Below are 56,451 nucleotides of genomic sequence, written 5' to 3'. Positions count from 1 at the left end.
GCAAGCCCGGATCGGCCATTCGGCGGCGTGTCTGGTGGGGCGGTACGCCGGACCCCGCCTCCGGTGCCCGTTGCCGATGTCCACGTGTCCCCCGGGAACTGCCGCGACCGTGAAGCGGATGCGCCTGCCCCTCGGTGGCGCACCGCCCGCGCCGGGGGTGGCAGCCATCGCAGGTCTCCGCCGCGGTCACTCGCGCAGCCTGCGTCCGATCTCCAGGTCGTCCGGTGACAAGGGGCGGCCGCCCTCGACCTCCCAGAGGGCGTTCTGCAGGACGCGGCCCAGGGTCCAGGCGCGTGCGCGCTCCCGGTCCAGGCCCAGGACCTCGGTCATGGCGTCGAAGCGCCAGCGCGTCTCGTCCGGCACGAAGCGGTTGCGCAGAGCCGGGAAGAGCTCGAAGCCCGGGTCGCCCGCCAGCGGTTTCGGGTCGATCGCGAGCCAGGGTTCCCGGTCGGCGGCCAGGACGTTGTCGTAGTGCAGGTCCCAGTGCAGAAGACGGTCGCCGGGCTCGGCGGCCACCTCGCGCACGGCTGCCACGCAGTCCGCCATCAGGCGGCGGTCGGCCGGGTCGGGGATCCGCGGCAGGACTCGCGGTGCCGTCTCGAGCATGGCCCGCGCCCTGTCACCTAGTCGACGCAAACCCTCCGGTGCCGGTGCGGACGTCAGCCGGGCCAGCAGCCGGGCGATGACGAGAACGGCGGCGCGGGAGTCGGGAACGCGGGTCAGCGCGCGGGCCGCGTCGAGGCGCTCCAGCAGGAGGCTGCCCGTGGCGGTGTCGTGCTCCAGCAACCGTACGGCCCCCTCGCCGTCCCAGACGCGCAGGGCGACCGCTTCGCCCGCGCTCTCCTCGTCCAGGAACTGGAGCTTGAGCACGGCCGGCGTACCGTCGGTCCGTACCACCGGCAGGACCAGGGCGCACATGCCGTACATCGAGGGTCCGTTGATCCGCAGTCGCCACCGTCCGAGGAACTCCGCCGTCCGCCGCGGCAGGTCCGCGACGAACGCCCGCCCCGCGTCTCCGTTGAATCTCTCCTGTGAGGCGGCCAGCTCGCCAGGCACGTCGATCACGTCCCCGACCATACTTGCGTATGTGAGCGGGGCCATACGGGCAAGGCATCGGCTCGGGGCGGCGGCGGCATACCTCCGCAGCGCCCCGGGCGCCTATATGTGGCTGCTCGTCCTGTTCGTCACCACCGTCGCCCTGCACCACATACCGCCGCAGTTCGAGGACGACTTCCTGCGGCAGCGGTCCACCAACATCAACGAGCTGTCGGCCAACCCCGTGCGGGTGTTCCTCACCAGCGCCATGTGGATAGACGGCGGCCGCTGGCTGCCGTATGCCGTGCTCTACACGGTCTTCCACGCACCGGCGGAGCGCTGGCTGGGCACCGTGCGCTGGCTGGCCGTGTGCATCGCCGCGCATGTGCTGGCCACGCTGGCCGGCGAGGGCGCTCTGCTGCAGGCGATACGGGACGGGACCGCCCCGAGGTCGGCGGCCGACACCCTGGACATCGGCGTGAGTTACGCGCTGGCCGGGGTTGTGGCCGTGCTCGTGTACCGGATCGCGGCGCCCTGGCGGTACGCGTATCTGGCGGTCGTCCTGTGCGTGTACCTGGTCCCCCTCGCGGCCTCGCCCACCTTCACAGATTTCGGGCATGTCGTGGCGCTGCTGGTCGGATTCGCGTGCTATCCGCTGACCCTGGGCCGGGGAAAACCATGGAATCCGAAGGAGACACCGGCCGCCCTCGGAAGCTAACGTCCGGCCCATGAGCAGCGCAGTCAGCGGAGCCGTCAACGGCGGTGTCTCGTTCTGGTACGCCGACGACGGCCTCCCCGCCCAGCGTGAACCCCTGTCCGGGAACGGGTCCGCCGATGTCGTGATCGTCGGCGGCGGCTACACCGGACTGTGGACCGCGTACTACCTGAAGAAGGCGGCGCCCTTCCTGCGCATCACCGTGCTGGAGCAGAAGTTCTGCGGCTACGGCGCCTCCGGCCGCAACGGCGGCTGGCTCTACAACGGTGTGGCGGGCCGCGACCGGTACGCGAAGCTGCACGGCCACGAGGCCGCCGTCCGTCTGCAGAAGGCGATGAACGGCGCCGTCGCCGAGGTGGTACAGGTCACCCAGGAGGAGGGCATCGACGCGGACGTGCATGTCGGCGGCGTCCTGGAGGTGGCGTACACGCCCGCGCAGCTGGCCCGGCTGAAGGCGTTCCACGAGCACGAGCTGTCGTTCGGCGAGAAGGACCGCGAACTGTACGGCGCCCGGGAGACCGCCGGGCGGATCCGGGTCGCGGACGCGGTCGGCTCCACCTGGACCCCGCACGGGGCGCGGCTGCACCCGGTCAGGCTGGTCAAGGGGCTCGCGGCGGCCGTCGAGGCGCTCGGGGTGACGATCCACGAGCGGACGCCGGTGACGGAGATCCGTCCGAAGCACGCGGTTACGCCCTACGGCACGGTCCGGGCACCCTACGTCCTGCGCTGCACCGAGGGTTTCACGGCATCGCTGAAGGGCCAGAGGCGCACCTGGCTGCCCATGAACTCCTCCATGATCGCGACCGAGCCGCTGACCGACGAACAGTGGGCCCGGATCGGCTGGGAGGGGCGCGAGACGCTGGGCGACATGGCGCACGCCTACATGTACGCGCAGCGCACCGCAGACGGACGGATCGCGCTCGGCGGCCGCGGTGTCCCCTACCGCTTCGGCTCCCGCACGGACAACGACGGCCGTACGCAGCCCGCCACCATCGAGGCGCTGTACGACATCCTGGTGCGTTTCTTCCCGTCGCTGACCGGGGTGAAGGTGGCCCATGCGTGGTCGGGCGTGCTGGGGGTGCCCCGTGACTGGTGCGCCACGGTCACCCTGGACCGGTCTACGGGCCTCGGCTGGGCAGGCGGATACGTCGGTTCGGGCGTGGCCACCACGAACCTCGCCGCCCGCACGCTCCGCGACCTGGTCCAGCAGGACTCGGGTCAGGCCGGCGCGACCGACCTGACCGCACTGCCGTGGGTGAACCACCGGGTGCGCAAGTGGGAGCCGGAGCCGCTGCGCTGGCTCGGTGTGCACGGCATGTACGCCACGTACCGCACGGCGGACCGCCGCGAACTGACCACGCACACCGCCGAGTCCTCGCGTCTCGCACAAGTGGCCGACCGGATCGCGGGACGCCACTGACGCCCGCAACGGCCGGCGTGATCGACCTGCGGCGACCGCTCTGACCAGCGGCGCGGAAGAGGGCACGAACTGTCGGGCCCCGCGCCGTCTGTGTGACACTGCGATGGTGATCCGTACCGCGATACCCGCCGACGTGCCCGTCATCCACACCTTGATCCGGGAGCTGGCCGAGTACGAGAAGGAACCCGACGAGGCCCGGGCGACACAGGAGCAGCTCCGCGAGGCGCTGTTCGGCGAGCGCCCGGCGGCGTTCGCGCATGTCGCCCAGGAGGACGGCGGCGAGGTCGTCGGCTTCGCGCTGTGGTTCCTGAACTTCTCCACCTGGCGCGGTGTGCATGGCATCTACCTGGAGGACCTCTACGTCCGTCCCGAGGCCCGCGGCGCCGGTCACGGCAAGGCGCTGCTGACGGAACTGGCCCGGATCTGCGTCGATCGGGGCTATGAGCGCCTGGAGTGGTCGGTACTGAACTGGAACCGGCCGGCGATCGACTTCTACGAGGCCCTGGGCGCCCGCCCGCAGGACGAGTGGACGGTCTACCGGCTGACCGACGGAGCCCTGACGAAGCTGGGGCGGCGGGCGTAGCCGCAGCAGGGGCAGGGCGCGCCCCCCGGCTCGGGCGTCTTTCACCCCAGGTGTCACTCTGCCGCGGTGGTCCGCACCTCAGGGCGCTTCGCACCTCATTCGTCCGCGGCCACCCGCACACCCATTTCGGCCGCCAGCACGGCGGCCAGGTCCAGGAGCTGGGTGTGGCTGATCACCGCGCCGGACAGGCGGTCGACCCCGCGGGCGATGTCCAGCTGCGCAGCACGGCGCAGATCCACGTCTACCAGCGTCGCCGCCGTGAGGTCGGCTCCCTTCAGGACGCAGTCCACGAACTCGACCCGCTCCAGCCGTGCACCCCCGAAGTCGGGCTCGACCAGGACGCAGCCCTGGAAGACGACGTCCTTGAGCCGCGCCTTGCGCAGGTTCAGGTAGTCGATCTTGCCGCCGCGCACCAGCACCCGCTCCAGCACCGCGCCGTGCAGCTGCACACCGCCCAGCCGGGCGTCCACCAGCTCCACGTCCCGCAGGCTCGCCTCGGCCAGGTCGGTACCCACGCCCCGTATGCCCGTCAGGACGGAGTCCAGCACGCGTGCGTGGTGCAGCCGTGTCTCGTCCAGGGCACAGCCCGTCAGCGCACAGTCCATGAAGCGGGCGCCCCCGCCGTCCTGCCCGGCGAAGTCCGCGTCCCGGAACTCCAGCCCGTCGTAGTCACCGTCCGGCTCCAACTCGCCGGCCGTGGTGGCCGTCAGCTCCGGCAGCCGCACCTCGGGCCGCCGCGCCGCCTTCACCACCCGATTGCTCCGCTTCATGCCCCCAATGGTGCATCCCGCCAGTGACAATCCCGCTGACCTGCACCTTCTCCAGGGATGTCACATTCAGGGAGCCTTCCGGAGTCGTAGGGGGGACGCGACTCGCGACGTGGCTTCGTGCGGCGTGCTCTCGAGCCGCGGCCTGCACCAGGAGGGAGAACCCCACCCATGCACCGCATCACCGTCGTCGGCGGTGGATTCGCCGGGCTCACCGCCGCGATCACCGCCGCCGAGGCCGGAGCCAAGGTCACCGTGCACGAGGCCCACCACACCCTCGGCGGACGCGCGCGGACCGCCGAGGGACCCTACTTGACCAACGAGGGCCCCCACGCCCTCTACAGCGGCGGCCCGCACTGGACCTGGCTCGGGCAGCGCGACCTGATCGGCCCGCTCGCGCCCCTCCCGCCACTGGAGGCGGCCCGTCTGCGCCTGCACCACAAGGGGGCCCTGCGCCGCACCCCGCCCTTCGGGATGCTCAAGCTGCTGCGCCGGACCTCCGCACAGGCGCCCGTGGACGTCGACTTCCTGACCTGGGCGAGTGACGAGGCGGGCGAGCAGGCCGCCCGTGCCGCCGCCCACTACTCCGCGATCGCCGTCTTCCATCACGACCCCGGTTCGCTGTCCGCCGCCTTCGTACAGGAACGTCTGCGCCGGGCCACCAGGCTCCCGTCCGAGGCGCACCACCCGAAGGGCGGCTGGGCGAGCGTCATCGACCGGATGGCCGCCCGCGCCTGGAACCTCGGCGTACGCATGGAGACCCTGTCCCGCGTCGACACGCTGCCCACCGACACGCCCGTGATCGTCGCCACCTCCCTCGATGCCGCCCGCCGGCTCCTCCGGGACGACTCCCTGGTCTGGGACGGGGGCCGGACGGTCCTGATCGACCTGGCCGTGCGCACCCGCCGGGGCGACGCCTGGGCCGTCGCCGACCTCGACGCCCCCGGCTGGATCGAGCGCTTCACCGCAAGGGACCGTTCGCTGGCGCCCGCAGGGGAGCAGCTGATCCAGGGTCAGTTCCCGATCGCGCCCGACGAGACCCGGGCCGACGGTGCCGCACGCGCCGAACGTCTGCTCGACCTCGCCTTCGACGGCTGGCGCGAGCGGGTCGTGTGGCGCAGGGAGGCGGTGGCCCGGGGGCGTACGGGCGCCGTGGACCTGCCGGGCACCAGCTGGCGGGACCGGCCCGCCGTCGACCGCGGCGACGGCGTCTACCTCGTGGGCGACCAGGTCGCGGCACCCGGTGTGCTCTCGGAGGTCTCCTTCAACAGCGCCCTCGCCGCCGTGTCCCTGGCCGTCGGCCGACGTGTCCTTGACCTCAAGCGTGCTTGAGGCCGAAGGGTGGGTGTTGCGACAGCGACGACGAGGAGCCCGCCCATGCACGCCATCCGTCTGCACGCCTTCGGCCCGCCCGAGAACCTCACCTATGAGCGGGTCGAGGAGCCCGAAGCCGGTCCGGGTCAGGTCCGTATCCGGGTGGCCGCGGCCGGTGTGCATCTGCTCGACACGGCGCTCAGACAGGGCGCGACGGGTCCCGCGCCGGGCCCGACGCCGCTGCCCACTGTCCCGGGCCGCGAGGTCGCAGGCGCCGTCGAGTCCCTCGGTGCGGGGGTCGACGGCCGCTGGCTGGGCAAACGGGTCGTCGCCCACCTCGGTTTCGTGCCGGGCGGCTACGCCGAACTCGCCGTCACGAACGTCGACCGCCTGCACGAGACACCCGGGAACCTCGACCACGCGCAGGCGGTCGCCATGATCGGCACGGGCCGTACGGCGATGGGGATCGTGCAGTTCGCCGACCTCGGACCCGGCTCCGTGGTCCTGGTCCCGGCGGCCGCGGGCGGCATCGGCACCCTCCTCGTGCAGTACGCCCGGCACGCGGGCGCCACCGTGATCGGGCTCGCCGGTGGGGCGGAGAAGGTGGCGCGGGTGCGCGAGAACGGCGCCCACCTCGCGGTCGACTACACGGACCCGACGTGGCCCGCGCGCCTCGACGGTCACCGGGGCGCGGTCACGGTCGTCTTCGACGGCGTGGGCGGCGCGGTGGCACGCACGGCGGTGGACCTGCTCGCGCCGGGCGGAAGGCACATCGTCTTCGGGTGGTCCGCCGAGGGCATCGAGGGCGGCTCGCCGCATCTCGTCGAGGGCGTCTCCGAGCAGGTGCTCGGTCCCGTGATGCTGCAGAAGGCGAGCGGCCCGGACCCGCTGCGCACCCTGGAGCTGCGTGCCCTCGCCGAGGCCGCGGCCGGGCGCCTCGTACCGGAGGTCCAGCGGTTCCCGCTCGCGGAGGCGGCCGCGGCCCATCGGGCCCTGGAGGCGCGGGCCACGGTCGGGAAGGTGGTGCTGGAGCCATGAACGCGAGGCGCGCTCCGGCGGGCCGAGCCATCGATCGCCGGTCTGCGGAGCAGCGGCCTTCCCGGGCGGTGGCCTTGACTCGCCCGCCTCTGTAAGTCCACACTTACGGTTCGTGGGTACTTACCAAGCTGGCGATGAACTGGGCGCTCTGGGGGATCCCACCAGGCGCGCGATCGTCGAGTGCCTGGCTGACAGGCCGCGCGCGGTCGGCGAACTCGCCGATGAGCTCCCGGTCAGCAGGCCGGCGGTGTCCCAGCATCTGAAGGTGCTGAAGAACGCCGGACTCGTGAGCGAGCGAGCGGACGGCACGCGTCGGATCTACCGGCTCAACCCGGCCGGTGTGGCCGCGCTGCGCGATCAACTGGAGACGTTCTGGAACCGGGCGTTGGCCGGCTACCAGGGCGTCGCCGAAGAACCGGAAGAGGAAAGTTCATGACCCAGGAAGTCACCACTGTGGTCCGCAGGCAGATCGTCGTCGACGCGCCGCTCGAGCGGGCGTTCACCGTGTTCACGGAGCGGTTCGGCGACTTCAAGCCGCCGGAGCACAACCTGCTCGCGGCGGAGATCGCCGAGACCGTGTTCGAGCCGAAGGTCGGCGGTCATATCTACGACCGCGGTGTGGACGGCAGCGAGTGCCGCTGGGCGCGCGTCCTCGCCTACGAACCGCCGGGCCGGGTCGTGTTCAGCTGGGACATCGACCCCCAGTGGCAGGTCGAGACGGAGCCGGAGAACACGAGCGAGGTCGAGGTCCGGTTCGTCGCCGAGACCCCGGTGCGCACCAGGGTGGAGCTGGAGCACCGCAACATCGACCGGCACGGCCCCGGCTGGCAGGCCGTCGCCGGCGGTGTCGCCGACGACGCCGGCTGGCCGCTGTACCTGGCTCGCTACGCCGCCCTGCTCAAGTCCGGCAGCTGAAGGCCGTCCGTCACGACGAGCACGGGAGGTGAGGCGGCCGGTCGGCATCGACCCGCCCGGACCGTGGGAGGCGGGAGGCGGTGGCCGCGCCGATGGAGCGCGGCCACCGCACCTTCCGTGCCGTGTCTAGGGAACCCTGGGGAAACGGGCCTGAAGCGTCCAGATCGCCGGGTTCTCGCCGAGGTCCTCGTGCAGGTCCGTGAGATCGGCGATCAGGTCGTGCAGAAAGTCACGGGACTCGCGGCGCAGATCGGCATGGGAGAAGGACAGCGGCGACTCGGACGGCGGCAGCCATTCCGCCTCGATGTCCACCCAGCCGAAGCGTCGCTCGAAGAGCATGCGGTCGGTGGACTCGGTGAAGTCCAGCTCCGCGTGGAGCGGCCGGGAGGCGCGACTGCCGAGGGGGTCACGGTCGAGCCGCTCGACGATGTCGCACAGCGCCCACGCGAAGTCGAGCACCGGCACCCATCCCCAGGCTGTGGACAGCTCACGGTCCGTCTCGGTGTCGGCGAGATAGACGTCGCCGCAGAACAGGTCGTGTCGCAGCGCGTGAACGTCCGCGCGGCGGTAGTCGGTCTGCGGAGGGTCGGGAAAGCGGTTGGAGAGGGCGTAGCCGATGTCGAGCACGGGGGCGATGGTGTCACGCCGCGGCCGGCCCCTCCTCCGCGGCCCGGCCCCATAGGATCGTGGTTGTGTCGCGATCCGTGCGCATTGTCCCGGCCGTGCTCCTGGCGCTCGTCCTCGGCGCGTGCGGTGGCGGTGTCCACGGCACCCCCGGCGGATCCGGCCTGCGTGACCCGTACTTCCCGAGGATGGGCAACGGTGGGTACGACGTCACCCATTACGACCTGACCCTCGCCTACGACCCGGCCGGCGGCCACCTCACCGGCACGGCGGTCATCACGGCACGCGCGACCAAGGACCTCTCCGCGTTCGACCTGGACCTGAAGGGCCTGGAGGTGGCTGCCGTCAGGGTCGACGGGCGTACCGCCCGCTGGAACCGTGGCGGTCAGGAGCTGACCGTGCGTCCCCCAGGTGAGCTCGACGAGGGCGAGACGTTCACCACGACGGTGCGCTACGCGGGCACGCCCGGGACGATCACCAATCCGGACGGCTCGAAGGAGGGCTGGCTGCGGACCGCCGACGGAGCGCTGGCGCTCGGCGAACCGACGGGCTCGATGACCTGGTTCCCCGGCGACCACCATCCGTCCGACAAGGCGACGTACGACATCGAGATCACGGTCCCTCAGGGACTCCAGGCGGTGTCCAACGGCGAGTTGAGGAACCGGACGACGAAGGACGGCCGCACCACCTACGCCTGGCGTGCCGTGCAGCCGATGGCGAGCTACCTCGCCATGGTCGCGATCGGCCGCTACGACATCACCCGCTCCACGTTGAGGAACGGCCTGCCCGTGTATGCCGCCGTGGAGCCGGCCGAGGCACAGGCGAGCCGGACGGTTCTGGCGAAGCTCCCGCAGATCATGGAGTGGGCGGAGGGCACATTCGGTCCCTACCCCTTTTCCTCCACCGGCGCGGTCGTCGGCCGGCAGCACGACGCCGGCTACGCACTCGAGACGCAGACCCGCCCCGTCTTCCCCGGAGCCCCCGACGTCGAGACGCTCGTCCACGAACTCGCCCACCAGTGGTACGGCGACTCCGTCACGCCGAAGACCTGGCGGGACATGTGGCTCAACGAGGGCTTCGCCACGTACGCGGAGTGGTTGTGGCGGGAGGACCACGGCCAAGACACGGCCCAGCAGGTCTTCGACGCGCTCTACCGGGGCGACTACTACGACGACCCGGCAGACGGCGAGGCGATCTGGGCGTTCCCGCCCGCGAAGCCGTCCAGCGCCGCGGAGGTCTCCGACAGCCCCGTCTACGAACGCGGCGCCATGGTCCTGCACAAGATCCGGCAGACCGTCGGCGACGCCGCCTTCTACGACATCATCCGGGGCTGGGCGGCCACCCACCGTCACGGGAACGCGGACACCGCCGACTTCACGGAGTACGTCGAGAAGAAGGCGCCGGACAACGACTTCCGCCCGATCTGGCGGGACTGGCTCTACGGGGCGGGGAAGCCGGAGCACGCGTAGCCGCGCGGCCCCGGGTTCCGCCGGCGCAGCGCCTTGCGCAGCACGGCACAGGGACGGCCCCGTCCGCGATCCGGGCGGTGGTCGATCGTCTCGTAGCCGAGGGCCGTCCAGAAGGCCAGGGCCCTGGGATTGTTCTCCAGTACCGCCAGACGCACGGCGGCGCGGCCCGCGGAACGGAACCGGGCCTCGACGAGGGACACGAGCCGACGGCCATGCCCCTGCCGCTGCAGCCCCGCGTCCACCATCAGCAGGCCGATCCAGGGGTCCGGGTCGGCCGGGTCGGGATGGTGCGCGAGGGTGATCGCGATTCCCGCCAGTCGCCCGGCGCTGCGCGCGAGCAGGACCTCGACGTCCGGGTTCGCCAACTCGTCGGCCAGCTCGGTAGCCACCTGTTCCGGGCGGATGTCGTCCGGGTCGGGGAAGTCGCCGCTGAGCGCGTGGAAGTCGCGATTGGAGGCGTAGAGCGCGGTGAGTTCGGCGAGCAGCGGGCCCGGGATGTCGTGGTCGGGAGTGAGGGGGAGGGACTCGAGGATCACGGGGGTCAACGTATCGCGGCGGGACCCGTGCGGTTCGCGGTGTGCGGGCCCCTGGTCAAGGGCACACGGGAGCCCCCGGCCGCGGCACCGCGGCCGGGGGCTTCACGCCGTAGCGTCCCAGGCAGGGTCAGACGTTGACGCCGAAGTCCTGGGCGATGCCGACCAGACCCGAGGCGTAGCCCTGGCCGACCGCGCGGAACTTCCACTCCGCGCCGTTGCGGTACAGCTCGCCGAAGACCATGGCCGTCTCGGTGGCCGCGTCCTCCGACAGGTCGTAGCGGGCGATCTCCTGACCGCCGGCCTGGTTGACGATGCGGATGTACGCGTTGCGCACCTGGCCGAAGTTCTGCGAGCGGGACTCCGCGTCGTAGATGGAGACCGGGAAGACGATCTTGTCGATGTCGGCCGGGAGGGCCGCCAGGTTCACGTTGATCGCCTCGTCGTCGCCCGCGCCCTCACCCGTGCGGTTGTCGCCGGTGTGGACGATCGAGCTGTCCGGGGTCTGCTTGTTGTTGAAGAAGACGAAGTGCTGGTCGGAGTAGACCTTGCCCTGGGCGTTGACCGCGATCGCGGAGGCGTCGAGGTCGAAGTCCGTGCCGGTGGTGGTGCGGACGTCCCAGCCGAGGCCCACGGTGACGGCGGTCAGGCCCGGAGCCTCCTTGGTGAGCGAGACGTTGCCGCCCTTTGACAGGCTTACAGCCATTGTTGGGAGTCCCTTCCCTCGTTCGCATACGCGTTGCAGTACCTGTGGGCTTCGTACGGCACGAAGCTACAGCTACCCGTCTCAACGCCAAGGGGGGTCCCGATGGTTCCGGATCTCTTTACTTTCTTTACCCGGAATCTTCGGAGGGAGCGGCGACGGTGATATTCGCGTGACGTGGACCGGACAGTCGCGCGACCATGGAGGCATGTCCGGGCCTTACGTCATCCGCGGCTCCGTCTCGCTTCCCGAGGCCGAGCTGCTGTGGCGTTTTTCGAGGTCATCGGGGCCGGGTGGACAGCACGTCAACACCAGCGACACTCAGGTGGAGTTGCGTTTCGACCTCGCGCGGACCGAGGCGCTGCCCCCCGTGTGGAAGGAGCGGGCCCTCGAGCGGCTGGCGGGGCGGCTCGTCGACGGAGTGGTCACCGTGCGCGCGTCCGAGCACCGTTCGCAGTGGCGCAACCGGGAGGTCGCCGCGGTGCGCCTCGCCTCCCTGCTCGCCGAGGCGACGGCGCCGCCGCCGAAGCCCCGGAAACCGACCCGTATCCCGCGTGGCATCAACGAACGCCGACTGCGGGAGAAGAAGCAGCGTTCGGAGACCAAGCGAGGGCGGTCCGGGCGGGACTGGCGTTAGTTCCGGGCGCGAAGGCTCGCGGGCAACTCGGGGGTGTCAAGAACGACCGGAGTGTCGTCACGGCGCCCTCGATGTTCGACTGCGCTGCGACCGGGAAGATCGTCATTTCCACGGCGAGGCCCTCGGCGCAGGGACAGGCGGGGTGAAAGCCCTTCCTGAACCAGGGCAAGGCCACGGCCACCTGGCGGAACCACCAGGTGAGGCTTCCCGTCGTCCGTCTTCGCGGCACCTCGAGTCGCGCCGAGGAATTGTGGTCGGCACTTTCGGCGATCGGCCCTCCCCCCGACATGACACCGCCGAAGGACATGACAGCGGCGTATTCCTTCCGCAGGCGCGGGGTGACGTGTTTTCCGATTCGGTTCTTCATGCGTCGTTCCCGAATGCCGAGGGAAAGCTCGGTCGATCCGGGAAAAGCCGCAAGGCGGGTTCTGAAGCGATGCCGGAGTTCGGCACCAGGGGACCGACGCGATATCCGCGTGACGCACACAGCCGACGATGCGCACGATGTGGCAACGCCGTGCCGGGAGGTCCGGGGACCGTCACGGAGCAGAGCCGCGGGCCGGCGACCGCCTCAGCGCAGGTGCCGGTAGCGCCCCCGGAAGTACAGCAGCGGTCCGCCCTCCGCACTCGGCACCTGTGCGCTCAGCACCCGTCCGATGACCAGCGTGTGGTCGCCCGCCCTCACGTGCTGTTCCGTACGGCACTCCAGGTTCGCCAGGGCGCCGCCGACCAGTAGTGCGCCGGAGGCCTCCCCGCGCACGTACGGGATGTCCTCGAACAGGAGCCGGTCGCTGATGCGGCCCTTCATCGCGAAGCGGCCCGCGATGTGCCGTTGGCTCTCCGCGAGCACGGAGACGGCCCACAGAGGCTGCTCGGCGAGCAGGTCGTCCATGCGGGAGCCCTCGCGCAGGCTGACCATGACCAGCGGCGGGTCCAGGGACACCGACATGAAGGCCGTCGCCGTCATGCCCACGTCCTCGCCCCGAGTGATGTCGCGGCGCGCCGGGGCTCCCTCCGGGCCTCCTGCCCCGGGGAAGGTCCCGTCGGGGCGGTGGTGGGTGACGGGCGTGCCCTCGGGGTCCAGCGGGGGCTCGTGCGAGGTCACCAGGACCACGCCCGCGGCCAGCCGGGACAGGGCTGCGCGGAACTCGTCGTTGCTCACCCCTTCAGGATGCCCGGACGCGGGCGGGACAGCGGGCGGGGCAGGGGGAGTCTTCAACACGCCGGGAACGCTAGTCGGCACCCCTGGATGCGTACATCGGCCCCGGGCACGAAGCGCGACCTAGGACCATCGGCGGACGCCGGGGGCGGGGCCGGGGCGCCCGGGTGGCATCGGGCACACCTCCGGACGGGCGGCGCAGGGGACCGGTCCCTACGCTCAACGTGCCCTCATTGTCTTAGAGTTGACGCGTATGATCACAGCCTCTGCACAGGTCTGGAATTGCGCCCGTTAAAGGCACAGGAAAAACGCGGAACCCCCACTCAATTGTTCATGTTTCGCTGTGACTTGAGTCACAGGGGCCGTATTTTGTTGACCCTGTGTACCTAGTGGGCAGCGCACTGTGATTCAGTGGCGGGGACGCTGCACGACGCTACGCGCGGAGTACCCGCGAGTAGCGCACCGAGGAAAACCGGGAGAGCCGTAGTACGCCGACGCGTCCCTGGAGTTGCTGCGAGACCTCGAGGGGAGGGGCGAATGGAGACCGAGTCGGAGCCGTATGTCCGTCTTGCGACCCTGCGGCAGCTGCATCAGGTCATGGCGGACATGAACACCGCGCGCAGCCTGGCGGACACGCTGCAGACCGTCGCCGACGGCATCGTCAGCGGCCTCGGCTACGAGCTGGCGGCCGTCAACCTCGTCCGCCCGGACGGCGACCTGGTCGTCGCCGCATTCGCCGGGAACTCCGCCGCGGAGGCGCTGATCACCGGACGTGTCGGCTCCCGCGCCTCGTGGGAACGTCGGCTGAACATGGGCGAGGCCTGGGACGACCTGCGGTTCATACCCCACACCGAGGGCTGGGTGCTCGACGACGACGATGTGCCGCAGTGGCACACCGGCGGTCCCGAGCCCCGCTTCGAGGATGAGTGGCACCCTGCCGACCGCCTCTTCGCCCCCATGTACACACCGAGCGTCAAGGGCAGCTGCGGCGAACTCATCGGGGTCATCTCGGTCGACCGGCCGCGCAACGGGCGGCGGCCGGGCGCCTGGGGCCGCGAGGCGCTCCAGATGTACGCCTTCCAGGCGGCCATCGCCATCAGCAACGCCCGCCTGAGGGCCAACATGCAGCGGGCCCTCGTCCGCCTCGAGCGGGAGCAGCAGGCCCTGCGCGCCAGCGAGGAGTCCTTCCGCCAGGCCTTCGAGTACGCCCCGTCCGGCATGGCCATCGCCGAGATGGGCGGCGACCAGCACGGGCGGATCCTGCGCACCAACGACGCGCTGTGCCGCCTGCTGGGCCGGCCCGCCTCCGCCATGCGCCGTTACTCGTTCTCCGACCTCGTCCACCCCGAGGACATCGGCACACTCCTGCGGACCTCCGCCGAGGGCGGACGGGCGGAGCTGAGGCTAGGGCGCCGGGACGGCACATATGTCTGGGTGTCCCTGCGCAACTCCGTCGTCGCCGATGCCGCGGACGGGCCCCGCTTCCTCCTCACCCATGTCGAGGACATCGAGGAGCGCAAGCGCCGCGAGCTGCAGCTCGCCCACCGGGCCTCGCACGACTCGCTCACCGGCCTGCCCAACTCCGCCGAGCTGCGCTCGCGCCTGTCCGCCCGGCTCTGCCAGCGCCCGCAGTCCCTGCCGGCGGGCGCGGCCGACTCCCTGGACGCGGCGTACGGCGAATACCCGGTCGACCATCCGGCGGCCCTGGACGGGACCGGGCATGGCTTCGACCTCCACGCCAGGGGGCCGTACGACGCCTTCGACCACCATGTGCACACCGTCGCCCCCGAGGCCGGCACCGACGACGGCACCAAGGGGCTCGCGGTGCTCTTCTGCGACCTCGACGGCTTCAAGTCGATCAACGACCGTTTCGGCCACAACGCCGGCGATGCGGTCCTCATCGAGGTGGCGCGGCGGCTCAGCCGTGGAGTGCGCGACGGGGACACGGTCGCCCGGCTCGGTGGCGACGAGTTCGTCGTCCTCGCCAACGGGCTGGGCAAGGCCGACGCCCAGGACCTCGCAGTGCGTCTGCGCAACGAGATCATCCAGCCGGTCCGGGTCGACGGCCGCGCCATGCGGGTCGGTGCCAGTTTCGGCATCGGCTGGGCGCACTGCGGCATGACCGCGGACGAAGTGTTGAAATCGGCTGACGAACGGATGTACGTAGAGAAACGTTCTCGTCCCAAACAACACAGGCGTGCCGGGTAGACCCAGGTCAGTGCATAGGTGATGGGGAGAACAGCAGTTTGGGGTCCGGGGAACGGGTAGGCTCGCCACTCAGCCACGTATGCATCTGGACCCGCACCTGTTGAGGAGACCTAGGGATGACGCCCGGCAACAACGGCGCGAGCACGCCCGAGGACGAGGACCCGTTCGGCTACCTCTACGCCGACGGCCAGGCCAACGGCGCACAGCCGCCCACCGGCGGTTACGGCTACCCGGGTACCGTCAACAGAGTGCGCCCGGTCGGAGAGCGCCAGTACGGCCAGCCACAGGCCCCGACGGCCGCCCACGGCCAGGTGCCCCAGCAGCAGGGGTACGGCCAGCCGAACGCGTATTACGCCGCGCCCGAGACCGTGCCCGGCGGTGCCGCCCCCACCACCCGCCAGGCGTCGGTGGGCACGGGCGGCGGCCGTGGCCGGGGCCCCAACACCAAGGGTCTCCTGATCGGCGCGATCGCGGTGGTCGCCGCGGTCGTGATCGGTATCAGCGTCGCCATGATCGGCGGCGACTCGGGTGACGGCAAGGACGGCGCCCAGGCGGGCTCCAGCCCCACGGCCGCGCAGAGCGCATCCCCGAGCGAGTCGGCGACCCAGCAGGGCACCGACGACACCCCGCTGCCGACCATCGACGCCAAGGCGCTGCGCCTGGAGGGCGGCACCAGCACCGCGTCCGACGTGAAGGGCGCCAAAGCCGACGGCGGTGTCTACGTCCAGGGCTTCAACGCCGTCGGCGCCGCCGTGACCTGGAGCGTGGACGTCCCGTCGACCGGCAAGTACACGCTGCACGCCGGCTACGGTGTGCCCGGCGTCGACGCCACGGCCACCCTCACGGTCAACGGCACGGCCCAGACCACCCCCATGTCGCTGAAGAACTGGGCGCAGGCGCCTCAGGGGGACTGGGAGAAGGGCTGGACGAAGACGTACAACTACATCCAGCTCAACAAAGGCACCAACACCATCCGGATCTCCTGCGAGCAGGGGAACCAGTGCAACGCCAATTTCGACCAGCTCTGGCTGACCAAGGGCTGGTCGAAGTAGCCGCGCCGGGCCCGGTGGACTCTGCGCCGGGCACGACTCAAGCCGCGGCGTTGTGCGGGGTGACGATCACCCGTTCCAACAGCTCCTCATAGACCCGGCGGTCGAACTCACCCGCAGCCGGGGCCAATACGGATGCCGCGGACACGGCCACGGCCCGCGCCAGGCGGGCCGGCCACGGAAGCAGGTCCACCAGGCCCGACAGCAGGCCCGCGACCGCCGAGTCGCCGGCGCCCGTCGGATTGCCCTGGATCCGGCGCGGCGGAGCGGCGCGCCAGCGGCCCTCCGCGTTCACCGCGAGCAGACCCTCCGCGCCCAGCGAGGCGACCACGGCGTGCGCCCCGCGCCGCCGGGCGTCCCGGGTGGCCTGCAACGGTTCGTAGGAGCCGGTGAGTTCGGCCAGCTCGTCGGCGTTCGGCTTGACCACGTCCGGGCGGGCGGCGACGCCGCGGCGCAGCGGCTCGCCGCTCGTGTCGAGCAGCACCGGCACGCCCGCCGACCGTGCGGTGCGCACCAGTTGGGCATACGCGCCGACCGGCACCCCCGGCGGCAGGCTGCCGCACAGGGCCACCGCCGCGGCCGAGGAGACCAGGTCCCCGTACACCTCCAGGAAGGCGGACCACTCGGCGGGGGCTATCTCCGGGCCCGGCTCGTTCAGCTGGGTGGTGTCGCCGGTCGTCTCGTCGACGACCGCGATCGTGCGCCGGGTGGCCCCCGCGACCGGGACGAGCGCGTCCACCACCTCGGAGATGCCGGCGAGTTGGTCCTGTACCGAGCGGCCCGTCCTGCCGCCGGCGAAGCCCGTGGCGGTCACCCGGTGGCCGAGCGCGGCGAGCACCCGGGCCACGTTGAGCCCTTTGCCGCCGGGACGTTCGGTCACCTCGGTCACCCGGTGCGAGGCGTGCGGCCGCAGCGCCCGTACCCGATAGGTGATGTCGAGAGCGGTGTTCAGTGTGACCGTGAGGATCACCTGGGGGACCTCCCTCGAAGTCGTGACGGCGCGATCCGTGGACCCGGGGTTCCAGAATGCGCTTGCCGTCGGCGTGTGCGGAGGGTCGATCATGCCAAAAGAGTCGGCGGTCGGCCCAGTCCCCCGAACCGACCGCCGTCTGCCAACAAGCGGATGAATCACCCCAGTTGGGGATGGACCACCCACTCGCCGTGCCGCATCACGCCCTTGAGCACGAAGTCGGCGTCCAGCAGCACCAGGTCGGCGTCCTTGCCGGGCTCCAGCGAACCCACCCGGTCGTCGATGCCCAGCAGCTTCGCCGGGTTGGCCGAGATGGCCGCCACCACGTCCTCCACGGGCAGCCGGTCGACGGTGACCGCCCGCTGGAACGCACGGTCCAGGGTGAGCGTCGAGCCCGCGATCGAACCGCCCTCAACCAGGCGTGCCACACCCTCACTGACCTCGACCTCCAGCGGGCCGAGCAGGTAGCGCCCGTCGCCGATGCCGGCCGCGTCCATCGCGTCCGTGATGAAGGCGACCCGTCCCGCGCCCGCGTGATGGAACGCCAGCTGGAGTGAGGCCGGATGCAGATGCGTGCCGTCGTCGATCAGTTCGACCGTGATCCGCTCGTCCTCCAGAAGCGCGGTGACGGGGCCGGGGGCGCGGTGGCCGAGCGGCGGCATCGCGTTGAAGAGGTGGGTGGCGACCGTGGCGCCCGCGTCGATGGCCGCCACCGTCTGCTCGTAGGTGGCGTCCGTGTGCCCGATCGCCGCGATCACGCCGTGTTCGGCGAGCAGCCGTACGGAGTCGATGCCGCCGGGCAGCTCGGTGGCGAGCGTGACCATTTTCGTGTGGCCGCGGGCGGCGTCGATCAGTTTGCGGACCTCCGCCGGATCGGGGTCGCGCAGCAGTTCCTCGGAGTGCGCCCCCTTGCGGCAGGGCGAGATGAACGGGCCCTCGAAGTGGATGCCGGCGATGTCCCCCTGCTCGCTCAGTTCGGACAGCAGCCCGGCCTGGTTGACGAGGAAGTCCATGTCGTTGGTGACGGTCGAGGCGACGAGGGTGGTGGTGCCGTGCAGCCGGTGGGTGTGCACGGCCGTCAGGACCTCGTCCACCGTGCCCGAGAAGGACGCGCCTCCCCCGCCGTGGTTGTGGATGTCGACGAAGCCGGGGACCAGCCAGTGACCCCGTACGTCGACGATCTCGGCGTTCGCGGCACCCTCCTCGGCGATCCGCGTGCCCTCCACCGCGACGCGGCCGTTGTCCACGATCCCGGTGGGCAGCACCACCCGGGCACCGGCGAGAACCTTGCTAGTGGCCATCAGGTGGTTACCTCCGAAGGGTCAGTGGTGTCGAGGAGATCCCAGGCGAGGAGTCCCGCGCCCAGGCATCCGGCGGTGTCCCCCAGTGCCGCGGGGACGATCGACGGCAGCTTCTGGAAGGTGAGCCGCCGCCGGACGGCGTCCCGCAGCGGCGTGAACAAGGTTTCCCCCGCCTCGGCGAGTCCGCCACCGATGATCAGGGTGCGCGGGTCCAGCAGGGTGAGCGCGGTGACCAGGCCGTCGGCGAGCGCGTCCACGGCCTCCTGCCACACTCGAACGGCGTTCGGCTCTCCGGATGCGACGGCCTTCGCGCAGTCCGCCGCGTCCGCCTCCGGCTGCCCGGACGTCTCGGCCCAGGCCTCGCTCACCGCCGCCGCGGACGCGTACCGCTCCAGACAGCCGCGCTGGCCGCACGGACACGCCGCCCCACCGGGCCGTACGACGATATGGCCGATCTCGCCCGCGAAGCCGTGGGCGCCGGCCTCGACGCGGCCGCCGATGCCGATGGCGCCCGCTATGCCGGTGCCGAGAGGCACGAACAGGAAGCGGTCCACTCCCTTGCCCGCGCCGACGCGGCCCTCGGCCAGCCCGCCGGTGCGCACATCGTGGCCGAGTGCGACGGGTGCACCGTCGAGCCGGCGGCTGAGCAGGTCGCGCAGCGGTACGTCACGCCAGCCGAGGTTCGCCGAGTAGGCGGCGATGCCGTGGTCGGCGTCGACGATTCCGGGGACGGCGACGCCCGCGGCGGCGGCGGGCTCGCCGAAGTGCCGCTCACCGTGTGCGATCAGATCGGTGGCGAAGCCGAGGATCGACTCCACCACGGCCTCCGGCCCGCGCTCGCGCCCGGTCGCCCGGCGTGCCTGGTGCAGCAGCTCACCCCCGGCCCCTACCAGGGCGGCCTTCATCCCGGTGCCGCCCACGTCGAGGGCGATGACATGTCTCACGGAGACAGTGTGGCTCCTGGACCTGCAAGAGGTCTAGTCCACTTACGTGGTGTAGACCTTGTGTCGATATTCCACATGGCGAGACAGCAGGGTTGGTCAAGGGCAGCGGGGCCCGTGGAGCCGGCGAAGCTGAACCGCACCGACGCCTTCTCCGCCTTCACCCGCGGTGAGGTCGGCATGCTGGGCAAGGCGGTCGGTCCGTACGGCAGCCCGGCGGCGATCCTGGGCCGGCTGCAGCGGGCGGCGGTGACGGCGGACGACTCCACCGGCTGACGGGGGCCGTGTCGGCCCTTCCGGTTACGGTTCCCCCATGGACGATCTCACCCCTCGGGACAAGGCCATCCTCGCGCTGGAAGGGCGCAGTTTTCCCGGGCCGGGGGCCAAGGAGCGCGCCATCCGTGAGCAGCTCGGTCTGGCCCCGGTCCGGTACTACCAGCTGCTCAACGCCCTCCTCGACGACCCGAGAGCCCTCGCGCACGCCCCGGTCACCGTCAACCGGCTCCGCCGCATCCGGGAGTCCCGCCGTGCGGAGCGCTGAGCGGAGGGCGCTCAGCGGGAGGGCGCGCGAGCGTACACCGCCTCGCCAGGAGTGAGGCCACGCCCGCGCGGATAGGGTCGTCCCATGGGCAGCCACACGGACTCCTTGCCGACGCCCGCCACACCGGCCGGGCGGGACGGTCTCGACGCGATCCTCACGCGGCCCGGGCGGGCCGTTCTCGCCTTCGACTTCGACGGGACGCTCGCCCCGATCGTCCCCGACCCCGACCAGGCCCGCGCCCACCCGGAAGCGGTTCGCGCCCTCGCGGCCGTCGCCCCGAAGGTGGCCGCCGTCGCGGTCGTCACCGGCCGCCCCGCCGACGTCGCCGTCCGCCACGGCGGCTTCGCGGACGTACCCGGACTCGAACACCTCGTGGTCCTCGGCCACTACGGCGCCGAACGCTGGGACGCCCGCACCGGCACCGTCGACGCGCCCGCCGCGCATCCCGGCGTCGCCGCCGTCCGTGCCGAACTCCCCGTCCTCCTCGAGAGGATCGGCTCCCGGGAGGGGACGTGGATCGAGGAGAAGGGGCGTGCCGTCGCCGTGCACACCCGCCGTGCCGAGGATCCGCAGGCCGCTTTCGAGGTCCTCCGCCAACCCCTCACCGACCTTGCCACCCGCCATGGCCTGATCGTCGAACCCGGCCGTATGGTCCTGGAACTGCGCCCGCCGGGCATGGACAAGGGAGTGGCCCTGCTGGAGTACGTGCGCGAGATCGGCGCCCGTGCCGTCATGTACGCCGGCGACGACCTCGGCGACCTGTCCGCCTTCGCCGCGGTCGACAAGCTCCGCTCCGACGGCGTCCCCGGCCTGCTGGTCTGCAGCGGCAGCGACGAGGTCACGGAACTGGCAAAACGCGCGGACCTGGTGGTCGACGGCCCGTCAGGCGTCGTACGGCTCGTGCGGTCATTGGCACAGAGGCTCGCGTGAACGCATCCGGCCGGGGCGCGGGGCGGCGCCGAGACACGGCGCCGCCGCCCCCGGCCGGGGAACGGCCCCGTCACCCCCCCAGTGCGGCCAACTGATCCAGAAACCACCGGGCCGGCGGAAGCGCCGTGGCCTGCGCGGCGAGCCGCTTCGTGCGCTCGGCGCGCTCCCCCGGCCCCATGGACAGCGCCTCGTGCAGCGCCGCCGCCATGCCCCCGATGTCGTACGGGTTCACGGCCACCGCGTCCTCGGACAGCTCCTCGAACGCCCCGGCCTCGCGGGACAGCACCAGCGCGCAGCCCTCGTCGGAGACCACCGGAACCTCCTTGGCGACCAGGTTCATGCCGTCCCGGATGGGGTTCACGAGGGCAACGTCCGCCAGCCGGTAGGCGGCCAGCGAGCGTGCGAAGTCGTCCTTCACATGCAGCTCGACGGGGGTCCAGCCCGGCGTCCCGTAGCGTGAGTTGATCTCCGCCGCCACCCGCTGGACCTCCTCCGTGTAGCGGCGGTAGACGGCCAGGTCCTGGCGGGAGGGGTACGCGAAGGCGATGTGGACGACCCGTTCGCGCCACTGCGGACGCGTTTCCAGCAGCTCCTCGTACGCCAGCAGCCCGCGCACGATGTTCTTGGACAGCTCGGTGCGGTCCACCCGCACGATCGTCCTGCGGCGGCTGCCGTCGGGGGCCGAGCCGATCTGCTTCCGCAGCACCGCCATCCGCTCGTCCACGTCGGGCTGGTGCGCCCGCTGCCGCAGGAAGTCGGCGTCCGCGCCCAGGCCGTGGACGCCGATACGGGTGCCGGAGGGAATGCCCGGACCGAGGACCGCATGACAGCAGTCCGTGAAGGCGTCCGCCCAGCGTTGCGTGAGGAACGCCGCCCGGTCCGCGCCGAGGATCCCACCGAGCACCTGCGCCGCGATGTCGTCGGGCAGCACACGGAAGTACTCCGGCGGCGCCCACGGCGTGTGCGAGAAGTGGCCGATCCGCAGGTCGGGCCGCAGACCGCGGAGCATCCGGGGGGCCAGGGTGAGGTGGTAGTCCTGGATCAGCACCGCCGCACCCTCACCCGCCTCCAGGGCCAGCGCCTCGGCGAACGCGCGGTTGTATGTCTCGTACGCCGCCCACTGGCGCCGGAACTCCGCGCCGAAGGCCGGCTCCAGCGGCGTCTGGTACAGCATGTGGTGGACGAACCACAGCACCGAGTTGGCGATGCCGTTGTAGGCGTCCGTGTGCACCTGCGGGTCGATGTCGAGCATCCGCACACGCTGGCCGCCGGTGTCGGCCGGATCGAGCGCGCCGCCCGTCCGCCGGACGGCCTCGCGGTCGCCGTCGCCCAAAGCGGAGCAGACCCAGACCGCGTCCGCGTCCGGGCCGATCGCCGAGAGCCCGGAGACCAGCCCGCCACCGCCGCGCTTGGCGGCGAGCCGGCCGGTCTCGTCCAGCGCGTACGAGACCGGGCCGCGGTTGGAGGCGACGAGTACGGATGCCGTATGCGTGGAAGCCATGCCACGAAACCTAGCCCGAGCTCAAAACGCTCAAACGTTCCCTTCGGCCGTATGCGGAGCCGTATACAACGGGTCGTGTCGCGGCCCCGGACCGTCCTCGGCGGGCCCGAAGGCTCAGGCCGCCTTGCGCTCCATGTACTCCTCGATCTCCCTCATGGCCGGCCGCTCCTCCGCGTCCACCGGGTACGTGCGCGGCTCGAAACCGCCGTCGCCCCGTTCGAACTGGGTGAGGGTCGGGCGGATCAGATGGCCGCGGGCCAGGCGCAGCTGTGCGGTGCGGTAGATCGCGGCGGCCATGCGGCCCAGCGCCTGGCCGTCCTGGTGGCGGTGCTTGCGCACGCCCACGTCGACCTGGGCGAGGGCGTCGAGCCCCACCAGGTGCAGGGCGTCCACCAGGATGCCGAGTTCCACCCCGTACCCCACCGGGAACGGAAGCCGTTCCAGCAGCGAGCGGCGAGCCGCGTACTCGCCGCCGAGCGGCTGCACGAAGCCGGCCAGTTGCGGCCAGTGCATGTTGAGCAGCGGGCGGGCCATCAGTTCGGTGACGCGTCCGCCCTGCCCCGCCGCGCCGCCCAGCGGCCGGTCGTACATCGCCTTCACGAGGTCGACGCCCGGGTCGGTGAGCAGCGGGCCCACGATCCCGGAGACGAAGTCGGACGAGAACTCCTTCAGGTCCGCGTCGATGAAGCAGACGATGTCCCCGCGGGTGACGAGCAGGGAGCGCCACAGCACCTCGCCCTTGCCGGGCACGGCCGGGATGCGCGGCAGGATCGCGTCGCGGTGCACCACCTTCGCGCCGGCCGCCGCGGCGACTTCTGAGGTGCGGTCGGTGGAGCCCGAGTCGACGACGACGATCTCGTCGACGAGGGGAACCTGCCGCATGAGGTCGTGGCGGATGGCCATGACGATGTCGCCGACCGTCTCCTCCTCGTTGAGCGCCGGCAGCACGACACTGACCGACGAGCCCGAGGTGCGTTTCGCGGCCAGGATCTTGTGGAGCGGGCGATCGGCGACGGACCAGGAGCGGGTGCTCAGCCAGCGCTCGACTTCTTCCAGCACAGTCTGCTGCTCCTCACGTTCGTACGGCGGTGGTCGGCAGTAGAGATCTTCGAGTGGTTCCAACGGGTGCGCGTGGGTGTTCATCTCGCGCTTCGGACGACTCTCTCAACTGTCCTGGCCTTCGGTTACAGTCTTGAACAACGCCGGTGACCATCGCATGTCGGGGGTCGCGGTGGCTCATATCGGTGAAACAACCGCATACAGCTCATCCAGAGGGGCAGAGGGAAACGGCCCGGTGAAGCCCCGGCAACCCTCCAGTCGGTTCTCGTAAATCAGTGTCGATCGCTGTGCGAGGCTCCCGGCTAGGGAAGGTGCCAAATCCGTCTCATGGCGAAATGCGTCGTGAGGAAGATGAGGAGAAAGGGCCTCGCCTGACATGGCTGTGCAGACAGTTGCAAGCAGCACCGACTCCGTGAACCTCGGCCCCGCAGCGGCCCTGTCCTGCCGGGAGTGCGGCCACCGGGTGCCGCTCGGCCCGGTCTTCGCCTGCGAGGAGTGCTTCGGCCCGCTGGAGATCGCGTACGACTTCTCGGGCTACGACACCGAGGAACTGCGCAAGCGGATCGAGGCCGGTCCCGCGAACATCTGGCGCTATGCGCCGCTGCTGCCGGTCCCGGCGGACGTCGCCGACAAGCCGAACCTGAACCCCGGCTGGACCAAGCTCGTCCAGGCCGACAACCTGGCGCGCGAACTGGGCGTCACCGGCGGGTTGTATGTGAAGGACGACTCCGGCAACCCCACGCACTCCTTCAAGGACCGCGTGGTCGCCCAGGCGCTGGAGGCGGCACGCGTCTTCGGCTTCACCACCCTCTCCTGCTCCTCGACCGGCAATCTCGCGGGCGCGGTCGGCGCCGCGGCGGCCCGTGCCGGCTTCCGTACCTGCGTCTTCATCCCGCACGACCTGGAGCAGGGCAAGATCGTCATGGCCGCGATCTACGGCGGTGACCTGGTCGGTATCGAGGGCAACTACGACGACGTGAACCGCTTCTGCTCCGAGCTGATCGGCGACCCGGCCGGCGAGGGCTGGGGCTTCGTCAACGTCAACCTCCGTCCGTACTACGCGGAGGGCTCCAAGACACTGGCGTACGAGATCGCCGAACAGCTGGGCTGGCGGCTGCCCGACCAGATCGTGGTCCCGATCGCCTCCGGCTCGCAGCTGACGAAGATCGACAAGGGTCTTCAGGAGCTGATCAAGCTCGGGCTCGTCGAGGACAAGCCGTACAAGATCTTCGGTGCGCAGGCCGAGGGCTGCTCGCCGGTGTCGGTCGCGTTCAAGGCGGGCAACGACGTCGTACGGCCGCAGAAGCCGAACACCATCGCCAAGTCGCTGGCGATCGGCAATCCGGCTGACGGTCCGTACGTCCTGGACATCGCCCGCCGCACGGGCGGCGCGGTGGAGGACGTGACGGACGAGGAGATCGTCGACGCCATCAAGCTGCTCGCACGCACCGAGGGCATTTTCGCCGAGACGGCGGGTGGTGTGACCGTCGGTGTCACGCGCAAGCTCATCGAGAACGGCGTCCTCGACCCGGCGAAGACGACGGTCGTCCTCAACACCGGCGACGGCCTCAAGACGTTGGACGCCGTGGCCGGAACCGGGCTCACTGCCACGATCCGTCCGAACCTCGACTCCTTCCGAGAGGCCGGGCTCGCGTGAGCGCCCGTCCCGCCAGCCGTACCTGACCGGAGGTCACACCCCATGAGCGTCACCGTCCGCATCCCCACCATCCTGCGCACCTACACCGCCGGCCGGGCCGAGGTGACCGCCGAGGGTGGGACCCTCGCGGAGGTCATCGCCGACCTGGAGAAGAACCACGTCGGTATCGCCGCCCGGGTCCTGGACGACCAGGGCAAGCTGCGCCGCTTCGTCAACGTGTACGTCAACGACGACGACGTCCGCTTCGAGCAGGGTCTTGAGACGGCGACGCCGGACGGCGCCGGCGTCTCCATCATCCCGGCTGTGGCGGGTGGCTGACGGTCGTTCAGCCGCGTGATCATTACCCTCGGTAATGCCTGTCACCGAGAGTTCATCGAATTGCCCTCTCCGTGAGAGAAGCGGAGGGGGCAATTCTGCATGGTTGAGCGCGGTACAGTTGGGGAACGCGGTCCCGGTCTCTCCGTCGGGAGCCCCGAGTCTCTGCTGCGCGCCCGATAAGAAGTAGCCAAAGTGAGCAGGGCTTTTGCGTCATTCATTCCTTTTGCCGGGCCCGACTTGCCCTGAATTCAGATGAATTCTCTGTATATTCCCGACCGGTCGTGCCCGGAATTCTCGTCCGATTGACCTGTTGCAGACGGCAGTTGGACAGATACATTCAGCCGCGGTCGACGCGTTCCGGCGCACGCCCCCAACCGTTGGGGGGTGAGGTCTGACCCGGATCCGCGAAGTGTGGATCTGTGCAAGGGCCAGTAATAGGGGAGTTAGGCATGGCTCAGGGCACCGTCAAGTGGTTCAACGCGGAGAAGGGGTACGGCTTCATCGCGGTCGACGGTGGTGCGGATGTTTTCGTCCACTACAGCGCGATCCAGATGGACGGCTACCGCACTCTGGAAGAGGGCCAGCGGGTCGAGTTCGAGATCTCGCAGGGTCAGAAGGGGCCCCAGGCGGACATGGTCCGACTGGCCGGCTGAAGCACGCGCCGACGACTGAACTGTTCGACGTGTCGAGGGGCTCGTATCCCGTGTGGGGTGCGAGCCCCTCGGTCTGTCCGGTGGCACGCGGGGCGCAGGGCCCTCTTCACAGGGGCGCCTTGCACTCGGACCGGGCGAGTGCTAATCATTGGCGTTAGCACTCTGAAGGTGAGAGTGACAAAGAAGGACCGGGTCGGTGAGGCCACGGACCGGGTGGGGCAGGGAACCTCCGGCCGGGGCCGTCCGTCGCGGGCGCGGGCGCGGTCCGAAGTAATCACCCCCAGTCCTGGGAGGACCACTTCACATGGCCAAGATCATCGCGTTCGACGAGGAGGCGCGGCGAGGCCTCGAGCGCGGCATGAACCAGCTCGCGGACGCCGTCAAGGTGACCCTCGGCCCGAAGGGCCGCAATGTCGTCCTCGAGAAGAAGTGGGGCGCCCCCACGATCACCAACGACGGTGTCTCCATCGCCAAGGAGATCGAGCTCGAGGACCCGTACGAGAAGATCGGCGCCGAGCTGGTCAAGGAAGTCGCCAAGAAGACGGACGACGTCGCCGGTGACGGTACGACCACCGCGACCGTGCTCGCCCAGGCGCTGGTCCGCGAGGGCCTGCGCAACGTCGCGGCCGGTGCCAACCCGATGGCCCTGAAGCGCGGTATCGAGAAGGCCGTCGAGGCCGTCTCCGCCGCTCTGCTGGAGCAGGCGAAGGACGTCGAGACCAAGGAGCAGATCGCCTCCACGGCCTCCATCTCCGCCGCCGACACCCAGATCGGCGAGCTGATCGCCGAGGCCATGGACAAGGTCGGCAAGGAAGGCGTCATCACCGTCGAGGAGTCGCAGACCTTCGGTCTCGAGCTCGAGCTCACCGAGGGCATGCGCTTCGACAAGGGCTACATCTCGGCGTACTTCGCCACCGACATGGAGCGTATGGAGGCCGCCCTCGACGACCCGTACATCCTGATCGCCAACCAGAAGATCTCCTCGGTCAAGGACCTGCTCCCGCTGCTGGAGAAGGTCATGCAGTCGGGCAAGCCGCTGCTGATCATCGCCGAGGACGTCGAGGGCGAGGCCCTGTCGACCCTGGTCGTCAACAAGATCCGCGGCACCTTCAAGTCCGTCGCCGTCAAGGCCCCGGGCTTCGGCGACCGCCGCAAGGCCATGCTCGGCGACATCGCCATCCTCACGGGCGGCGAGGTCATCTCCGAGGAGGTCGGCCTCAAGCTGGAGAACGCGACCCTGGACCTCCTGGGCCGCGCCCGCAAGGTGGTCATCACCAAGGACGAGACCACGATCGTCGACGGCGCCGGCTCCCCGGAGCAGGTGCAGGGCCGTGTGAACCAGATCCGCGCCGAGATCGAGAACAGCGACTCCGACTACGACCGCGAGAAGCTGCAGGAGCGCCTGGCGAAGCTGGCCGGCGGCGTGGCCGTCATCAAGGCCGGTGCCGCCACCGAGGTCGAGCTCAAGGAGCGCAAGCACCGCATCGAGGACGCCGTCCGCAATGCGAAGGCGGCCGTCGAGGAGGGCATCGTCGCCGGTGGTGGCGTGGCCCTGCTCCAGGCCTCCCAGGTCTTCGAGAAGCTGGAGCTGAACGGCGACGAGGCCACGGGTGCCGCCGCCGTCAAGCTGGCGCTCGAGGCCCCGCTGAAGCAGATCGCCGTCAACGCCGGCCTCGAGGGCGGCGTCGTGGTGGAGAAGGTGCGCAACCTGACCCCGGGTCACGGCCTGAACGCCGCGACCGGCGAGTACGTCGACCTGGTCAAGGAAGGCATCATCGACCCGGCGAAGGTGACCCGTTCCGCGCTGCAGAACGCCGCCTCCATCGCCGCGCTGTTCCTGACCACCGAGGCCGTCATCGCCGACAAGCCGGAGAAGGCCGCCGCGCCCGCCGGCGGCGGCATGCCGGGCGGTGACATGGACTTCTGAGCCTGACCTCAGGCTCGGACCCGGTCCGATCTCAACCGAGGGCGGCATCCCCTGGAGACAGGGGGTGCCGCCCTCGGCCGTGTCCGGGGCCAGGGGAGCGCCGGGGTGCGAAAACGTGACATAGGGTCTGACCGACCGCTTGGTATGCTGATCGATGTATGTGTACATACCATGCGGTTTCCTGTTCGACCCCAGCCGAGGAGCTCCCCACGTGACCGTCACCCCCTCCGCATCCCGCGCGGCCCGGATCCTGTCCCGTCCCGTCACGCTGAACGGCCTGACCGTCCCGAACCGGATCGTCATGGCGCCCATGACGCGCCAGTTCTCGCCGGGAGGCGTCCCCGGCGAGGACGTGGTCTCGTACTACGCGCGCCGCGCGGCCGCCGGGGTCGGGCTGATCGTCACCGAGGGCACCTACGTGGGCCACGAGTCGGCCGGTCAGAGCAACCGCGTCCCGCGGTTCCACGGTGCGGAGCAGCTGGCGGGCTGGGCCGAGGTGGCCAAGGCGGTGCACGCGGCGGGTGGCGCGATCGTGCCGCAGCTGTGGCACATCGGCATGGTCCGCAAGCAGGGCCAGCCGCCTGTCGCCGACGCCCCCGTCGTCGGTCCCTCCGGCCTGCGCATCGACGGGACCGAGGACGGCAAGGTCATGACCCAGGCCGACCTGGACGCCGTCATCGGCGCCTTCGCCGATGCCGCGGCCGAAGCCGAGCGCATCGGCTTCGACGGCGTGGAGCTGCACGGCGCCCATGGCTACCTCCTCGACCAGTTCCTGTGGCAGGGCACCAACCGCCGCACCGACGCCTACGGCGGCGACCCGGTGGCCCGCACCAGGTTCGCGGCGGAGATCATCGCCGCCGTCCGCGAGCGGGTCTCCCCCCGGTTCCCGGTCCTCTTCCGCTACTCCCAGTGGAAGCAGGAGGCGTACGATGCCAGGCTCGCCGAGACCCCCGAGGAGCTGGAGGCCATCCTGACCCCGCTGGCCGCGGCGGGCGTGGACGTCTTCCACGCCTCCACCCGCCGCTACTGGCTCCCCGAGTTCGAGGGATCCGACCTGAACCTGGCCGGCTGGACCAAGAAGCTCACCGGCAAGCCCGCCATCACGGTCGGCTCGGTCGGCCTCGACGGCGACTTCATCGGCTCCCTCCGCCGGGGCGAGGGCTCCCCGCTCAAGGGCATCGACAACCTGCTGGACCGCCTGGAGGCCGACGAGTTCGACATGGTCGCCGTGGGCCGCGCGCTGCTCCAGGACCCGGAATGGGCGGCGAAGGTCCTCGGCAACCGGTTCGACGAGCTGGCGCCGTACGACGCCGCAGCGCTCAAGACGCTGAGCTGAGGCGGCACCCGACGACGCCAGGGCGGCCCTTGTGAACAGGGCCGCCCTGGCGTCGTCTGCTCGGCACCTCCGGACTGGGCAGTCGCCCGGAATTTAATTTGCTTAAGTCAATCAAGGGGGATAGGTTGCCTGAGTCAAGCACATCTGCACTCCGACGGAGGCTCCTGCCATGCCCGACGCACCCGCCCGGCCCGCCGGGGCCGGAACATCCGCGGTGCCGAGATCGAACGCTCTGGTCGCGGTGCTCGCCTTCGGCGGCATCGTGGTCTCGCTGATGCAGACCCTGGTGATCCCGATCGTCCCGGAGCTGCCGAAGCTCCTGCACGGCTCGTCGGCGGACACCGCCTGGGCCGTCACGGCCACCCTCCTCGCCGCCGCCGTCGCCACCCCGGTGATGGGTCGGCTGGGCGACATGTACGGCAAGCGCCGCATGCTGCTGGTCGGCCTGTCCATGCTGGTGATCGGCTCGGTCGCGGTCGGCCTCAGCGACTCCCTGACGCCGGTGATCGTCGGACGCGCCCTGCAGGGTCTGGCCGCCGGTGTCATCCCGCTCGGCATCAGCATCATGCGCGACGAACTGCCCGCCGAGCGGCTGGGCTCGGCGACCGCGATGATGAGCGCCTCGCTCGGCGTCGGCGGCGCCCTCGGTCTGCCCGCCGCCGCGGTCATCGCCGAGAACTTCGACTGGCACATGCTGTTCTGGACCTCGGCCTCGCTCGGTGCCGTCGCCGCCGTCGTCGTGCTGGTGTTCGTGCCGGAGTCCGAGGTGCGGACGGGCGGCCGGTTCGACGTGCTCGGCGCCCTCGGCATGGCGGCCGGACTGGTGTGCCTCCTGCTGGCGATCTCCAAGGGCGCCGACTGGGGCTGGGGCAGCGGCACCACCCTCGGCCTCTTCGTGGCCGCCGTCGTGATTCTGCTGGTGTGGGGCGTATTCGAACTGCGTGTCAAGGAGCCGCTGGTGGATCTGCGCGCCACCGCTCGCCGTCAGGTGCTGGTCACCAACCTCGCCTCGGTGGCGCTCGGCTTCGGCATGTTCGCGATGTCCCTCGTCCTTCCGCAGCTGCTGCAGCTGCCCGCGGCCACCGGCTACGGCCTCGGCAAGTCGCTGCTGACGGCCGGCCTGGTCATGGCACCGTCCGGGCTGGTGATGATGGCGACGGCCCCGGTCTCCGCCGCCGTCTCGCGCGCCAGGGGCCCGAAGGTGACCCTGATGATCGGAGCGCTGATCGTGGCCGCCGGTTACGGCATCAACATCGTGCTGATGGACCAGGTCTGGCACTTCGTGCTCGTCTCCTGCGTCATCGGCTGCGGCATCGGCTTCACGTACGGCGCGATGCCCGCGCTCATCATGGGGGCCGTGCCCGCTTCCGAGACCGGGGCCGCCAACAGCCTCAACACCCTGATGCGGTCCATCGGCACATCGACCGCGAGCGCGGTGGCCGGCGTGATCCTGGCCAACATGACGACGACCCTCGGTCCCGCCACCCTGCCGTCGGAGAACGGCTTCAAGACCGTCTTGGCCATCGGTGCCGGTGCCGCGCTTCTCGCCTTCGCCGTGGCGTCCTTCATCCCGCGCCGCACCCCGGTCGACGGGCAGCGCTCCCCTGCCGAGGGAGCCGGCGAGCACAGGCCCGCCGGAAAGGTCTCCGGGGCCAAGGCGTAACGCCCGGCTCCCATCGGGTGTGCGGCGGACGGTTCCCGCTCGGACGGGGTCGCCCGCCGCGCACCGCGCGCGAGCGGCCCCGGTTCTTCCTCGAAGAGGCGGCCTGAGGGGGCCTCCTCGGGTCAGCCCGCAGCCTTCCCCAGCGCCGTGCGCAGGTACCCCCCGCTCTCCGCGAGCAGCCGCGCCGCCGACGGTCCGTCCACACCCCCGAGGATCGCGAGGATGGCGTTCTTGACCTCGCTGTCCGTGGCCGTCAGGGCACGTTCGATCTCCTCGTCCGCCGCCCCTGTCGCCAGCGCCACGATGCGGTGGGAACGGGCACGGAGCTTGTCGTTGGAGGCACGGACGTCGACCATCAGATTCCCGTAGGTCTTGCCCAGGCGGATCATCGTGATCGTCGAGATCATGTTGAGGACCAGCTTCTGCGCCGTGCCCGCCTTCAGGCGGGTCGAGCCGGTCAGCAGTTCGGCGCCGACCACGACCTCGATGCCGTGGTCGGCGCCGGCCGCGAGGGGGCTGTCCGCGTTGCAGGACAGACCGACGGTGAGCGCGCCGCATGTCCGGGCGTACTCCACCGCGCCGACGGCGTACGGCGTGCGCCCCGAAGCCGAGACACCGACCACCGTGTCACGGTCCGTCAGCCCCAGCGCGTCGAGGTCCTGTGCCGCCAGCTCCCTGGAGTCCTCCGCGCCCTCGACCGACGTCACCATCGCGCCGGGGCCGCCCGCGATCAGGCCGACCACCTGCGACGGCTGCGTGTTGAAGGTCGGCGGGCACTCGGATGCGTCGAGGATGCCCAGCCGGCCGGCGGTGCCCGCGCCCGCGTAGACGAGCCGGCCGCCCCGGGCCATCCGCTCCGCGATGCCGTCGATCGCCGCGGCGATCTGCGGGAGCCGCTCGGCGACCGCGGCCGGCACGGTCGCGTCCTCACCGTTCATGATCTTCGCGATCTCCAGCGTCGGCAGCCGGTCGATCTCGGCCAGCTCGGACCGGAACGCCTCGGTGGTCAGCGTCTCCAGCTCTGCTCGAAGCTCATGGGGGTGGGGTGAGGTGGTCATGGGCGACGGCTCTTTCCGGTGGGGCGCAGCTCTGGAAGGAAGACGGTCGGCGCTAGCGCTTTGTTCCACCCCGTGGGTTGTGACGGTGCGCCAGGGCCTCGTACGAGGCGGACAGCGCGGGTGCCGCCGTCTCGTACGTACGCTGCGCGACGCCGATGAACAGGCAGTCCACGACGAGGAGCTGGCTCGTACGGGAGGACATCGCGGCCGGTCGCAGTTCGCTCTCGCGCGCCGTGGACGTGGTGAGGATGTGGTCGGCGTACTGCGTCACGGGCCCGTCGGGGCGGCCGGTGATCGCGACGGTCGTCGCGCCGTGCTCGAAGGCGACGCGCAGCGGCTCGATGACATCGCCGGTGGAGCCGGAGTGCGTGATCGCGATCGCCACGTCCTTGGCGCGCAGCTGCACGGCGTTGGTGACGGCGAGGTGCGGGTCGCTGGGCGCATGGGCTATGAGCCCTATCCGCAGCAGCTTCTGGACGAGGTCCTGGGCGACGAGCCCGGACGCCCCGATGCCGTACACGTCGATGCGCCGTGCGGTGGCGAGGGCGGCGACAGCGGCGCCGAGCTGCACGGTGTCGAGCCCGGCCGCCGTGTCGGCCAGGGTCTGCTGCTCGTCGTAGGCGAGTTTTGCGACAACGTCGGCCATGGGGTCGTCGACGTGGATGTCGGCGGTGACGGACGGGGCGCGGCCGGACTGCTGTTGCGCGGCGAGTCCCGCGAGGGCGAGCCGCAGGTCGCGGTATCCGGGGTAGCCGAGGAGACGGGCCGTGCGCACCACCGTGGCCTCGCTGGTACCGGTCAGCTCGGCGAGCCCGGTGACCGTGAGCGCCGCGCATCCGGCCGGGTCACCGGCGACGGCCTCCGCGACGCGCTGCATGGACCGGGTCATGGAGGGCGCGAGGGTCCGCACCTTGGCGGCGAGTGCGGCGGGGGCGGGCGGCGCGTTCAGGCCCATCGACCCCGCGAAAATTTCCTTCACATCGTGGGTCACGGTATGAAAGATATTTTCCGTTCGGACGCGCGGTCAAGAGTGCGCACAATAGGGGCATGGATCCCATCAGTCCCCTGGAGCAGACGCTGCACGCCGCCCGCGCCCTCGTGCTGGCCGATCTGGTGGCGGGTGAGGTCGCCGAGGCGGACGTCGTCTCGCTGGTCGAGGACTCCGTCGTACAGCGGCGCTGGTGGGTCGAACAGTGGCCGGACGGCGCGGCCTACGTGGCGGGACTGGTCGCGCAGGACGTCCAGGACGCCCTGCTGGAGCGGTACGGACGCTGGCCGCTGTGCCCCGTCTGCGGCTCCGGTGACCCGCATGCGCTCGACGTGGAGCCGGAACTCGGGCCCGACCCCCACTGGGTGTGCCCCAAGGCCGGCGTGAAGGTCGCGGCGGTGGGGGCGCTCGGGCTGGCGACGGGCGGGACGCCGTCCTCGTGACGATCTACATCGACCCTCCGTCCTGGCCCGGTCATGGCCGGATGTGGTCGCACCTGATCAGCGACCTCTCGTTCGACGAACTGCACGCGTTCGCCGAGAAGCTGGACGTGCCGCGCCGCGCCTTCGAGCGCGACCACTACGACCTTCCTGCCCATCGGTACGCCGACGCGGTCCAGGCCGGGGCGGTGGAGGTCGGCAGCCGTGAGGTGGTGCGGCTGCTGCACGCGTCCGGTCTGCGCAGGCGCAAGGAGCGAGGCCCCGGGCTCAGCGCCGCAGCGCGTACGCGTACGTCCCCTGGTCCTCGCCCACCCGAGTGAATCCGGCCCGTGTGACCACGCCCTGCGACGGGAGGTTCGTCTTGCACCCCGTCCCACCGGATTTCGGGGCGGCGTGCAGGCCGGGACCGAACCGGTCGTGGGAACGGGCGCGTGCCGGTGGGCGACGGATCCCGGATCAGGCGTCGAGGAGTTCCAGTTCGGCGCCGATGTTCCAGCGGGCCGTCGCCTCCCACTCCCGCTGCCCGTACGGCGTGCGGAACAGCCGGGGAAGATCCAGGAGCTGGCGCAGCACGGCCGCGCGGCCCGCACGGAACGCCTCGACGGGGACGAAGCCGTACTCCTGACGGACCGCGGCCGTGTACGCGGCGTATGCGTGCGGGGCCGCCGCCAGGATCGCCAGGTCGGCGTCGCACAGGACGGCGCCGTTGGCGTCGCCCGGCTCCGGGGCGTGGCTGACGGTGAGGCGCACCAGACGGGCGACCTCGTCCGTCGTGCTCTGCGGCACCCCCGCCTCGGGAAGGGCACGCTCGGCCAGACGCGCGGAGCGCTCCTCGTTCGTCGACCGGTCCGGCAGGTAGACCGCGTCGTGGAACCAGGCCGCGAGCCGCACCGCCTCGGGGTCGTCCGCATACTCCTGGAGAACGTCGACGTGGTCGAGGACCGTCGTCAGATGCTCGACCGTGTGGTAGTGGCGCTGGGGCTCCGACCAGCGGCGCAGCAGGTCGTCGGCGTACAGACGGGGATCGGGGTGGCGGGCGCCCTCCCGAGCCGCGAGCAGGGTGCGCAGCCAGCGGGAGCGCAACGCGTCGAGGTCGGTCATGCGGGCATTCTCCCGTGTCGGCGGGTCGGCCCCTGGCGTGGCTCCCACGACGAATGCAGGACGACGTACGGGACCCCGAATGTCCGGCCGTCGAGCGCGACGCCCTGATCCCGCTGCGCGCTGACCTGGACGACGTCCACGAATCGCGGCGCCCGGGCGACAGGAACGGCGAGCGCCCGCCGGCCCGGTTCATCGAGGACGCCTCCACTCTGGTGCGGCTCTACACGGGCCGTCCGCCGGCGGGCCCGTCGTGCGAGCTGGTGGGGGTGGGGGAGGAGGGGCTGAACCTCTTCGGCTGAGCCACCTCGGGAGCGGTCTTCTCGCCCGTGGGCGCCCCGCCGTCGTACCCTTTGGATTGGACTAGACCTGTAGTCGCTCCAGGGGAACACCAAGGGAAGGGGTCCTATGAGCACGCGTGCAGTCCTGGAGGTGATCGCCCTCGGGGTCGAGGACGCGATCGCCGCCCAGGCCGGAGGCGCGGACCGCCTCGAGCTGGTCACCGACATGGCCGCCGACGGGCTCACCCCGCCGGCGGAGACCTTCGCGAGGATCCGCGCCGCCGTCGGCATCTCGTTGCGCGTGATGCTCCGCCTGTGCGACGGGTTCACGGCTGGTGACGTCGAGGCACTCGTCCGCGCCGCACGCGAGCTGCGAGCGGCAGGGGCCGAGGAGTTCGTGTTCGGATTCCTCGGCGAGGACGGCGGACCCGACCTCGGCGCCGTGGAGCGGCTGGTCGCGGAGCTGGACGGCTGCCGCTGGACGTTCCACCGCGCGATCGACCGTGCCGCGGACCGCGACGCCCTGCGCAAGCAGCTCGCCGAAGTGCCGGGCCTGGACGCCTACCTCACGGCGGGCTCGCCGGAGGGCGTGGACGAGGGACTGCCCACCCTGCTCGCCGAGGTCGCGCGGCAGGGGGAGCCCGGCTACAGCCAGCGGTTGCTCGTCGGCGGCGGTCTTCGCCTCGAGCACGTCCCGCGGCTGCGGGCGGCCGGCATCGACGCCTTCCACATCGGCGGGGCGGCCCGCCCGCACGGCTGGACCGCGCCGGTCTCGGCGGAGGCGGTACGGGAGTGGCGCACGGTCGTCGACGGCGCGCAGCGCGGGAGCCGTGTGACGTCGTGACACAGGCCGGTCTCCGGCAGGCGGTTGTGGTGTGTCGGCAGGCATCCCCACCGACCTCACCGGTGACCGGCGACCAGCAACACGTTCACGTAGGCCCCCCGGACCCCGACGTCCCTTGTCGTTCCGCGGCCCCCGGTTCCCCTCGGCGCCGGGGCCGCGCCGTCCGTTTCCCGGCCGGTTCAGCCCAGCTGAGGCGGCAGGGGCGCCGCGTGGGTGACGATCAGGCCCGAGACCGCACGGGTGAGGGCCACATACAGGCGGCGCAGACCCGTCCTTTCGTCCGGTTCGCCGTCGACGACCGCCTGCGGGTCGTCGAGGACCACGTAGTCGTACTCGAGGCCCTTGGCGAGCGACGCCGGGACCAGGGTCAGCCGTGTCTCCTGGGTCGTCTCCTCGCCGGGGTCCAGATGGCCGATGCCCGCCGCGGTGAGTGCCTCGGCAAGCACCGGGATGCGGGCGTCCGCCGCGATCAGGCCGGTCGAGCCCTCGTTGCGCAGCAACTCCACACATGCGGCGACCACTTCGGCCGGCTCGCTGATCGCGCGCACCCGGAAGAAGCCCGGGTTCTCCCGCACCGAGGCGACCGGTGTCAGGCCGGGCGCGATGTGCGGCAGCAGCCGGGAGGCGTACGTGATCACGTCCGTCGGCACTCGGAAGCCGGCCGTCAGCTCCTCGATCACCGCGTCCGCCTTCCCGAGGTGGGCGAGCGCCTCCTCCCAACTCCGCGTCGCCCAGGGCGTGGTGCCCTGCGCCAGGTCGCCGAGCACGGTCGCCGAACCCGTCGTGCAGCGCCGGCCGACCGCCCGGTACTGCATCGGGGAGAGGTCCTGGGCCTCGTCCAGGACCACGTGCCCGAGCGAGTGGGTGCGCTGGACGAGGTCGGTGACCTCGTCGATCAGCACGGCGTCCGCGGGCGACCACGTGGCGGACTTCACGGACCGCACGGGCTTCGCCCAGAGGATCTCCTTCTGCTCGTCCCCGTCGAGGACCCCGTCCGCGTGCGTGGCGAGGAAGTCCGCCTCGGTGAGCAGGCGCAGGACCAGCTTCGCCGGGTCGACCGGCGGCCAGATCGCCTTGACCGCCGCCTTCACGGCGGTGTTGCGGGCGACGGCGTCCTGCACGCGGTCGTCCGGGGCCTCTCCGGATCGCTCCATCTGGACGAGCACGGCGTGCGCGATCCGCTGCGGCAGGGCCTCCCGGGCGGCGCCGTAGCGCATGTCCCGCTCGAGCAACTCGCGGGCGATTCCCGCGAGTTCGTACGCCGGCACCCGCCAGCGCCGCGAGCCGCGCACCACCACGACGGGTTCGGTGGGCATCGTCACATGCGAGCGGACGGCCCGTCGGAGCACCTCCGCCATGCGTGCGTCGCCCTTGACCACGGCGGCGGCCGCGCTGTCCGTGCCGCGCACCTCGACATGCGCGACGAGGTCGCCGACCGTGGCCTGCTTGACCGCGAGCTCGCCGAGCGCGGGCAGCACCTGCTCGATGTAGTGCAGGAAGGAACTGTTCGGCCCGATGACCAGGGTGCCGGCGCGGGCGAGCCGCTCGCGATGCGCGTAGAGGAGGTACGCGACCCGGTGCAGGCCGACGGCCGTCTTCCCGGTGCCGGGACCCCCCTGTACGCAGACGGTTCCCGACAGTGCGGACCGCACGATCTCGTCCTGCTCGGGCTGGATGGTGGCCACGATGTCGCGCATGGGGCCGACACGCGGGCGCTCGATCTCCTGCTGGAGCAGCTTGCTGGTGGTGGCCGCCTCAGCGGGATCGGAGAGGTGCTCGTCCTCGTACGCGGTGAGATCGCCGCCGGTGTACCCGAAACGCCGGCGCAGGGCGATGTCCATCGGGTCCTTCTTCGAGGCCCGGTAGAACGGCTGTGAGACGGGCGCGCGCCAGTCGATGACCATCGGGTCGCCGTCGGCGTCGTGCACATGCCGTCGGCCGATGTAGAAGCGCTCGCCGTCCGCGCCCTCCGCCTGGTCGGCGCCCTGGGGGTCCCTTCGCTCGAGCGGAGCCGAGAGTGGGGGAGCGTGGAGATAGTCGAGGCGGCCGAAGAACAGCGGGGTGTGGCTGAGGTCCGCGAGGGCCTCGATGCGCCCGTCGATCTGACGGGCGAGAACCTCGGCGTTGACCCAGTTCGCGGTGACGTCGCTGATGTCGAGGTTCTCCACGTCCTCGCGCATCGCGCGCAGGGCGGCCCGGGACTGTGTGAGATGGGAGCGCTCGCGGGAGAGGGGGCCGGTCGCGGACGGGTCTGGGAGGGGTTCGGGGGCGGACGGGGCTGACGGGCTGGACACGGAAAGGTGCCTCCGGGGCGGTGGATCCCCCTGCTCGAGCGAATTCGAGGACGCGGGGGAGGGCGGGCCGATCGGAACGCATGCGCGCGCCGGCGGGCTCCTCGCGATGGCTGGTGGCGGTTGTGCCGTCCGGTTTCCGTCCGGACGACGGCTCTCCGTGAAGGGAGGCGGGCAAGAGAGCGGATTCTAGGTGACGGGTGGATGTGGCGGCCAACGGATTTTCCGGGGCGTCGGGGTCGCGACCTCGTGCCCTAGGGGACAGCGTCCCTCCGGAGCACGACACGGGGCCGACCGGAGGGGTACGGGGGAGCCGGGAAGGTTACGTCCTTGGTCCGACGCCATTCGTGGCGGGCGGTTCCACCATGGAGACATGAGCGCAGCAACCTTCACCCCCGCCCGGAAGGGTCCGCCGCCCGGTGCGACCGCCCTCGACGTGGATCACCGACGCCATCGCCTCGGTGACGCCCTGCGTGCCGTCAAGGTGTTCGTGGGCGCGGCGATCGACGTGGTCCTCCTCGGGGAGTACGGCGAAGAGGCGGGCGTCCGCAGCCACCGCTGACAGGCGTCCCGCCGGGCGCCCGCTCGTATGCCACAGCCGGGCGGCACCGCCCGGGTGCGAGGGCCCGGTCCGCTCTCTGACGGACCCTGACCGCGCGCACACCTCCTGTGGCTTCCTTTTTGCCGTGATCTCAGCTCTCGGCCAGCAGCTCGTCGGCGTCCACGATCCGGTAGGCGTACCCCTGTTCCGCCAGGAAGCGCTGGCGATGGGCGGCGAAGTCCTGGTCGATGGTGTCGCGGGCGACGACCGAGTAGAAGTGGGCCTGATGGCCGTCGGCCTTGGGCCGCAGCACCCGTCCGAGCCGCTGGGCCTCCTCCTGCCGGGACCCGAACGTCCCCGACACCTGGATGGCGACGGTCGCCTCGGGCAGGTCGATGGAGAAGTTGGCGACCTTGGAGACGACGAGCACGCTGATCTCGCCCTCGCGGAAGGCGTCGAAGAGCTTCTCGCGCTGGGCGTTGGTCGTCTCGCCCTTGATGACCGGCGCGTCCAGGTGTTCACCCAGCTCGTCCAACTGGTCGATGTACTGCCCGATGACGAGGATCTGCTGCCCGGCGAAGCGCCGCACCAGGGCCTCCGTCACCTTGCGCTTGGTGTCGGTGGTCGCACAGAACCGGTACTTCTCCTCCGTCTCGGCGGTGGCGTAGGCGAGCCGCTCGGAGTCGGTGAGGTTGACGCGCACCTCCACGCAGTCGGCGGGCGCGATGTACCCCTGGGCCTCGATCTCCTTCCACGGCGCGTCGAAGCGCTTGGGGCCGATGAGGGAGAACACGTCCGACTCGCGGCCGTCCTCGCGCACCAGCGTCGCCGTCAGCCCGAGCCGTCGCCGTGCCTGCAGGTCCGCCGTGAACTTGAAGACGGGCGCGGGCAGCAGGTGCACCTCGTCGTAGACGATGAGGCCCCAGTCGCGGGAGTCGAACAGCTCCAGATGCGGATAGACACCCTTGCGCTTGGTGGTGAGCACCTGGTAGGTGGCGATGGTGACCGGGCGGATCTCCTTCCGCGTGCCGGAGTACTCGCCGATCTCGTCCTCGGTGAGGGAGGTCCGCTTCACCAGCTCGTGTTTCCACTGCCGGGCGGAGACGGTGTTGGTGACCAGGATGAGAGTGGTGGACTTGGCCTGGGCCATCGATCCGGCGCCGACGAGCGTCTTGCCGGCGCCGCAGGGCAGCACGACGACCCCACTGCCGCCGTGCCAGAAGTTCTCCACGGCCTGCTTCTGGTAGGGGCGCAGCGCCCAGCTGTCCTCACGCAGTTCGATCGGGTGCGCCTCGCCGTCCACGTAGCCTGCGAGGTCCTCGGCGGGCCAGCCCAGCTTGAGCAGCATCTGCTTGATCTGCCCGCGTTCGGAGGGGTGGACGGCGACGGTGTCCTGGTCGATCCGGGCTCCGACCAGCGGGGCGATCCGCTTGGACCGGAGTACCTCCTCGAGCACCGGCCGGTCGGTGGTCGTCAGGACCAGGCCGTGAGCCGGGTGCTTGGTGAGGGTCAGCCGCCCGTACCGGTCCATGGTCTCGGCGATGTCGACGAGCAGCGCGTGCGGCACCGGATACCGGCTGTACTGCACGAGGGCGTCGACGACCTGCTCGGCGTCGTGCCCGGCGGCCCGCGCGTTCCACAGTCCGAGCGGGGTCACCCGGTAGGTGTGGATGTGCTCGGGCGCGCGCTCCAGTTCGGCGAACGGAGCGATGGCCCGACGGCAGTCGTCGGCCTGCTCGTGATCGACTTCGAGGAGCAGGGTCTTGTCGGACTGAACGATGAGCGGACCATTCACGCGCGGCACCCTTTCCGTGTGGCCAATCCATGCGGCCAAACGTCCAGTGTGCCTCATACGGGGGTGATCACAGTTGGTCGTCCGCGAGCTCTGCCACCCCGGTGACCCTGTGCAACGGGTAGGTGCGCACTTCGTCGGCCGTGTGGTCGTACGCGGTGACGAAGCCGCCGTCCACGCGGATGGGCGCGATGACGCGCTGGCTGGCGCTGCCCTCGGCGTTGACGTAGCCGATCCAGAGGGACTCGCCGGTGAGGACGGCGGCCTGCATGGTGGCGAGGGTCTCGGCCGAGGTCGTGCGGGGGAGGACACCGCCCGAGGCGGGGGCTCCCGTCGTCTTGCGCGGTGTCGTCGAGGCCAGGTCCCCCGCGCGGACGGCGCGGAGGGCCGCCGTCAGGAGGGTGGCGTCGGGGGTCGGGGGGCCCTCCGGGACCGGCTCGGGCGGGGTGCGGGGCGGAGTGCGGTGGGCGTGGGCGCGAGCGATCAGGACGTCGCCCTCCGCGGACTCGGCCGCCGGAGCGAAGCCCATCGCGCGCAGGCCGTCGAGGAGTACCGCCGGATCGGACTGGGCGGCCAGGACCGTCGGAGCCAGGCGGCGCAGGCGCAGGGCGGCCGAACGCTTGTCGGCGAGGATCTCGTTCAGCAGCGCGTCGTCGTCGCAGCGCAGGTATGCCGAGGCCGCGCCGACGCGCAGGTGCCCGTGCCGACGGGCCACGTCGTCGATCAGGTACGCGAGCGGCTGCGGGACCGGGGTGCGCGAGTGCGTGGCGAGGAACGCGTGCAGGTCGGACGCCGTACGGCCCGCGTCGAGGGCGCGGCGCACCGAGGCGGGCGTGAAACGGTAGACCGTCGCGCCGCCCTTGGACTCGACGTCCGCGAGCACGTCCAGCATGTCGGCCAGCGGCCGCTGCAAGGGGCCGGGCGCCACCGCCGTCAGGTCCGCCTGGAGCAGGACGTGGTCCAGGGGCTCGGGGAGCAGTGGGGCGAGCAGACGCGCGGCGCGGGAGGCGGCGGCCGTCTGCTCGCCTGCGGTGAGGGGCTCGTGCGGGGTGGGGCGATGGTGCTGCCGGTGGACGGGGAGCTTGTCGCCCGGACCGGTCGGCTCGGCGGCCGGCGTGTGGTCCGGGCGCTCGCCGAGCAGGGCGCGGCCGTGCGCGGACAGGGCGCCGCCGCCCGTGACGCCCAGCAGTTCCGCCTCGGACAGCGCCCACTGGGCGAGCCGGGTGCGCAGGTCGTCGGCCGCGGGCCGGTCGCCGCGCAGGGGGCGTTCCCAGCGGAGGCGGGTCAGGACGGATTCCTGCACGGGGGAGGCACCCTCGGCAAGACCGGCCAGCAAGGTCAGGACACGGTGGCGGACCTCCGGCGCGGCCGAGCGGTCCAGGCCCGGGCCGAGCGCGGAGAGCGCACGGTCCTTCGCGTCCCGGCCGCCGACGAGCCCCGGGGTGCGGGTCGCGGTCAGCCAGGCGGTGGCCAGCCGGGTCCAGCGTTCGGCGGGGGGAAGTTCCAGCCACTCGTCGTACGCGGGGGTCGCCGCGTACTGCTCGTCAGCCTCGCCGTCGGACGCCAACAGGCCCGCTGCGTAGGAGAGTTCGACCCAGAAAGCGGCTACGGGCTCGGACACGTCGAGCGCCACGGCCGTCCGCTTCAGGTCCCGCACGCTCAGGCCGCCCGCGCGCAGCACCGACGGACCGCCCTCGTCCCAGTCCTTCAGGAGCTCCTCGACGGTGGCGAGCGCGGTGTAGGCCTGGCCTGCCGCGGTCGCGTCCACCATCTGTGGACGGTGGCCGGCGGCCTCGACCGCGGGCGGCAACGGCTCGGTGTGGCGGTGCGCCCGGCCGGAACGCAGGTGCAGGGCCACCTCGCGAGGCAGGACGACCGTGCCCGGGGACGGGGGTCTCCCCTGCTCGAGCGAGGCCGAGGATCTGGGAGAGGGCAGCAGCAGACCGCGGTCCAGGAGCCAGCGCAGGCGTGGCGCGGGGTTCGGGGTGACCTGGCCGTACGGCGGACCCCACACCAGGCGGGACAGCACCTCCAGGGACTCGGCCGGGGCCCTTTCGAGGAGTGCGGACATACGGGCGCGGTCGCTGAACAGGCCGGAGAGGGAGGCCATGGCGGACACGGCGTCGTGCGTGGTCGGCAGCCCGGCCGCGGTCAGGATCTCCTGGATCCGGCCCGGGGACATGCCGGCGGCGGCTTCCGCGACGGTGGGGCCGAGGCCGGTGGGCGAGGGGTGCTGCGGGGACGGCGCGAGCAGTTCCCGGGCCGCGCGGACGAGCCGGAGCCGGTCGTCGGCGCCCCAGACGAGGGCCTGGTCGCGCAGCGTGGCGAGGGCGCGGGGCAGCGCCTCGGTGACGACGGGGTCGGCCTCCGGTCCGTCGTCACCGGCCATCAGACCGAGGAGTTCGTCGTACGACGCAGGGTCCCCCGCCACGGCCAGGGCCTCCGCGGTCTGCAGGGCGAACCGGTCGAGGCGTTCCAGCGCACGGACGACGCTCGCCCGGGTGGCGGCCCGGGTGGCGAGCTGGGTGAGGTCGGTGGGGACGGGGGTGATGAGGTCCGGGCGGGCCCGCAGGAGCGCGGACAGGGAGACGTCGTCCCGCGCGCGCAGGGACTCGGCCAGCGAGCGCGGTGCGGCGGCGCCGCTGCCCGTGCCCGGCGGTTCCTTGCGTGAGCGCTCCTCGGGGGTCATCCGGTCAACGGTAGCGGGTGTTGTCGCGGTGATGCGGAGGTGCACACCGTTCAGCCGGGTCGGGGTGCGGCCGGCACGCCGTGGGGCCCTCCGCTCGAGCGAAGCCGGGCGCGGGGAGGTCGAGGAGGGGGCTGCGCGGGCCGATCCGGGGGCTGGGGGCATATCCCCCGGGGACGGTTCGCGGGGGATACGGTACGTCTCAAAGGGGCCCACCGCGGAGGGGATTCGTGGGGATCGAGAGCGACCAACTGGTCTTCGACTACCTGAGCCGAGTCGGGGACCTGGCCCATCAGCGTCAGCTGCCGTCGGTCGCGCGCATGAGGCTCGTGTCCGAACTGCGCAACGAGATCGACCGCCGGCGGGCGAAGTCCCCGGTCGACAGCCCGGCCGCCGTCCGCCGCATCCTCGCTCGCCTCGGTACGCCCGACGAGGTCGTCGCCGCCGCGTCCGAGGGCGCCCCCGGAGCGGGCTCCGAGAGCCGTCCGGCCGCCGTCCCCGCGCAGCGCGCGACCGACTCCGAGGACCGCCCCAAGGGCCTGCGCCGCGTGGTGCCCCGCCCCCGCCCCGCCGAGCCCGGTCCCGCGGACACCTCCGGCAACGCCCCTTCCCCGCCCCATCTGGCCGGTGCACACGAACTCGGCGACAGCGCCACCCAGCCGGACTGGTGGCGGGTGGAGGGCGGGGCCGGCGCCGCGTTCGGGCTCGGTGACGCCGTCCCCGGGTTCGTCGGTGGCGTGGAGATTCCCGAGCTGCTGAAACCGCCGCCCGGTGACACGCCGAAGCCGGAGGCCACGAAGGCCCTCGAGCCCGCCGTGGAAACCGCTCCCGCCGCCGAGGAGGGGGCCGCACCGCGTCGCCGGCTGTTCCGTCTCACCGGGCGGCGCAACCCGCTGCTGCTCCTTGCCGCCGTACTTCTCCTCGCCGGCGCCGTGCTCGGCAACTGGATCGCCCTCGGCCTCGGCTGGCTCATCGCCTGGGCGTCCCGCAGGCTGAGCCCCGCCGAGTCCAAGTGGGCCGTCATGGGCGTGCCCGGCCTGGCGGCGGCCGCCGGCACCATCTGGCTCTGGGGCCGCACGAGTGGCCGCTGGGGGACGCCCATCGCCGAGGGGCATATGAACGAGGCGATCGGCCAGACCTGGCCCTGGGTGATCCGGGGCGCCGCCGTCGTCTCCGCTCTGTACCTCACCTGGCGCGCCCGGCGCGCCAGGTGAGAGACACGGCGGGCCGGGGCGGCACAGGTGACCCTGCCCCGGCCCGCCGACGCCACCTGGGACAATCGCCCATATGACCTCTCGCGCCCTGACCGTCGGCTTCGACCTCGACATGACGCTCATCGACTCCCGGCCCGGTATTCACGCCTGTTATCAGGCGCTTTCCGCGCGTACTGGGACGTACATCGACGCCGATCTGGCCATCACCCGGCTCGGTCCGCCGCTGGAGGACGAACTGGTCAACTGGTTCCCCGCGGACCGGATCGCAGCCGCCGCCGACCTCTACCGCGAGATGTACCCCGCCGTCGCCATCGCCGCGACGCCCGCCATGCCCGGGGCCCGTCCGGCGATCGGGGCCGTGCGGGCGGCCGGCGGGCGCGCGATCGTCGTGACCGCCAAGTACGAGCCCAACGCCAAGCTGCACCTGGAGCACCTGGGCATCGAGCCCGACGCGGTGATCGGCGACCTGTGGGCGGAGCGGAAGGCGGAGGCGCTGATCGAACACGGTGCGGCCGTCTATGTCGGCGACCACGTCGGGGACGTCCGCGGCGCCCGCGGCGCCGAGGCGGTCTCCGTCGCCGTCGCCACGGGCCCCTGCACCGCCGACGAGTTGCGGGCCGCGGGTGCGGACGTCGTCCTCACCGCCCTCACCGAGTTCCCCGCCTGGCTGGGCGCGTACGTATCCGGTGACGGCGGGCCGAGGGCCTAGGACCGGACCTCGCGCGCCCGCCTGCGGCCCTCCGCGATCGACTGGAGCACCCCCGCCCCGGCCAACAGGAAGCCCACGGCCATGAGCATGCTCAGACCGAACATGTAGGTCGGGAAAGGCTTCGTCCCGAGCAGCATCGGGGCCACTGTGACCAAAGTGGCCAGGGCTCCGACGAAGAAGACGATGGCACCGGCACGGATGAGTCGGTCGCCGGCCGCGGCGGAGTTCGCTTGGGTTTTGTCACGCACCGGACCAGGGTAGTTCCCAGCGCCAGGAACAACTCGGCGACGCCTTGTCACCAACCCCTGGACTCGGACGGCTCCTCGTCGATCGAGTGACAGCGTGGCGTGATCCGACACCACGTCAGCTCTCCTGCCCTGTCCGGCGTCCTGGTGGGAGAGGCACACGGACGTGTCCGGCTCGATGAGCCCCTTCAAGCGGCCCAAGCCGGGGAAGTGGCTCACGTCCCAGGCCGATGAGTTCGACGCGATCATTGCCGCCAGGATGGACCGGCTTTGAGCTACTGGAGTGGGCGCAGCAACACGGCAAGTTCATCGTCTGCGCAGCGGAAGGGTTCGACCTCTCAATTCCCCCAAGGGAAGGTGACGGCTCGGATGACGGCCGTCTTCGCTGAGGCTGAGCGGGACACCAGCCAAGCCCGCATCCTCAACGGTGTACAGAGCCGTCTGGAGAACCGTTCATGGCTCACAGGTGCTCCGGCTACCGGCTACCGGATCAAAGGCGTAGAGGGCGGGAAGCGGAAGGTTCTGGAGATAGACCAGGACTTCCACCCCGACGGAGAAGAGGTCTTCCGGCATGTTCGAGAGGGACAGTCCACACACCGCATTGCCCGAGACTTCAACGGCCGTGGCGTACTGACGTGGGGCGTCCATCTGCGGAAGCTGAGATGACCAGCGAGAACCTGTCGTTCTTCCTGAGAAACCTCTGACGTCCATGGATGAATGGACAGAATTGGTGGCCAGGATCAGGGCCGCTCCCAAGACTGGCAACTCGGAGGAAACAGAAAGCCGGACCGGGGGAAGGAGTCTGCTTGCTGGTACTGCTCGCTGCGGCTCTCAGGACTCCTTACGCCACGTGGCGTAAGGAGAAGTCGGCTTTGCCACAGCTTGACCTGGTGAATGGGTACGGTCGTGCGAGGAATCTCAAGCCGTGTTGGTGTTCATCATTACTGCTCCGGGGTTCGTGGTGAATGGCTCTCGCTGCGTCGCGCCTTCTGTTCTGTATTCATGATCCCATGGGTGCATGGAATGGCGGTGGGAGCCCAGGGCAGCAAAAAGGCCCAGGAATACGGAGACGCTCTCTGAGTCCAGGAAGCTCTGTTGAAGGTTCCTCAGTCCCTGGTCTGCTTGTCCGGCGTTCGCCGTAGCCGCCATGGCGTCCATCGAGTCCATGTCGACCGGCTGTCCTGGCCCGATGGTCCTGATCGTTCTCCTGTTCTGTCTCATGTGTCCAGCTCCGTCCTCTCTGTCACCCATCACCCCAGTTCTGTAGCAACCTTCGTGTCGTCTCTTGATCGAATCGACCGTCATCACTGAGGATCTGCTCGGTGGCCAAGGCTCGTAAGGTCAAGGGGGAGAGCATCAGTGCCATTGCCGAGGCTCTCGGAGTCTCCCGCGTGACTCTCTACCGGCACATCGGTTGGCCGTCACACTTCCCTCACTCATCCGAGCCGCTGTCCCGCCACACCAGGCGCATAGAGGCTCAGGTCCGTTTTAAGGCGTGTTCCCCTGGAGAGACCCCCGGTAAGGTGGTTCAACGGCAGTTCAAGGGCGTCCGGGCATGTCCAGGACGGATCGAGGGAGCGTGTGCTTTGCCGACTGGCAAGGTCAAGTGGTTCAACAACGAGAAGGGCTTCGGCTTTCTCTCCCGCGACGACGGCGGCGACGTCTTCGTCCATTCCTCGGTACTTCCCGCCGGAGTCGATTCCCTGAAGCCGGGACAGCGCGTGGAGTTCGGAGTCGTCGCGGGCCAGCGCGGCGACCAGGCGCTGTCGGTCAGCCTCCTGGACCCGACGCCGTCGGTCGCCGCGGCGCAGCGCAAGAAGCCGGACGAACTGGCGTCCATTGTCCAGGACCTGACGACCCTCCTGGAGAACATCACCCCGATGCTCGAGAAGGGCCGCTACCCCGACAAGGCCTCCGGCAAGAAGATCGCGGGGCTGCTGCGCGCGGTCGCCGACCAGCTGGACGTCTGATCCCGGTCAGGGGAAGACGAGCGCGTCCGGGCCGAGGGGCGGTACGAGTCCCTCGGCCGCCGCACGTGTGAGCAGGCCCCGGACCGCCGCGTAGCCGTCCTCGCCCAGGTCGGCGGTGAATTCGTTCACGTACAGCCCGATGTGCTGGTCCGCCACCGCGGGGTCCATCTCCTGCGCGTGCTCCATGACGTACGCGCGCGACGCCTCGGGGTCGTCCCAGGCCGCGCGCACGGAGGTACGGGCGGAGTCGGCGAGGAGCTTCAGCGTGTCCGCGCCCAGCGAGCGCTTGGCGATGATCGCACCCAGCGGGATCGGCAGGCCGGTGGTGTCCTCCCAGTGCTCGCCCATGTCGGCGAGCTTGTGCAGCCCGTAGTTCTGGAATGTGAATCGCGCCTCGTGGATGACGAGCCCCGCGTCGACCTTGCCGTCCCGCACGGCCGGCATGATCTCGTGGAACGGCATGACGACGATCTCGCCGACGTCGCCGGGCACGGTGTCCGCGGCCCAGAGCCGGAAGAGCAGATACGCCGTCGACTTCTCGCTGGGCACGGCGACCGTCCGGCCGGTGAGTCCCCCGAGCTCTCGGCTTCGCTCGAGCTGGGAGGTACCCCCGGTCCCCGGCTCGCGGGTCAGTACCAGCGGGCCGCAGCCGCGGCCTAGCGCGCCGCCGCACGGCAGCAGGGCGTACTCGTCGAGGACGTACGGCAGGACGGCGTACGACACCTTCAGTACGTCGAACTCGCCGCGCTCCGCCATGCCGTTGGTGATGTCGATGTCGGCGAAGGTGACGTCGAGGGCGGGCGCGCCCGGGACACGGCCGTGCGCCCACGCGTCGAAGACGAAGGTGTCGTTCGGGCAGGGCGAGTAGGCGATCCGGAGGGGCTCATTGGTTGCGGTCATGCTGTGTCCAACTCTCCAAAACGGGCGCGAGCTTCCCGAAACCCTCGGTGAGGGCCGCGAGGGCGTCGCCGATGCGCCAGGCGACGCGGTCGCGCGGGCCGACGGGATTGGAGACGGCGCGGATCTCCACGACGGGCGTGCCGTGCGCGGCGGCCGCCTCGGCGACGCCGAACCCCTCCATCGCCTCGGCGAGCGCATGGGGGTGCCGGGAGCGCAGCTCCGCGGCGCGCGCGGCGCTTCCGGTCACGGTCGAGACCGTGAGTACGCCTCCTGTGAGCGCGCCGGTGGCGGCGGCGAGGTCTCGTACGAGTGATTCCGGTGGCCGGTGACCGACGGTGCCGAAGCCGAGCTCGGTGACGGGCAGAAATCCGTCAGGAGTCTCGGCGCCGAGGTCGGCGGCGACGATGTCGTCGGCGACGACGAGCGAGCCGACGGGCGCATGTGGCGCGAAACCGCCTGCGATGCCGGCGCAGACCACGAGGTCGTAGGGAGCGCCCCGCAGGGCTGCGGCGGTGAGCGCGGAGGCGGTGGAGGAGGCGGCGAGGGCGGGGCCCACGCCGGCCGCGACGAGGTCCAGGGTGCCGGTGCGGTGCAGGGTGCGCCCCGGGAGAGTGACCTCTACGACCGGTGATGTGAACGCCTCGGCCACCGCGTCCCGTTCGACCGGGACCGCGGTGGCGACCAGGACATGTGCGCGGGACGTGATCAGGAAGCCTTCTCGAGCTTGAAGGACCACAGACCCGTCACCTTGTTCTCGCCCTCCTTGATCGAGACGAGGGTGGAGTTGCCGCTCGCTCCGTACTGCGCGTTGAAGAACACACTGCCGGGGATCGTGCGGTAGGTCTTCTTGCTGGACTCGGTCAGCGGCTGACCGTTCATCAGGATCGTCCAGCCCTGGTCCGCGATGCTCGGGTCCACGCCGAGGCGGACCGTGTCATCGGGGTCGACCTTGATCGACTTGATGTCCTTGGACTTCTGGTCGAGGCACGGCGCCGCCTGCGCGGTGGTGATTTCCTTGCCGTCGTTGTAGCAGTCGGTCTCGGTGCTCACGGAGTCCGTACCGACCGTGACGGTGGCCAGCGGCGTCGGCTTGTTACAGGCGGACAGCAGGAGAAGTCCGGCGGAGACGGCGCCGAGGGCGGCTACGGCGCGGCGGGAACGCAGTGCGGTCATGGCCGAAGGTTATCGGGCACGTCCGGCCCACTCGCCACGTGGGGTGCGCGACGTGCCGCGCACTCGTGCGATCAGGTGCCGCACGCCCCGCCGGTCAGGCAACCCGCGGCGCGGAGGCGCCGCCATGCCGGGCCGAGGCGAGCAGGCCCCGCAGGGTCGCCAGCCAGCCCAGGGCGACGATCGCGGCGCCCACCGAGAGCCCGAGCACCCCGTTCAGCGGCAGCGCGATGCCGATTGCTCCGCCCAGCACCCAGGCCACCTGCAGCAGGGTCTCGGAGCGCGCGAACGCGGAGGTGCGGACCCGCTCCGGCACGTCCCGCTGGATCAGCGCGTCCAGCGACAGCTTGGCCAGGGCCTGGGCGAACCCGGCGACCGCCGCGAGAGACGCGACCAGGAAGGCGCCGAAGAAGATCGCCGCGGTGATCGCGGCGCCCAGCACCATCGCGACGACCGTCACGATGATCACTTCGGGTGCGCGGGATTTCAGCCAGGCGCCGACGGCCGTGCCCAGCGCGTTCCCCGCACCCGCCGAGACGCCGACGATGCCGAGGGACACCGCCGCGCTCTCTCCCGCGAGCGGCTGCTCGCGCAGCAGGAAGGCCAGGAAGAAGATCAGGAACCCGGACAGGCAGCGCAGCGAGGCGTTGGCGCCCAGGGCGTGCGTGACGGCGGGGCCGACGGTGCGCAGCCCGGGGCGGCGCAGGGTCCTGCTGCGGTGCGGCCCGTGCAGGTGCTCGGCGTCGGCGGCGAGCAGCGCGATGTCCTCGCCCTTGGCGGAGTCGACCTTCGGCGGCAGCGAGAACGACAGGAACGTACCCGCGACGAAGATCACGAAGGCGCCGTACAGCGTCCAGCTCGGGCCTATGGCGTGCAGCCCGGCGCCGATCGGAGCGGCCACGCCGGTGGCGAGCAGGCCGCTGAGGGTGACCCGGGAGTTGGCCTTCACGAGGGAGAAACGGGGCGGCAGCAGCCGTGGCACCACGGCGCTGCGGACGACGCCGTACGCCTTGGACGCGACAAGGACGCCGAGCGCGGCCGGGTACAGCTCGAGTCCGCCGGCCGCGACCGCTCCGGAGATGATCAGCGCGAGCAGGGCACGGGCGAGCATCGCGCCCGCCATCGCGGCCCTGCGCCCGTGCGGGAGGCGGTCCAGGAGCGGGCCGATCACCGGGGCCAGGACCGTGAACGGGGCCATGGTGATGGCGAGGTAGAGCGCGACGCGTCCCCGGGCCTCGTCGGTCGGCACGGAGAAGAAGACGGTGGAGGCCAGGGCGACAGTGATCATCACGTCGCCCGCGCCGTTCACGGCGTGCAGCTCGATCAGCTTGCCGAGCCCGGACTCGCCCGCACCGTGCGCGTGGGTGGCCTTGCGGATGCCGCGGGCGGCGCCGGTGACGGGCAGGCGCAGGGCGCGGCCGACCGCGCGGACGGACCCGCCGAACCGGCCCGAACCGCCACTCCGGCTGCGTCCCTTGACCCCGTTGACCCCGGCGGTTCCCTGGGACGACCTCGCGGCTGCCACCCCGTCATAGTGCCCCGAGAACGGCAGGGGTAGTGCGGTTACCGCGCGTACGTGACGGAGTGGCGTCGTGCCGGGGCCCGGGCGGCGCCGGGGTTTCAGGATTATGTGGTGCGGCGCCGCGGGAGCCGGGCGGCCGGGGGTACGGAACAGACCAATCGTGTCCGAGGCCCGCGAGCCGTCGCTGCGAGGCCTTCGACCGGTGTGCGGAGGACCGCACTCCGCGAAAGTCGAGCGACTCGGTGTGGGCCCAGCGGCCAGGAGAAGGTAGCGTGCGTAGCGCGCCGTGGCGATCGTTCTCGGCCGCGCGCCTCTCATCCATCCCGCAGAATGGGTGGTGTAGGTGTGCCCGAGCGCGATCGGGTGCGGACGTCGACGCGGCCCACTGGTCCGCTCCGTCCGTGCCCCCAGCCGAGGAAGGGCGCACCCGTGAGACGGCGTAGGAGAGAAGCGATACCCGTGAGCGCAGCGACAACGCGAAGCCGCACCCCCGACCGCCTGTGCGCCGAGGCGGTCGACCTCGCACGCGCCGCCGCCGAGGAGACGGCCGCGCCAGGTGTCGTCGGCGAGCACGTCGGGATGGTGTCCGAGGGAGATCGCGTGGTCACGCACTTCTTCGAGTGCAAGGAGCTCGGGTACCGGGGCTGGCGCTGGGCGGTGACGGTCGCCCGGGCGTCGCGCGCGAAGGTGGTCACGCTCGACGAGACGGTGCTGTTGCCCGGGTCCGACGCGCTGCTCGCCCCGGAGTGGGTGCCGTGGAGCGAGCGACTGCGGCCCGGTGATCTGGGCCCCGGCGATCTGCTGCCGACGGACGCCGAGGATCTGCGCCTGGAGCCCGGGTTCTCCGGCGAGGAGGAGCCGCCGCCGAACGCCGCGGTGTCCGGGGAGATGGCGGAGCTGGTCGAGGCGGAGGACGCGGAGGTGACCGGAGGGGTCCCGGCGAACCTGCCGATCGCGCCGACGCGTGGATCGATCGCGGCCGTGGCCGAGGAATTGGGCATGGGCCGGGCCAGAGTGCTGTCCCGCTACGGACTGCACACGGCGGCGGACCGCTGGGAGGACGCGTTCGGGCCGAAGACCCCGATGGCCCAGGCGGCGCCCGCGACCTGCGTCAGCTGCGCCTTCCTGGTGCCGGTGGGCGGCTCGCTGGGGCAGGCCTTCGGCGTGTGCGCCAACGAGTTCTCCCCGGCGGACGGCCGCATGGTCTCCCTGTCCTACGGCTGCGGCGCGCACTCGGAGGCGGCGGTCATGCCCAAGACCCCGCGGCCTGCCCCTCCGGTGGTCGACGAGACGAGGGTGGAGCCGTTCCCGCTGCGGCCGTCCCCCGACTCGGGCTCGGTGCCGGCGGTGTCGGACGAGTCGTCGGCGGAGCTGGGGCACTCCTGACGGGAGTGCCCGAACGTCCCCCGGGAGGGTCCGGGGCGGCGACCACCTCGGCCGACGGCGCATTCCGCCGTCCACGGCGCCCCCGGCGCACGGTACCTTCGTCCCGCACGCGCTGAGAGGGAGAGTGAACCGTGAGCAAGTTCGTGCAGCCGGCGGCCGAGGGCGCGGACCCCTTTGGGACGGCGCGCCTGCGGCGCGGTGTGCTGGACGCCTGGGCCACCAGCCCGGCCCGGTTCCGTGAGGACGCCAACGCCGAGGAGGACCTGGTACTCGGGGGCTACCGCGACCGCCTGGTCGTCGAGCTCGCGCAGAACGCCGCCGACGCGGCGGCCCGGGCCCGGGTCCCCGGCAGGTTCCGGCTCACCCTCCGTGACGGGGTGCTCGTCGCGGCCAATACGGGCGCGCCCCTCGATGCGGCCGGCGTCGAGTCGCTGTCCACCTTGCGGGCCTCCGCCAAGCGCGAAAGTCACGAAACCACCGTCGGCCGCTTCGGCGTCGGCTTTGCGGCCGTCCTCGCCGTCAGCGACGAACCCGCCGTGGTCGGCCGGCACGGCGGAGTCCGCTGGTCCCTGGCCGAGGCCCGCGCACTGGCCGAGGAGACCGCCGGGCACAGCCGGGGCCTCGGCGACGAGATCCGCCGACGCGACGGCCATGTGCCGCTGCTCAGGTTGCCATTCGCCGCCGAGGGCACCGCTCCGGACCCGTACGACACCGTCGTCATCCTCCCGCTGCGCGACACGGCCGCCGCCGACCTCGCAGAACGTCTCCTCCAGGCCGTCGACGACGCTCTCCTCCTCGCCCTGCCCGGACTCGAGGAGGTCGTCGTCGAGATCGAGGGCGCCGGCCCGCGCACCCTGCGCCGTCGCACCGACGGCACCGACACGGTCGTCGAGGACTCCCGCGAGGGCACCACCCGCTGGCGCACCGTCTCCCGGCACGGCCCCCTCACCCCGGATCTCCTCGTCGACCGCCCGGTCGAGGAGCGGCTGCGCCCCCACTGGTCCGTCACCTGGGCCGTTCCCGTGAACACCGACGGCACCCCGGCCCGGCCCCGTACCGCCCCGGTCGTGCACGCCCCCACGCCCAGCGACGAGGCGCTCGGCGTGCCCGCCCTGCTCATCGCCTCGTTCCCGCTGGACACCACCCGGCGTCACGCCGCACCGGGTCCGCTGACCGGCTTCCTGGTGGAGCGCGCGGCCGACGCGTACGCCGAACTCCTCGCCGCCTGGCGCCCGGTGACGTCCGGCGCCATCGACCTGGTTCCCGGTCCGCTCGGCAAGGGGGAGCTGGACGGTGTGCTGCGCCAGGCGGTCCTGGACCGGCTGCCGCGCACCGCGTTCCTGCCGCCCGCCAACGACGCGGGCGACGACTCCGAGCTGCCCGAGGCGCTGCGTCCGCGGGACGCCGAGATCGTGGAGGGTGCGGGCGCCGACACGGTCCGGGTGCTTGCCGAGGTGCTGCCCAGTCTGCTGCCCGCGGGTCTGGAACGCCGCGTGGAGCTGCGGACGTTGGGGGTCGCCCGAGTGCCTCTGACGGAGGCCGTCGACCGGCTGGCGGGACTCGAGAAGGAGCCCGACTGGTGGTGGCGGCTGTACGACAGCCTGGCCGGGGTCGACCCGGACCGGCTCTCCGGGCTGCCCGTGCCGCTTGCCGACGGGCGTACGACCATCGGGCCCCGGCAGATCCTGCTGCCCAGCGTGGACGGGCCGCCGGTGGCGCCCGACGTCCTTGCCCGCCTGGGCCTGAAGGTCGCGCATCCGGACGCATCCCACCCCCTTCTGGAGAAGCTGGGTTCCCTTCCGGCCACGCCGCGCGCCGTACTCACCACCCCGCAGGTGCGGGCCGCCGTCGCCGCCTCCCTCGACGACGAGGGTCCGGGCTGGGACCAGGAGGGTCTGGAGACCGAGGAGCTGGCCGACAGCGTGCTCGCCCTTGTCCGTGCCGCCGGGCTCGAGCCTGGTGAGGAACCCTGGCTCGGCGCTCTCGCCCTGCCCGACGAGGACGGCGAACTCGCGCCCGCCGGTGAACTCGTCCTGCCCGGCAGCCCCTTCGCAGGCGTGATGCGGGAGGGTGAACTCGCCTTCGTGGACGCCGAGGTGGCCGAGCGCTGGGGCGAACAGCCGCTGGCCGCCTGCGGGGTGCTCGCGAACTTCTCCCTCGTCCGTGCCACCGACGTGGTGCTCGACCCGGACGAACTGGAGCCCCGCGACTCGGACTTCGCCGAACCCGATGACGTCGGGCTCCTCGACGCCGTCGACGTCTGGTGCGAGGACGTCCTCGACCGGTTGCCCGACACCCCGGTACCGCCGGTGGCGACCGAGATCGTGGCCGTGCGCGACCTCGACCTCGTCGACGACGATCGCTGGCCCCAGGCCCTGGCCCTGCTCTCGCAGCCCCCGCTGCGGGACGCGCTCACCCAGCCCGTGCGGATCCTGCTGCCGGACGGCACCCACGAGATCGTGCGGCCGTACACGGCCTGGTGGCTGCGCGGTCATCCGGTGCTCGACAGGCGGCGCCCCGCCGGTCTGCGCGCCGCGGGCGGCGACCCCCTGCTGCATGGTCTGTACGACGAGGCCGACGCGACCGGCTTCGAGGACGAGCAGGTGCTGCGCGCCCTCGGGGTACGGACGTCCGTGGCCGCCCTGCTCGACGAGCCCGGCGGTGCCGCCGAGCTGCTCGACCGGCTCGCCGGCCCCGAGCGCCACGTCTCGGCCGCCCAGCTCCACGCCCTGTACGGGGCCCTGGCCGATCTGGACCCGGAGCAGGTGACCCTGCCGGACGAACTGCGCGCAGTCGTCGACGGCCGGGTGACCGTCGTGGACGCCGCCGACGCGGTGGTGGTCGACTCGCCCGATCTGCTGCCGTTCACCGAGGGCGTTCCACTGCTGCCCGTGCGTCCGGCGCGAGCCGCCGATCTTGCGGAGTTGTTCCAGGTGCGGCGGCTGAGCGAGTCGGTGACGGGCCAGGTCACCTCCGAGGGCGTCGAGCACGACGTGCCGGAGTCCGTGCGGGTGCTGCTCGGCGCCGCCACCCCCGCGTCGTACGTCGAGCACGAGGAACTCGTCGTCGACGAGGTGGAGATCGACTGGCGTCTCACCGCGGACGGTGTGCTTCATGCCGCCACTCTGGAAGGCGTCGCCGCAGGGCTCGCCTGGGCGGCGGGGCAGTGGCCGCGCCGCTTCGAGGTCGCCGCGCTGCTGGAGGACCCCTCCCGCACCGAGGAACTGGCCCGGGACCGCTGGTTCGACTGAGGCCTGGAAGCCGTCTGCCGGAGCCGCCGGGCGATTTCCGCGGCTGCGGTGGACGGGGTACGGGACCGTACCGCCGGGGGGAGGGGCGGCCAACGGCAATGCAAAGACAAAATGAACGAGGTTCGTACAACCTTCCGTTGCGGTCGGGGATCTTCTCACCGAGTCAACAGACTCACCACAATCGGGCGCCACGTGAAGCCAACCCGTGGGCCCCTTTCTCCACTTGGGGAACGCAATGCGTATTCGTGCCACTGTGGCCGCCGCTTCCGGCGCCCTGGCTCTCTCCGCTCTTGCCGTCCCGGCCGCGCACGCCGACGGTTCCGCCGCGTCCTACCGCGAGGGCGCCGCGAAGGTCCTGCAGGCCGCCCACGCCACCTCCGGCATGACCGCGTTCACCGCCGCGGCGCCCGCCGCCGGCGAGCCCTATGCCCTGAACGCCACCTTCTCCAACCTGAAGATCGGCAAGGCGTACAAGGTCGGCACCACCAACCACGTCGCGTTCTCGGTCTCGTACACCCTGACGCACGGCGCCGACGTCGACATCACCGCGTCCGACTTCCAGACCGGCCCTTACATCTACAAGGGCTCGTACAGCACCCCGAGCAACATGCTCGTCGGTGACAAGCCGGCCACCTGCACCGCCACCTCGTCGACCGTCGCCACCTGCAAGGGCAACATCGACGTCTACCCGGCCGAAGGCGAGCTCCTCAACTCGGACGCGGGCTCCTGGAGCGCCGGTGCACTGGCGATCGCCTGGAACGGCCAGGACCCGAGCAGCAGCACCTTCGACATCACCAAGGTCGGGTACGCCGACCAGGGCGGTCTCGGCACCACCCTCATCCAGCGCAACTCCACGCTGACCGTCAACGCCGGTCCGGAGCCGGTCGTCAAGGGCAGGACCCTGACGGCCACGGGCAAGCTGAGCCGTGCCAACTGGGAGGACAACAAGTACCACGGCTACACCAAGCAGCCGGTCAAGCTGCAGTTCCGCAAGGCGGGCACGAGCACGTACACCACCGTCAAGACGGTGTACTCGGACTCGTACGGCAATGTGAAGACGACCACCACCGCAAATTACGACGGCTACTGGCGTTTCAGC

The 56,451-nt window shown here is 71.3% G+C and carries 54 protein-coding genes and 1 riboswitch; of the genes, 32 read left to right on the top strand and 22 right to left on the bottom strand.

The genetic code is table 11. The features are described 5' to 3' along the window. Positions 1-186 precede the first annotated feature (186 nt). Positions 187-1,077 (bottom strand): aminoglycoside phosphotransferase family protein, encoded by an 891-nt coding sequence (locus VXC91_RS12215; RefSeq protein WP_408057371.1) that lies wholly within the window; start codon positions 1,075-1,077, stop codon positions 187-189. A 10-nt stretch (positions 1,078-1,087) separates the two neighbouring features. Here VXC91_RS12215 and VXC91_RS12210 point away from each other — a divergent pair, with 10 nt between their 5' ends. The 3 genes from VXC91_RS12210 to VXC91_RS12200 all read left to right on the top strand — a co-directional run bounded on the left by VXC91_RS12210 (position 1,088) and on the right by VXC91_RS12200 (position 3,753). Continuing rightward, positions 1,088-1,753, top strand: coding sequence for a rhomboid-like protein (locus VXC91_RS12210; protein ID WP_329507156.1), 666 nt, complete (start codon positions 1,088-1,090; stop codon positions 1,751-1,753). 10 nt (positions 1,754-1,763) lie between these two features. Continuing rightward, positions 1,764-3,170 (top strand): NAD(P)/FAD-dependent oxidoreductase, encoded by a 1,407-nt coding sequence (locus tag VXC91_RS12205; protein ID WP_329507155.1) that lies wholly within the window; start codon positions 1,764-1,766, stop codon positions 3,168-3,170. 106 nt (positions 3,171-3,276) lie between these two features. Then, positions 3,277-3,753, top strand: a complete 477-nt coding sequence (locus VXC91_RS12200) for a GNAT family N-acetyltransferase (RefSeq protein ID WP_408057372.1) — start codon at positions 3,277-3,279, stop codon at positions 3,751-3,753. 95 nt (positions 3,754-3,848) lie between these two features. On the opposite strand, the gene VXC91_RS12195 is transcribed toward VXC91_RS12200, so the two are convergent. Beyond that, on the bottom strand, positions 3,849-4,523 hold the full coding sequence (locus VXC91_RS12195) for a pentapeptide repeat-containing protein (protein ID WP_329507154.1): 675 nt from the start codon (positions 4,521-4,523) through the stop codon (positions 3,849-3,851). A gap of 168 nt (positions 4,524-4,691) precedes the next feature. Here VXC91_RS12195 and VXC91_RS12190 point away from each other — a divergent pair, with 168 nt between their 5' ends. From VXC91_RS12190 to VXC91_RS12175, 4 genes are all read left to right on the top strand, one after another. Further along, complete coding sequence (locus tag VXC91_RS12190; RefSeq protein ID WP_329507153.1) at positions 4,692-5,852, top strand: NAD(P)-binding protein; 1,161 nt, start codon at positions 4,692-4,694, stop codon at positions 5,850-5,852. A gap of 45 nt (positions 5,853-5,897) precedes the next feature. Continuing rightward, a complete protein-coding gene (locus VXC91_RS12185) occupies positions 5,898-6,872 on the top strand; it encodes a zinc-binding dehydrogenase (protein ID WP_329507152.1) in 975 nt (324 codons plus the stop codon). A gap of 112 nt (positions 6,873-6,984) precedes the next feature. Further along, on the top strand, positions 6,985-7,308 hold the full coding sequence (locus VXC91_RS12180) for an ArsR/SmtB family transcription factor (protein ID WP_329507151.1): 324 nt from the start codon (positions 6,985-6,987) through the stop codon (positions 7,306-7,308). Further along, positions 7,305-7,787, top strand: coding sequence for an SRPBCC family protein (locus tag VXC91_RS12175; RefSeq protein WP_329507150.1), 483 nt, complete (start codon positions 7,305-7,307; stop codon positions 7,785-7,787). The genes VXC91_RS12180 and VXC91_RS12175 overlap by 4 nt, the downstream gene beginning before the upstream one ends. Positions 7,788-7,913: 126 nt before the next feature. On the opposite strand, the gene VXC91_RS12170 is transcribed toward VXC91_RS12175, so the two are convergent. Continuing rightward, a complete protein-coding gene (locus tag VXC91_RS12170; protein WP_329507149.1) occupies positions 7,914-8,414 on the bottom strand; it encodes a hypothetical protein in 501 nt (166 codons plus the stop codon). 65 nt (positions 8,415-8,479) lie between these two features. Between VXC91_RS12170 and VXC91_RS12165 the strand changes: the two genes are divergently transcribed. Then, entirely contained in the window at positions 8,480-9,880 is a 1,401-nt protein-coding gene (locus VXC91_RS12165) for a M1 family metallopeptidase (protein WP_329507148.1), read from the top strand. On the opposite strand, the gene VXC91_RS12160 is transcribed toward VXC91_RS12165, so the two are convergent. After that, positions 9,850-10,416, bottom strand: a complete 567-nt coding sequence (locus VXC91_RS12160) for a GNAT family N-acetyltransferase (RefSeq protein WP_329507147.1) — start codon at positions 10,414-10,416, stop codon at positions 9,850-9,852. The two genes, VXC91_RS12165 and VXC91_RS12160, sit on opposite strands and share 31 nt — an antisense overlap. A 127-nt stretch (positions 10,417-10,543) precedes the next feature. Then, complete coding sequence (locus tag VXC91_RS12155; RefSeq protein ID WP_329507146.1) at positions 10,544-11,119, bottom strand: TerD family protein; 576 nt, start codon at positions 11,117-11,119, stop codon at positions 10,544-10,546. A gap of 205 nt (positions 11,120-11,324) precedes the next feature. Between VXC91_RS12155 and arfB the strand changes: the two genes are divergently transcribed. After that, positions 11,325-11,753, top strand: a complete 429-nt coding sequence (gene arfB / locus VXC91_RS12150; protein WP_329507145.1) for an alternative ribosome rescue aminoacyl-tRNA hydrolase ArfB — start codon at positions 11,325-11,327, stop codon at positions 11,751-11,753. 571 nt (positions 11,754-12,324) lie between these two features. Here arfB and VXC91_RS12145 read toward each other — a convergent pair. Further along, entirely contained in the window at positions 12,325-12,975 is a 651-nt protein-coding gene (locus VXC91_RS12145; protein ID WP_329507144.1) for a flavin reductase family protein, read from the bottom strand. Positions 12,976-13,449: 474 nt separating this feature from the next. Between VXC91_RS12145 and cdgB the strand changes: the two genes are divergently transcribed. Both cdgB and VXC91_RS12135 read left to right on the top strand, forming a co-directional pair. After that, the gene (cdgB, locus tag VXC91_RS12140) at positions 13,450-15,120 is read left to right on the top strand and encodes a diguanylate cyclase CdgB (RefSeq protein ID WP_329507143.1); all 1,671 of its coding nucleotides are present in this window, start codon (positions 13,450-13,452) and stop codon (positions 15,118-15,120) included. Between the two features lie 116 nt (positions 15,121-15,236). Further along, the gene (locus tag VXC91_RS12135; protein WP_329507142.1) at positions 15,237-16,172 is read left to right on the top strand and encodes a CBM35 domain-containing protein; all 936 of its coding nucleotides are present in this window, start codon (positions 15,237-15,239) and stop codon (positions 16,170-16,172) included. Positions 16,173-16,209: 37 nt separating this feature from the next. On the opposite strand, the gene VXC91_RS12130 is transcribed toward VXC91_RS12135, so the two are convergent. The 3 genes from VXC91_RS12130 to VXC91_RS12120 all read right to left on the bottom strand — a co-directional run bounded on the left by VXC91_RS12130 (position 16,210) and on the right by VXC91_RS12120 (position 19,384). Beyond that, positions 16,210-17,139, bottom strand: coding sequence for a 1-phosphofructokinase family hexose kinase (locus VXC91_RS12130; RefSeq protein ID WP_329507141.1), 930 nt, complete (start codon positions 17,137-17,139; stop codon positions 16,210-16,212). A gap of 158 nt (positions 17,140-17,297) precedes the next feature. Then, a complete protein-coding gene (nagA, locus tag VXC91_RS12125; RefSeq protein ID WP_329507140.1) occupies positions 17,298-18,440 on the bottom strand; it encodes an N-acetylglucosamine-6-phosphate deacetylase in 1,143 nt (380 codons plus the stop codon). Further along, entirely contained in the window at positions 18,440-19,384 is a 945-nt protein-coding gene (locus VXC91_RS12120) for an ROK family protein (RefSeq protein ID WP_329507139.1), read from the bottom strand. The genes nagA and VXC91_RS12120 overlap by 1 nt, the downstream gene beginning before the upstream one ends. A 114-nt stretch (positions 19,385-19,498) precedes the next feature. On the opposite strand from VXC91_RS12120, the gene VXC91_RS12115 reads away from it, so the two are divergent. The 3 genes from VXC91_RS12115 to otsB all read left to right on the top strand — a co-directional run bounded on the left by VXC91_RS12115 (position 19,499) and on the right by otsB (position 20,852). Then, positions 19,499-19,657: a hypothetical protein gene (locus VXC91_RS12115; RefSeq protein WP_329507169.1), complete on the top strand. Its 159-nt coding sequence runs from the start codon at positions 19,499-19,501 to the stop codon at positions 19,655-19,657. Positions 19,658-19,694: 37 nt separating this feature from the next. After that, positions 19,695-19,922, top strand: coding sequence for a DUF3263 domain-containing protein (locus VXC91_RS12110; RefSeq protein ID WP_329507138.1), 228 nt, complete (start codon positions 19,695-19,697; stop codon positions 19,920-19,922). An 84-nt stretch (positions 19,923-20,006) separates the two neighbouring features. Continuing rightward, positions 20,007-20,852, top strand: a complete 846-nt coding sequence (gene otsB / locus VXC91_RS12105; protein ID WP_329507137.1) for a trehalose-phosphatase — start codon at positions 20,007-20,009, stop codon at positions 20,850-20,852. A gap of 70 nt (positions 20,853-20,922) precedes the next feature. Here otsB and VXC91_RS12100 read toward each other — a convergent pair whose 3' ends face one another. Together VXC91_RS12100 and VXC91_RS12095 are read right to left on the bottom strand one after the other, a co-directional pair. Next, on the bottom strand, positions 20,923-22,353 hold the full coding sequence (locus tag VXC91_RS12100) for an alpha,alpha-trehalose-phosphate synthase (UDP-forming) (protein ID WP_329507136.1): 1,431 nt from the start codon (positions 22,351-22,353) through the stop codon (positions 20,923-20,925). A 114-nt stretch (positions 22,354-22,467) separates the two neighbouring features. Then, positions 22,468-23,412 (bottom strand): glucosyl-3-phosphoglycerate synthase, encoded by a 945-nt coding sequence (locus VXC91_RS12095; RefSeq protein ID WP_329507167.1) that lies wholly within the window; start codon positions 23,410-23,412, stop codon positions 22,468-22,470. A gap of 202 nt (positions 23,413-23,614) precedes the next feature. After that, positions 23,615-23,770, top strand: a riboswitch (SAM riboswitch). An 18-nt stretch (positions 23,771-23,788) separates the two neighbouring features. Here VXC91_RS12095 and thrC point away from each other — a divergent pair. From thrC to VXC91_RS12065, 6 genes are all read left to right on the top strand, one after another. Continuing rightward, positions 23,789-25,069, top strand: a complete 1,281-nt coding sequence (thrC, locus tag VXC91_RS12090; protein WP_329507135.1) for a threonine synthase — start codon at positions 23,789-23,791, stop codon at positions 25,067-25,069. Between the two features lie 42 nt (positions 25,070-25,111). After that, positions 25,112-25,387: a MoaD/ThiS family protein gene (locus VXC91_RS12085; protein WP_329507134.1), complete on the top strand. Its 276-nt coding sequence runs from the start codon at positions 25,112-25,114 to the stop codon at positions 25,385-25,387. Positions 25,388-25,836: 449 nt separating this feature from the next. Then, positions 25,837-26,040, top strand: a complete 204-nt coding sequence (locus tag VXC91_RS12080; RefSeq protein ID WP_009339379.1) for a cold-shock protein — start codon at positions 25,837-25,839, stop codon at positions 26,038-26,040. A gap of 304 nt (positions 26,041-26,344) precedes the next feature. After that, positions 26,345-27,967: a chaperonin GroEL gene (groL, locus tag VXC91_RS12075; protein ID WP_329507133.1), complete on the top strand. Its 1,623-nt coding sequence runs from the start codon at positions 26,345-26,347 to the stop codon at positions 27,965-27,967. 211 nt (positions 27,968-28,178) lie between these two features. Next, the gene (locus tag VXC91_RS12070) at positions 28,179-29,303 is read left to right on the top strand and encodes an NADH:flavin oxidoreductase (protein WP_329507132.1); all 1,125 of its coding nucleotides are present in this window, start codon (positions 28,179-28,181) and stop codon (positions 29,301-29,303) included. A gap of 169 nt (positions 29,304-29,472) precedes the next feature. Further along, on the top strand, positions 29,473-30,966 hold the full coding sequence (locus tag VXC91_RS12065) for an MFS transporter (protein ID WP_329507131.1): 1,494 nt from the start codon (positions 29,473-29,475) through the stop codon (positions 30,964-30,966). A gap of 122 nt (positions 30,967-31,088) precedes the next feature. On the opposite strand, the gene murQ is transcribed toward VXC91_RS12065, so the two are convergent. Continuing rightward, positions 31,089-32,024 (bottom strand): N-acetylmuramic acid 6-phosphate etherase, encoded by a 936-nt coding sequence (gene murQ, locus VXC91_RS12060; protein WP_329507130.1) that lies wholly within the window; start codon positions 32,022-32,024, stop codon positions 31,089-31,091. A 52-nt stretch (positions 32,025-32,076) separates the two neighbouring features. Then, positions 32,077-33,015 carry a MurR/RpiR family transcriptional regulator gene (locus tag VXC91_RS12055; RefSeq protein WP_329507129.1) on the bottom strand — a complete coding sequence of 313 codons (939 nt, stop codon included), beginning with the start codon at positions 33,013-33,015 and terminating at the stop codon, positions 32,077-32,079. A gap of 56 nt (positions 33,016-33,071) precedes the next feature. Between VXC91_RS12055 and VXC91_RS12050 the strand changes: the two genes are divergently transcribed. Next, entirely contained in the window at positions 33,072-33,455 is a 384-nt protein-coding gene (locus VXC91_RS12050) for a hypothetical protein (protein ID WP_329507128.1), read from the top strand. Continuing rightward, complete coding sequence (locus VXC91_RS12045) at positions 33,452-33,772, top strand: DUF4031 domain-containing protein (RefSeq protein ID WP_329507127.1); 321 nt, start codon at positions 33,452-33,454, stop codon at positions 33,770-33,772. Before VXC91_RS12050 ends, VXC91_RS12045 begins: the two co-directional genes overlap by 4 nt. 136 nt (positions 33,773-33,908) lie before the next feature. On the opposite strand, the gene VXC91_RS12040 is transcribed toward VXC91_RS12045, so the two are convergent. Next, entirely contained in the window at positions 33,909-34,553 is a 645-nt protein-coding gene (locus VXC91_RS12040; RefSeq protein ID WP_329507126.1) for an HD domain-containing protein, read from the bottom strand. Positions 34,554-34,606: 53 nt separating this feature from the next. On the opposite strand from VXC91_RS12040, the gene VXC91_RS12035 reads away from it, so the two are divergent. Beyond that, positions 34,607-34,852, top strand: a complete 246-nt coding sequence (locus VXC91_RS12035) for a hypothetical protein (RefSeq protein ID WP_329507125.1) — start codon at positions 34,607-34,609, stop codon at positions 34,850-34,852. A gap of 106 nt (positions 34,853-34,958) precedes the next feature. Further along, complete coding sequence (locus VXC91_RS12030) at positions 34,959-35,675, top strand: copper homeostasis protein CutC (RefSeq protein ID WP_329507124.1); 717 nt, start codon at positions 34,959-34,961, stop codon at positions 35,673-35,675. A gap of 179 nt (positions 35,676-35,854) precedes the next feature. Here the strand turns inward: VXC91_RS12030 and VXC91_RS12025 are convergent, their stop codons facing one another. Continuing rightward, positions 35,855-37,969 (bottom strand): HelD family protein, encoded by a 2,115-nt coding sequence (locus VXC91_RS12025; RefSeq protein WP_329507123.1) that lies wholly within the window; start codon positions 37,967-37,969, stop codon positions 35,855-35,857. 370 nt (positions 37,970-38,339) lie between these two features. Here VXC91_RS12025 and VXC91_RS12020 point away from each other — a divergent pair, with 370 nt between their 5' ends. Further along, on the top strand, positions 38,340-38,528 hold the full coding sequence (locus VXC91_RS12020; RefSeq protein ID WP_329507122.1) for a hypothetical protein: 189 nt from the start codon (positions 38,340-38,342) through the stop codon (positions 38,526-38,528). A gap of 130 nt (positions 38,529-38,658) precedes the next feature. Here VXC91_RS12020 and VXC91_RS12015 read toward each other — a convergent pair whose 3' ends face one another. Further along, positions 38,659-40,302 (bottom strand): DNA repair helicase XPB, encoded by a 1,644-nt coding sequence (locus VXC91_RS12015; protein WP_329507121.1) that lies wholly within the window; start codon positions 40,300-40,302, stop codon positions 38,659-38,661. 67 nt (positions 40,303-40,369) lie between these two features. Then, entirely contained in the window at positions 40,370-42,988 is a 2,619-nt protein-coding gene (locus tag VXC91_RS12010; RefSeq protein WP_329507120.1) for a helicase-associated domain-containing protein, read from the bottom strand. Positions 42,989-43,215: 227 nt separating this feature from the next. On the opposite strand from VXC91_RS12010, the gene VXC91_RS12005 reads away from it, so the two are divergent. Both VXC91_RS12005 and VXC91_RS12000 read left to right on the top strand, forming a co-directional pair. Then, positions 43,216-44,199: a hypothetical protein gene (locus VXC91_RS12005; protein WP_329507119.1), complete on the top strand. Its 984-nt coding sequence runs from the start codon at positions 43,216-43,218 to the stop codon at positions 44,197-44,199. A 73-nt stretch (positions 44,200-44,272) separates the two neighbouring features. Beyond that, positions 44,273-44,908, top strand: coding sequence for an HAD family hydrolase (locus VXC91_RS12000; protein ID WP_329507118.1), 636 nt, complete (start codon positions 44,273-44,275; stop codon positions 44,906-44,908). On the opposite strand, the gene VXC91_RS11995 is transcribed toward VXC91_RS12000, so the two are convergent. Then, the gene (locus tag VXC91_RS11995; protein WP_329507117.1) at positions 44,905-45,156 is read right to left on the bottom strand and encodes a hypothetical protein; all 252 of its coding nucleotides are present in this window, start codon (positions 45,154-45,156) and stop codon (positions 44,905-44,907) included. The genes VXC91_RS12000 and VXC91_RS11995 overlap by 4 nt on opposite strands. A 366-nt stretch (positions 45,157-45,522) precedes the next feature. Between VXC91_RS11995 and VXC91_RS11990 the strand changes: the two genes are divergently transcribed. Both VXC91_RS11990 and VXC91_RS11985 read left to right on the top strand, forming a co-directional pair. Beyond that, entirely contained in the window at positions 45,523-45,819 is a 297-nt protein-coding gene (locus tag VXC91_RS11990; RefSeq protein WP_329507116.1) for a serine integrase family protein, read from the top strand. Positions 45,820-46,739: 920 nt separating this feature from the next. Continuing rightward, a complete protein-coding gene (locus tag VXC91_RS11985) occupies positions 46,740-47,123 on the top strand; it encodes a cold-shock protein (protein ID WP_329507115.1) in 384 nt (127 codons plus the stop codon). A 6-nt stretch (positions 47,124-47,129) separates the two neighbouring features. Here the strand turns inward: VXC91_RS11985 and VXC91_RS11980 are convergent, their stop codons facing one another. The 4 genes from VXC91_RS11980 to VXC91_RS11965 all read right to left on the bottom strand — a co-directional run bounded on the left by VXC91_RS11980 (position 47,130) and on the right by VXC91_RS11965 (position 50,718). Further along, positions 47,130-48,023: a 1,4-dihydroxy-6-naphthoate synthase gene (locus tag VXC91_RS11980; protein ID WP_329507114.1), complete on the bottom strand. Its 894-nt coding sequence runs from the start codon at positions 48,021-48,023 to the stop codon at positions 47,130-47,132. Further along, the gene (locus VXC91_RS11975) at positions 48,007-48,759 is read right to left on the bottom strand and encodes a futalosine hydrolase (protein ID WP_329507113.1); all 753 of its coding nucleotides are present in this window, start codon (positions 48,757-48,759) and stop codon (positions 48,007-48,009) included. Before VXC91_RS11975 ends, VXC91_RS11980 begins: the two co-directional genes overlap by 17 nt. After that, positions 48,729-49,196: a DUF2771 domain-containing protein gene (locus VXC91_RS11970; protein WP_329507112.1), complete on the bottom strand. Its 468-nt coding sequence runs from the start codon at positions 49,194-49,196 to the stop codon at positions 48,729-48,731. Before VXC91_RS11970 ends, VXC91_RS11975 begins: the two co-directional genes overlap by 31 nt. Positions 49,197-49,290: 94 nt before the next feature. Continuing rightward, positions 49,291-50,718: an MFS transporter gene (locus VXC91_RS11965; RefSeq protein ID WP_329507111.1), complete on the bottom strand. Its 1,428-nt coding sequence runs from the start codon at positions 50,716-50,718 to the stop codon at positions 49,291-49,293. A 456-nt stretch (positions 50,719-51,174) separates the two neighbouring features. On the opposite strand from VXC91_RS11965, the gene VXC91_RS11960 reads away from it, so the two are divergent. From VXC91_RS11960 to VXC91_RS11950, 3 genes are all read left to right on the top strand, one after another. After that, the gene (locus VXC91_RS11960) at positions 51,175-52,101 is read left to right on the top strand and encodes a DUF3027 domain-containing protein (RefSeq protein ID WP_329507110.1); all 927 of its coding nucleotides are present in this window, start codon (positions 51,175-51,177) and stop codon (positions 52,099-52,101) included. Positions 52,102-52,232: 131 nt separating this feature from the next. Then, a complete protein-coding gene (locus VXC91_RS11955; RefSeq protein WP_329507109.1) occupies positions 52,233-55,352 on the top strand; it encodes a sacsin N-terminal ATP-binding-like domain-containing protein in 3,120 nt (1,039 codons plus the stop codon). Between the two features lie 235 nt (positions 55,353-55,587). After that, positions 55,588-56,451: hypothetical protein (locus VXC91_RS11950; protein ID WP_329507108.1), on the top strand; the 864-nt coding region annotated here is incomplete at its 3' end.

The organism is Streptomyces chiangmaiensis (assembly GCF_036281785.1).
Classification (GTDB): domain Bacteria; phylum Actinomycetota; class Actinomycetes; order Streptomycetales; family Streptomycetaceae; genus Streptomyces; species Streptomyces chiangmaiensis.
This window is presented reverse-complemented; position numbering and strand designations above follow the sequence as displayed.

What these genes read in the sequence shown, in the direction of transcription:
- VXC91_RS11970 (WP_329507112.1), bottom strand. Translation starts at nt 49,196, where the DNA reads ATGACCGCACTGCGTTCCCGCCGCGCCGTAGCCGCCCTCGGCGCCGTC.
- VXC91_RS12065 (WP_329507131.1), top strand. Translation starts at nt 29,473, where the DNA reads ATGCCCGACGCACCCGCCCGGCCCGCCGGGGCCGGAACATCCGCGGTG.
- VXC91_RS12020 (WP_329507122.1), top strand. Translation starts at nt 38,340, where the DNA reads ATGAGCGCAGCAACCTTCACCCCCGCCCGGAAGGGTCCGCCGCCCGGT.
- VXC91_RS12205 (WP_329507155.1), top strand. Translation starts at nt 1,764, where the DNA reads ATGAGCAGCGCAGTCAGCGGAGCCGTCAACGGCGGTGTCTCGTTCTGG.
- VXC91_RS11980 (WP_329507114.1), bottom strand. Translation starts at nt 48,023, where the DNA reads ATGACCGCAACCAATGAGCCCCTCCGGATCGCCTACTCGCCCTGCCCG.
- VXC91_RS12195 (WP_329507154.1), bottom strand. Translation starts at nt 4,523, where the DNA reads ATGAAGCGGAGCAATCGGGTGGTGAAGGCGGCGCGGCGGCCCGAGGTG.
- VXC91_RS12100 (WP_329507136.1), bottom strand. Translation starts at nt 22,353, where the DNA reads ATGGCTTCCACGCATACGGCATCCGTACTCGTCGCCTCCAACCGCGGC.
- VXC91_RS12085 (WP_329507134.1), top strand. Translation starts at nt 25,112, where the DNA reads ATGAGCGTCACCGTCCGCATCCCCACCATCCTGCGCACCTACACCGCC.
- nagA (WP_329507140.1), bottom strand. Translation starts at nt 18,440, where the DNA reads ATGGCCACTAGCAAGGTTCTCGCCGGTGCCCGGGTGGTGCTGCCCACC.
- VXC91_RS12035 (WP_329507125.1), top strand. Translation starts at nt 34,607, where the DNA reads ATGCAGGACGACGTACGGGACCCCGAATGTCCGGCCGTCGAGCGCGAC.
- murQ (WP_329507130.1), bottom strand. Translation starts at nt 32,024, where the DNA reads ATGACCACCTCACCCCACCCCCATGAGCTTCGAGCAGAGCTGGAGACG.
- arfB (WP_329507145.1), top strand. Translation starts at nt 11,325, where the DNA reads ATGTCCGGGCCTTACGTCATCCGCGGCTCCGTCTCGCTTCCCGAGGCC.
- VXC91_RS12010 (WP_329507120.1), bottom strand. Translation starts at nt 42,988, where the DNA reads ATGACCCCCGAGGAGCGCTCACGCAAGGAACCGCCGGGCACGGGCAGC.
- VXC91_RS12185 (WP_329507152.1), top strand. Translation starts at nt 5,898, where the DNA reads ATGCACGCCATCCGTCTGCACGCCTTCGGCCCGCCCGAGAACCTCACC.
- groL (WP_329507133.1), top strand. Translation starts at nt 26,345, where the DNA reads ATGGCCAAGATCATCGCGTTCGACGAGGAGGCGCGGCGAGGCCTCGAG.
- VXC91_RS12175 (WP_329507150.1), top strand. Translation starts at nt 7,305, where the DNA reads ATGACCCAGGAAGTCACCACTGTGGTCCGCAGGCAGATCGTCGTCGAC.
- VXC91_RS12135 (WP_329507142.1), top strand. Translation starts at nt 15,237, where the DNA reads ATGACGCCCGGCAACAACGGCGCGAGCACGCCCGAGGACGAGGACCCG.
- VXC91_RS12190 (WP_329507153.1), top strand. Translation starts at nt 4,692, where the DNA reads ATGCACCGCATCACCGTCGTCGGCGGTGGATTCGCCGGGCTCACCGCC.
- VXC91_RS11990 (WP_329507116.1), top strand. Translation starts at nt 45,523, where the DNA reads ATGACGGCCGTCTTCGCTGAGGCTGAGCGGGACACCAGCCAAGCCCGC.
- cdgB (WP_329507143.1), top strand. Translation starts at nt 13,450, where the DNA reads ATGGAGACCGAGTCGGAGCCGTATGTCCGTCTTGCGACCCTGCGGCAG.
- otsB (WP_329507137.1), top strand. Translation starts at nt 20,007, where the DNA reads ATGGGCAGCCACACGGACTCCTTGCCGACGCCCGCCACACCGGCCGGG.
- VXC91_RS12080 (WP_009339379.1), top strand. Translation starts at nt 25,837, where the DNA reads ATGGCTCAGGGCACCGTCAAGTGGTTCAACGCGGAGAAGGGGTACGGC.
- VXC91_RS12215 (WP_408057371.1), bottom strand. Translation starts at nt 1,077, where the DNA reads ATGGTCGGGGACGTGATCGACGTGCCTGGCGAGCTGGCCGCCTCACAG.
- VXC91_RS12030 (WP_329507124.1), top strand. Translation starts at nt 34,959, where the DNA reads ATGAGCACGCGTGCAGTCCTGGAGGTGATCGCCCTCGGGGTCGAGGAC.
- VXC91_RS12050 (WP_329507128.1), top strand. Translation starts at nt 33,072, where the DNA reads ATGGATCCCATCAGTCCCCTGGAGCAGACGCTGCACGCCGCCCGCGCC.
- VXC91_RS12000 (WP_329507118.1), top strand. Translation starts at nt 44,273, where the DNA reads ATGACCTCTCGCGCCCTGACCGTCGGCTTCGACCTCGACATGACGCTC.
- VXC91_RS12110 (WP_329507138.1), top strand. Translation starts at nt 19,695, where the DNA reads ATGGACGATCTCACCCCTCGGGACAAGGCCATCCTCGCGCTGGAAGGG.
- thrC (WP_329507135.1), top strand. Translation starts at nt 23,789, where the DNA reads ATGGCTGTGCAGACAGTTGCAAGCAGCACCGACTCCGTGAACCTCGGC.
- VXC91_RS12155 (WP_329507146.1), bottom strand. Translation starts at nt 11,119, where the DNA reads ATGGCTGTAAGCCTGTCAAAGGGCGGCAACGTCTCGCTCACCAAGGAG.
- VXC91_RS12040 (WP_329507126.1), bottom strand. Translation starts at nt 34,553, where the DNA reads ATGACCGACCTCGACGCGTTGCGCTCCCGCTGGCTGCGCACCCTGCTC.